This window comes from Catalinimonas alkaloidigena, assembly GCF_900100765.1.
GTDB lineage: Bacteria > Bacteroidota > Bacteroidia > Cytophagales > Flexibacteraceae > Mooreia > Mooreia alkaloidigena.
In genome coordinates, this window is the sequence record NZ_FNFO01000008.1 from 113,954 (window position 1) to 171,450 (window position 57,497).

Below are 57,497 nucleotides of genomic sequence, written 5' to 3' on the forward strand. Positions count from 1 at the left end.
GCTTTTACGCCGCGGTTCGTAATGGTCAGCAGCTTCAACCCGTCTTGCGGTACCTGTGCCAACCGATCGCCCAACTCCTGCGCCGCCCCATTACTCCAATCCAGGAACAAGTCGATGCCGATCAATTCTTTGGCCTTGGTCTGGTGCACCGTCTGTTTCTCTGTCACACGTGCTTTGGGCGCATCCGAGTAACTGACCGGCGCAAAATGTTTCGGCAGCTTGCCCATCCGCTCGATCACGGCATCGGCAAATTCGCGCGTCCCGACTTTCTTTTCGCTGACGTGCATCTTGAAAATATCGGCGGTATGAATCCCGTCTTCCAAGGTACAAAGCCACGCGTTGTTGATCTTGGCCGCTACTTCGGGCAGGTTGACGTGCACCAGCATCATGATGGCGGCGTTCAGCAGGCCAGAAGGGTTGGCGATGTTTTGTCCCGCAATGGTAGGAGCTGAGCCGTGAATGGCCTCAAACATGGCACACTGGTCACCAATGTTGGCCGAGCCCCCCAGGCCGACCGAGCCCGCCACTTGTGCGGCGATGTCCGAAATGATGTCGCCGTAGAGGTTCAGCGTTACGATCACGTCGAAACGCTCGGGCGTATCGGCGATCAGGGCCGACCCGATGTCGATGATCCAGTGTTCCTGATTAATGTCCGGGTATTCCTTCCCAATCTCGTCAAACACGCGGTGGAACAACCCGTCGCTCATCTTCATGATGTTGTCCTTCGTCATGCACGTCACTTTCTTGCGGCCGTAGGCGCGGGCGTACTCGAAGGCGTAACGGACAATCTTCTCACACCCCGGTCGGCTGATCAGCTTCAGGCACTGCACTACCTCGGCGGTCTGCTGGTGCTCGATGCCGGCGTAAAGGTCCTCTTCGTTCTCCCGGATGATCACCAGATTCATGGAAGGGTGGCGCGTCACGATGTAGGGGTGAAACGACTGACAGGGACGTACGTTTGCGTACAACCCCAAAGTTTTACGCGTCGTGACGTTCAGGCTTTTGTAGCCGCCGCCCTGCGGTGTGGTGATCGGTGCTTTTAAAAATACTTTCCGGTCGCGCAGCAGGTCCCAGGCGTCGGCCTGAATGCCCGCACTTACGCCCTGCTTATATACTTTTTCACCTATTTCAATGGTAGCAATGTCCAGAGGAGCACCCGCTGCATCCAGTATGCGCAAGGTGGCGTCCATAATTTCCGGTCCGATTCCATCGCCGTTGGCAACAACTATTTTTACTTTGTCTGACATAGAAGGTGAGGGGATAAAGGAACAATGTGTTTCACCGACGCAGTGCTGCGTCACTCAAAGGTAAGCACGAGTTGCCCAAGAAGTCGCCTAACGTATTATTTTAGAGCCTATTCCTGAAAAATTACCGGCCCAGCGTGCGATTGTGCTGCGCTGGCAAAAGCAGCAACTGCCCGGAAACCGTTACGTCGCCGGGCCGTACTCCCCTTGCTGTACGGGGAAAGACCGATTAGGGATTAGGCGCGGTCGAAGCCTCAGCCGGAGCGGGAGTTTCGAGGCGGGTGGCTTCGGGTGTAGAGGAAGGCAGGGAAATGTTGCCCCCGACGAAGCGAATCAGAAACACCATAATGACGCTCACCACCAGGCCGGTCACTACTTTGGCCAGATCGCTACCCGCCAGGCGTGCTACCGGATTGATGTTGCGCTCGCGCAACCGCCACGCAATGGCGAATTCGCGGCCGGCCAGCAGTCCCACAAATACCCAGGTGGTACTCATCGGAATGGCGCTCCACTCCTTGAAAATCAACAGAATGAACCCGTAGATAAAGTCGATCAACGTGGCCGAGCGTACGTCGTCGGTATTGGTTTTGCTTTTAACGATTCGCTGAATGACGCCCCCACGCATGTAGAAAATCAGCGCCAGCAAGGCCAGCAGTGCCACCAGCGAAAAACAAAGCTGGGAAAAGCTCAGGTCGCGCGGTAGGTACACGTAAATGTTGGCCATGTCCTGAATCAGCCACTGCGACCACAGAAATCCGGTTGAGATCCATTGGGCGGCCATCCAGCGGCGGTCTTCTCCCGCAAAGTGGGTATCGATAAAGTGCCGCTCGATGGTGCGGGAAATGCTCAGGTACACGCCGATCGACGCCACAAAAGCGACCAGATAGCCCAACAACGATTTGATGACCATATCGCCCAGCGCCCCGGGCGAGAACACGCTCAGAATCAGGAAAGTAGTACTGACCGGAAACCCGAAGCGGGTGAGCAGCATCAGCACCAGCGGCGGCAGGATGTACCACCATTCCAGTGTGGTGGGCAAATCGATTTTAGAAAGACGTCCGTACGAAACATCGCCGCCGTAGGCGTACCATCCCCAGCAGACCACCACCGTGAGAATAACGGCAGCATAGGCCCATAAAATGTACCAGGGGCGCTTTTCGTTTGAACTTAAGAAGGTTCCGAGGGTTTGAATAACGTCGTTTCCTACCACCGAATAGGCAGAAAGCAAAAAGCCGACGTACATCACAAGTGTTGTAATCTCCATAAAAAACGCAACACGCAATTGAGGCGCTTGCTTACCGGGTAGGCGACGAACAGCAGTGCGGGTTCGTTCTCCCAATTTGTACGGCAAAGGTAGCCATCTTTATCACCGATGTGTTAACTCTGTGTTAAATCGCTTTCCGCGCCAGCGAATCGTGTAGGGCGTCCCAGCCCTCCGTGTCTTCCTGAAGACGTCGAACTGCCTCAGCCACAAATTTTTGCAATATTACGTGATTCTCGTCCAGCGGTTTGCCCGTCACGCGCCGGTAAACGCCTGCCAGCGATTGTACCACACCCGCCTGCTGCTGATAGCGTTTCAAAAATTGCGCAGCCCTGAACTGCTCCAGAAATCTGTAAAACGTGGTAGCATGGGCTTCCCACGACAACCACTCGAAAATCTTCACGACACCTTCGAGCGTAACACGATCCAGTTGTGCATAAAATTGGTCGGCCAACGCAGGCTCTTTCTGCAGAAGTTGCCGGTCGAGCAGGATTTCAACCGCGACATGGGCCAGAAAGTAGTCGTATTTCTGCAACAACGGCACTGGCTGCGCACGCAACCAGTCGGTCAGTTCCCGCACACGCGTTTGAAACCAAGGCAACGTATGAAACACCCGATCGACTTCGACGTGGCGCAGAATGCCTTCCCGCACCGGCGTCCAGTAGGCTGTGTCGGGCAACGAGGGGAGCGCAGCCGGAATGCGCAACACGCGCTGTGCGCGCACCAGATCGGGCAACACCAGTCCTAGCGTATAATAAGGATCGTGGTACGTACGGTCAAGATAATAGTGCGATAGGTAATTCACGCGCCCTGCCGTTCCTTGATCGCCAGTTGACCGCACGCCGCATCAATGTCTTTGCCCCGGCTGCGCCGCACGTTGACCGTGACGCCACGCTTCGCCAGGTAATCCCGGAAACTATTGAGCCGGTCTTCGCCGGTATTGACAAAGCTGGCTTCGGCGATAGGGTTGTATTCGATGATGTTGACTTTGCAGGGGAAGTGGCGCGTGAACCGGTACAGTTCTTCGGCGTCTTTTAAGGTATCGTTGAAATTATAAAAGACGATGTATTCGAATGTAACCGGATTTTTTGTTTTATTGTAAAAGTACTTCAGCGCATCGCGCAACGCTACCAACGAGTTGCTCTCATTAATGGGCATAATCTGATTGCGCTTCTGATCGTTGGCGGCATGCAGCGAAAGGGCCAGGTTAAATTTGACCTGATCGTCGCCCAGTTTGCGAATCATCTTGGCAATGCCGGCAGTAGAGACCGTAATGCGGTGCGAAGCCATGTTCAGACCCGATGGCGAGGTGAGGTAGTCGATCGACTGCAGCACGTTTGCGTAATTCAGCAACGGTTCGCCCATTCCCATGTACACGATGTTGGTGAGCGGTTTCTGATAGAACGTTTCCGCTTGTTGGCGGATCAGCACAACCTGGTCGTAAATCTCCGCGGCATCCAGGTTTCGCTTGCGTTCCATGTAACCCGTCGCACAAAACTTGCACGTTAACGAACAACCTACCTGCGACGAAATACAAGCCGTCATGCGGGTATCGGTCGGAATCAGCACTCCTTCCACCAAATGACTATCCCACAGCCGAAAGGCTGATTTGACCGTTCCATCGCCACTCTGTTGTTGGCTGTCGACCCGGACAGGACGCAGGGCATAATGGGCCTCCAGTTGCTCGCGCAACGCACGCGAAAGGTTGGACATCTCGTCGAAGCTATGCGCCGACTTTTGCCATAGCCATTGCTGAATCTGCTTGGCACGGAACGGTTTTTCGCCTACCGAAGTCAAAAATTGTTGCAAGGCGTGGTCGTCGGCCTTACGGATGTCGGGTAATGTAGAAGAAGGGGTTTGCATGGTCGCGGCTGAGCCTTACAAATCAGGAGAATAAAGTATGGTCTTAACTAAGATGATCTGTAAAAGATTCCACCGCCTTGGACGAAACGTCGAACGAGTTAAAACTTTAAGCGGCCAAATCCTCATTAATAAAATACAATATTATGCTTAAATTAAGCTATTCTAACGCATCAGTTCTTACGTATTAACAAAACTCTCATTCATTCGCTTGTATGTTGTTTAATTTTTTTTCAGAACAGATGTAAGGAAGATCAGATTTGATCACTATATTTGCTAAGACGATTAGATTATTTGCATAAACGAATATTCAATTTTTAAATCCAATAGCCATGACAGCAGATCTAAGTACAAGCCAAGATGTTCGGAACGTAATCGATTCCTTCTGCGAAAGATTACGTCGGGATGAGATGATCTCTCGTTATTTCCAGTACGTAGACTGGAAGTCGAACTTGCCTCAAATGTACAGCTATTGGTCGTCGCTTCTGTTGGGTAGAAAAGAAGAAAGCCGTTCGGAAGGACGTCCTTTCCCGAAGCATATGATGATGCTCGGGTTAACCGAAACCCAGTTTCAGCGTTGGATTCAGCTTTTTTATAAGGCCATTGATGAGAAATACAAAGGGGAAAAAGCCGCGAAGATGAAATTGAACATCCACGCGCTCACCCTGGCTTTGCAGTCGCGGTTGCATGTTATGAACGCAGACGACTGATTTTTTTGACTCTAGCCTGTCATTTTTTAGCCACGTTAGCGTTCTGCCGACGTGGCTTTTTTCATGGCGCGCCGGATGTAAAAGGTCAGCCCCACCAGCGAAAACAGCACCAGCGCCACGACGACCACGCGTTCGGTCACGCCCCCCCCCTCTTCCAGCACATTGCGCAATTGAAATGCCTGTTGGCCGATGGCAGTCATCAACACAGTCCGGGGCAGCATCCCGACAGTACCTGCCAGAAGAACGGTTCGTAGTCGCATGCGGAGCATCGCGAACAGAACATTCATCACCGCAAAGGGCAGTACCGGCGACAACCGCGCCAGCACGACGACCTGTGCATTGTCGGCACGTAACATCTGTAGCGTTCGTTGGACCTTCTCGAACTGATGTAAACTTTGCAGGAAGGTGCCGCCGTCCAACTGCCGGGCAACGAGGTATCCCAACCAGGCAGCAATCGTATAGGCCGGTACGCTCCCCAGCAACGCCTGAAATCCCAGGAAATAGCCTGTCAACAGAGCGATAAAGGTGGTGGGGGTGACGCCCAGCGCCATGCTCAACGCAAACGCCGCGAATACACCGCTCCAGGTCCAGGTCGAAAAATCGGCCACCTGTGTTTCGTATTGAATGGCTCCTACGACCAACACGCTGCTGACCAACAGCGGAGCCACGCTGAGCCAGAGCATCCAGTAAAAGGCAGCACGGTTGGTACGCAGAAAGGAAAAGATACGGTGCATAGAAACAGGAAGCTATGGGCCACGCTTTCCGAAAAGACCAATGCCTCAGGAGGTTTTGTTTAATTTACAGCTCCTAACGAACTCAGATTTATGAAATTCGGAACCAAAGCTATTCACGCCGGCGTCGAGCCCGATCCCTCAACCGGAGCGGTAATGACGCCCATTTTTCAAACGTCTACCTACGCCCAAACCTCACCGGGTCGCCACAAAGGTTACGAATATTCGCGTACGCATAACCCTACCCGCACTGTAGCGCAACGCAACATTGCAGCCCTGGAAAACGGAAAGTTTGCCTTCTGCTTTGCGACGGGCATGGCCGCTACCGATACGGTCGTCAAACTCCTGAAGCCCGGCGACGAGGTGGTGGCAACCAACGACTTGTACGGCGGGACGTACCGACTCTTTACCAAAGTATACGAAGCGTACGGAATTCGTTTCAAGTTCGTCAACATGCACGACCTAGAGAACATCCGGGCCGCCATTACCGACCAGACGCGCCTTCTCTGGCTGGAAACGCCCACCAATCCGCTGCTGAAAGTCATTGACATCGCCGGTGCGGTGGCGATCGCCAAAGAGCGCAACGTGATGGTAGCCGTCGACAATACGTTCGCGACGCCTTACCTGCAAACGCCGCTTGACTTAGGTGTGGACATTGTGATGCACTCGTTGACCAAGTACATGGCTGGTCACTCAGACGTGGTGATGGGCTCGCTTGTGGTCAACGACGAAAAGCTGGCAGAGCGCATCGCCTTTCTGCAAAACTCCGTTGGGGCAACGCCCGGCCCACAGGATTGTTTCCTGTTGCTGCGGGGCATCAAAACCCTGCACCTCCGCATGCAACGCCACTGCGAAAACGCCCGCGTCATTGCCGAGTATCTGCGTAGCCACCCGAAAGTAGGGCAGGTTTACTGGCCCGGTCTGGAGGACCATCCGGGTCACGCCATTGCCAAAAAGCAGATGCGCGACTTTGGAGGCATGGTTTCGTTTGTCCTGAAGAACGATGATCTGGAAGAAGCCAAGCGTGTGATGGAAAGTATCGAGTTGTTCACCCTGGCCGAATCGCTCGGAGGGGTCGAATCCATTTGTACTCACCCCGCCAGCATGACCCACGCCAGCATTCCCAAAGAGGAACGCGAGAAAAACGGCCTGAAAGATTCTCTCATTCGCCTTTCGGTCGGTGTGGAAGATGTCGAAGATCTGGTGGAAGACCTAAAGCAAGCCATTGGCTAAATGTAAACCCGCCCACACAAATACAAAAATCCCTGACACTCGGTGACGAGCGCCAGGGATTTTTGTTAAAGGCCGAATCAAACTAGTTCTCCAGGATTTGCAGAAGCTCGTCCAGCTTTGGCGTCAGGATGATTTCAGTCCGACGATTCTGCTGGCGGGCTGTAGCAGTTTTGCCTTCGGCGATCGGCACAAACTCTCCGCGCCCGGCTGCGATCAGCCGTGCACCGTCCACACCGTCTTCGTTCAGCAGCCGCACGATCGAAGTGGCCCGCAGGGCGCTCAGGTCCCAGTTATCGGCAATGCACTGGGTTTTGATCGGCACATCGTCGGTATGACCTTCCACCATAATGCTCACGTCGCTCTGCTCTCGCAGGATGGGTGCCAGCTTTTTCAGGGCGTCTACCCCTTTGCGGTCTACCGCGTAACTACCTGACTTAAAAAGCAATTGCTCTGAAAGCGAAACATACACCTTCCCGTTGCGGATGTCGACCGTCAGGTCTTTCTCCGTAAAATTGAGGAGAGCGTTGCTGACGCGCGTCCGCAGATCGTTCACGGCAGCCTCCTTGTCGGCCAGCACCTTCTCCAGTTCCTTCACCCGTTCTTCGCGGGCCTTCAGGTTATTACTCAGCTCGTCGATTTCGCGGCGGCTCTCCTGCAAGCGTTGCTCCGTGGCAATCAGGGCCTGCTCGCGTTCGGCCAGCGTTCCGCTTAGCTTGTTGGCTTCGGCCGTGCTGTTGGACAACAGGCGGTTGTGGTTGCGAATCAACTCTTCGTACGTATTGTTTAGCTCGTCGTAGAGCGTCTTTTGCTTCACATACGATTGGTTCAAACGCGCTGAATCTTCAGCCAAGCGGCGGTTGTTCTCCTGAAGCGAACTATAGGCCCGGTTGCGTTGCTGCATTTCTTCTTCCAACTGCGCCAAGCGCGTTTCGCAGGCTTCCAGCCCTGATTCCAACTGCGTTTTTTCGGCAGTCAGGTCGTCGTAACGTTTCCGGGTAACACAACTGGACAATAGCGCCACCGCCAGCAGCAGGGTGGTCAGCGATCGAGTAAAGGTGGACATGAGGCGTTGAGTTTTGTGAACAAGCGTAGCGTAAATTGGCCGATATCAATCACTTCGAAACCAATCGGCATTCTTTACCTTGGTGCAAGATATAACAAAACAACCTGATGATGTACAATGAACCAATGCTAAAAGAGGGGGCTTTGCGTGGCAAAACCATTCTGGTTACCGGTGGCGGTACGGGCCTGGGCCGCTCGATGGGCAAGTATTTTCTGGAGCTGGGGGCCACGCTGGTCATCGCCAGCCGAAAGCTCGATGTGCTGGAGCAAACCGCCCGCGAACTGGAAGAAAGCACGGGAGGCACGGTCCTGCCACTTGCTTGCGACGTCCGAAATCATCTGGACGTAGAAAACACCCTGAAGGCGATTCTCGACCGCTTCGGGAAGCTGGACGTGCTGGTCAACAACGCCGCCGGCAACTTTATCAGCCCGACGGAACGGCTCTCACCAAAGGGCTTCGATGTTATCGTCGACATTGTGCTGAAAGGTACTTACAACTTTACGCTCACCTGCGGCCAACACTGGATACAGCAGCAGCAACGGGCTTCCATTCTGAACATCGTGACGACCTACGCCTGGACAGGCTCGGGCTACGTAGCGCCGTCGGCTTGCGCAAAGGCGGGCGTGTTGGCCCTGACTCGCTCGCTGGCCGCCGAATGGGGCAAATACGGCATTCGCTCCAACGCCATTGCCCCCGGCCCCTTTCCGACCGAAGGGGCGTGGAGTCGTCTGCTGCCGAAAGAACTAGACGAGAAGATTGACCTGAAGAAACGCATTCCGCTGGGACGCTACGGCGATCATCAGGAACTGGCTAACCTAGCCGCTTATCTGGTTTCGGATTACGCGTCGTACGTTAACGGCGAGGTAGTAACCATCGACGGGGGCGAGTGGCTCTACGGAGCCGGGGAGTTCAATCACCTGGATCAGATCCCGGCCCCGATGTGGGACTCGCTCGAAAAAGCGGTTCGCGGTAAAAAATAAGCCACAAAAAAAGCCACGACACTGCCGTGGCTTTTTCATTTATCATGCACTAAGACTTATCCGGGCCTACAAAACAGGCTCGGTTGATTGAGGACGAAATACAATGTCATCGGGGAGTCGGTCTACCAGCAGATCATCGATGCGGGTGCCGGGGGGCAGATCGATAATCGGCAGATTCGTATCGTCGGCCGAGCCGCCGTTGTCATCGTTGTTTGGTGGATATTTAGTTTGCTTCAGCAGACGCACTATGATCCAGGTAAAAAGCACGATACTGATCGAACAAACCAATAAATAGTAAAAAGTCATGGCTGTCGAATATTAATTGATCATCGTTAGCAATAATTTCCAGGCGAACCGAACAGGCTTATCAGAGGCTGAGCTACGCGGCAGGTTACGTGATTAACTGCGAATACGAACGCGTTGTTTCGCAGCACACCGTGGATGTAATCTCCGACTCACACTATTCTCCTTTTCTAAAACTTTACGAGAATGCAGGGAAGAAGTTCTGCTTCTTTTCAGAAGAAAAGAGGGATAAGGCAACTGCTGCGAAGCCCCGGTTGGTCTACGCAAGCTCCTGAGCAAGAACTATTCCGGGAAGCTTGTTAGAAAATTACGAGCTTCTTAACAAAAAATCAAAGGGAAAGGAGGGAAATAAAAAAGCCCGGAGAGAGTTCCGGGCCGGGATGTAATGTTAAGTCGCTTATCCTTGTTTCTGAGCCATTCGCTTACGCTCGTTGGGGTCGAGATAGATCTTGCGGAGGCGGATCGACTTGGGAGTCACTTCGATATATTCATCTTTTTGTATATACTCCATGGCTTCTTCCAGCGAGAACTGCTGCTTGGGCGCAATGCGGACGCTGTCGTCCGAGCCAGACGCCCGAATGTTGGTCAGTTTCTTGCCTTTCTGGATGTTCACCTCCAGATCGTTCGGCCGGGTGTGCTCCCCGATCACCTGTCCGGCATAGACATCCTCACCCGGATCTACGAAGAAAACGCCGCGGTCTTGCAGCTTGTCGATGGCATAAGGCGTACCAACGCCCGTCTCCATCGAGATCAGCGATCCGTTAATTCGTTCCGGAATCGAACCCTTGTAAGGTTCATAGGCACGAAAGCGGTGCGTCATTACGGCTTCGCCCGCCGTTGCGGTCAGTACCTGGTTCCGCAAGCCGATCAGCCCGCGTGACGGAATGTTGAATTCCAGGTGTTGCAGATCCCCTTTCGGCTCCATCACCACCAGCTCGCCTTTCCGCTGCGACGCCAGTTCGATCACCTTACCGGACGACTCTTCCGGCACATCGACCACCAACGTTTCCATCGGCTCCAGCCGTTGGCCGTCCACCTCTTTGTAAAGTACCTGCGGTTGTCCTACCTGCAGCTCATACCCCTCGCGACGCATGGTTTCGATCAGAACCGACAAGTGAAGAATGCCACGGCCGTAGACCAGAAACCGGTCTTCGCTTTCGGTCTCCTGAATGCGCAACGCCAGGTTTTTCTCCGTTTCGCGGTAAAGACGGTCGCGCAGGTGACGCGACGTCACGAACTTGCCTTCTTTGCCAAAAAACGGCGAGTTGTTGATCGTAAACAACATGCTCATCGTCGGCTCGTCGATCGAGATGCGCGCCAGCGGTTCCGGATTGTCGGCGTCGGCGATGGTGTCTCCAATCTCAAACCCTTCGATGCCGGTGATGGCACAGATGTCGCCAGACGACACTTCTGCCACTTTTACGCGACCCAGCCCTTCAAAGACCTGAATTTCTTTGATGCGCGATTTTTTCATCGAGCCGTCGGCTTTGCAAAGCGAAACGGCCTGCCCTTCTTTAAGCGTGCCGCGGTGTACCCGTCCGATGGCAATCCGCCCTACGTACGCCGAATAGTCGAGCGACGTAATCTGCAACTGCGGCGTTCCTTCCCGCACAGGAGCCGGCGGAATGTGCGCCACGATGGCGTCGAGCAGCGGCGTGATGTCCTCGGTCGGCTGTTTCCAGTCTTCGCTCATCCAGCCCTGTTTAGACGAGCCGTACAACGTTACGAAGTCCAGTTGCTCCTCGGTCGCGTCCAGGTTGAACATCAGGTCGAAGACTGCTTCGTGCACCTCGTCGGGACGGCAGTTCAGCTTATCGACCTTGTTGACTACCACAATGGGCGTCAGGCCCAGTTGTAGCGCCTTGCCCAGGACGAACCGCGTCTGGGGCATAGGGCCCTCGAACGCATCCACCAGCAGCAGCACGCCGTCGGCCATCTTCAAGACCCGCTCCACTTCGCCGCCAAAGTCGGCGTGGCCCGGAGTATCGATGATGTTGATTTTAACGTCCTTGTAACGTACTGAAACGTTCTTGGACACAATGGTGATTCCTCGCTCGCGTTCCAGGTCGTTGTTGTCAAGGATCAGGTCCTCAAACTGTTGGTTCTCCCGGAAGATCTTGGAAGCGTGGATAATCTTGTCGACTAGCGTCGTTTTGCCGTGGTCGACGTGCGCGATGATAGCGACGTTACGAATGTTTTGCATAGCCCGAAAATTCGGCCGCAAAAGTACGCAAATGATTACAGTTAAGCGGGCTTATCGGCGGGTATTTGTCTATCGTCGTTACACAATCGCACCGAAAGGCAGGTAATAGCGGTTGCCTCTGCCCTTGAAAAGCTCGCTCAAAACAGAGGCTATATCGCAGCAAAAGACCTCTTCACACTGCCGTACAGCCCTCTACGCTTGTTTCAATCCCCCTACAGGCTGTGCCAATGCTACTCAGGTTCGCTACATTGCGGACAAAATTGTTTGCAATGGCTGAAGAAAAGAATTATTCTCGATATACCGTAACGGCGGCGCTGCCCTACGCCAACGGCCCCCTCCACATTGGGCACATTGCGGGAGTATACGTTCCGGCTGACATTTACGTACGGTACCGACGGCTGCGCGGCGACGACGTGGTGTTTGTCTGTGGCTCGGACGAGCACGGCGTTCCCATTACCATTCGCGCTCAGAAAGAGGGCGTAACGCCGCAGCAAATCGCCGACAAATACGACGGCATCATCCGCAATGCGTTTCAGGAGTTCGGCATCGCGTTCGACATCTACGCGCGCACGTCCAACCCCGTGCACCACGAAACCGCCGCTGAGTTTTTCAAAACGCTCTACGACAAAGGCGAGTTTGTTGAACAGGCATCTGAGCAGTTTTATGACGAAGAAGCGGGGCAGTTCCTGGCCGATCGCTATATCCAGGGGATTTGCCCGGTTTGTAGTTTCGACCGTGCTTATGGTGATCAATGCGAAAATTGCGGCTCGACGCTCAGCCCGTCAGAACTGAAGGAACCACGCTCGATGCTCAGCGGCTCCAAGCCCGTGCTGAAAACCACCCGCCACTGGTACCTGCCCCTCGACAAGTACGAGCCCTGGCTGCGGGAGTGGATTCTGGAAGGCCACAAAGAGTGGAAGCCCAACGTTTATGGACAGTGCAAGTCGTGGCTGGACGGTGGCCTGCAACCACGTGCCATGACGCGCGACCTCGACTGGGGTGTAAAAGTGCCGCTTCCCAACACAGAGGGGAAAGTATTGTACGTCTGGTTCGATGCGCCGATCGGCTACGTTTCAGCGACGAAAGAATGGGCCGCGCGCGAAGGCGTCGACTGGAAACCTTACTGGCAGTCGGATTCGACGAAGCTGGTCCACTTCATCGGGAAGGACAACATCGTTTTCCACTGCATCATCTTCCCGGCCATTCTGCACGCCCACGGAGATTATATTCTGCCCGATAATGTGCCGGCCAATGAGTTTCTGAACCTGGAAGGCGAAAAGATTTCGACTTCGCGCAACTGGGCGGTCTGGCTACACGAATACCTGGAAGACTTCCCGGATAAGCAAGACGTATTGCGCTACATGCTGTGCGCCACAGCTCCCGAAACGAAAGACAACGACTTTACCTGGAAAGAATTTCAGGCCCGCAACAACAACGAGTTGGTGGCCGTTCTTGGCAACTTCGTGAACCGCGCGCTGGTGCTTACCCATAAGTACTTTGAAGGGAAAGTGCCTCCCCGGGGCCAACTGTTTGAAGTCGATACGGAAGCCATCGACGAATTAAAAACCTTTCCCTCGCGCATCGCTACTTCGCTAGAAGGCTATCGCTTCCGCGAAGCCATGCAAACGTTTATGGATCTTGCACGACTGGGCAACAAGTACCTGGCTGACACGGAGCCGTGGCAGGTTATTAAAACCAACAAAGAGCGGACCGGGACGATTCTCAACATCGGGTTGCAGATCGCCGCGAACCTGGCGGTACTGGGTGCGCCCCTACTGCCCTTCACGGCCGAAAAAATCAATGCACTGCTGAACCTGTCAGTGCTGACGTGGCAACAGGGCGGCAGCGCCGATCTATTGGCAGCAGGTGCTACGCTGGAAAAACCTACTCTGCTCTTCACTAAGATTGAAGACGAGGCGATCGAACAGCAATTGCAAAAGTTGAACGCCACCCGGCGCGCCAACACGCCTCCCTCCACGCTGGCGGCGGCTCCTCCGGTATCGGAGCCTGGCCCGGCGGGTCGGGACGGTAAGCCCCTGGACCCCGCGCGCCCGGAAATTGTCTATGACGACTTCGCAAAGCTTGACGTGCGGGTTGCGACCATTCTGGCCGCAGAACGGGTTCCTAAAACGGACAAGCTCATGAAACTGACACTGGATACAGGTCTTGACCAACGGACTGTTGTCAGTGGCATTGCAGAGTATCACCAACCCGAGGCTATCATTGGCAAGCAGGTGTGCGTACTGGTCAATTTGGCCCCGCGTAAGCTCAAAGGCATCGAGTCGCAGGGTATGATCCTGATGGCTGAAGATTCGGACGGACGTCTGGTGTTTGTTGCGCCTGATCAGTCTGTCGCGCCCGGCAGTGGGGTGAGCTAATGTTTTTTAAAACGCAAAGCAAAACGGCCGGCTCCGTAACAGAGCCGGCCGTTTTGCTTTGATAAGATTTTTCTATTTCGGGTTACTGACAAGGCTTAGCTAGCTTGGCCTCTCGAAAGTCAGTCTTGATTATTCTGTCTGTTTCGTCACGCGTTTGCGAATGGTCTCGCCCTCTTCTGTCTCGAACGTCAGAATGTAGGTTCCGGCGCTAACCTTGATCTCAGGAATTTCCAGGGATACTTCGTGCTCGCCGGCCTCCTGTTTGTTGAATTTCCAGGTTTTCACCGGCTTCCCTGCCAGGTCGTGCAACTTGATCCGGATGTCCTGCGACTGAGGCAAAGAGTAGTTAAGCTTGCTGACCGAATTGGCGGGACTGGGCGTGAGTGTGAGGTTGTACTTACGCTCACTGGCCAGTTGCCCGCCGGTAGCGATGTATTGATCTGACTGAAATACGATCAGCCATTGACCGCTCCCCGCCACAGAGAGAAGTCCTTCGCTACTCAGGGCCGGACCGCTCAGGTGCAGTCCTTCCACTTCATGCGCCCAATGTTGCTTCAGGTTCGGCGTAAAAGCGTACACCATCCCGGTAGGAAATTCCGCCACACTTACGAACACCGTCCCCATGGCATCTACGGCCATACGGGCACTGATGCCTCCGGCGGCCGAGCGAACCAGCGTACGGGTCGAATCCATCATGTGCCCGTTGCGACTGTTCAGACGCACAATTTTTCCGTTATGAGGGATGTACACAGATCCGTCAGGTCCGCAAGCCATCTGGGAGTAGGCAGAATTACCCAGGATGGGCGTTTCCCAAAGCGTTTGCAACGCAGTTCCTGTGTTTCGCAGCGCCACCAGCCGGTCGCGTTGTTTATAAGCGTAAACCGTACCGTCCGGCCCGACGGTAATGGGCGTTTGCACGAAAGCTATCATCTTACTCCGGCTCGGAATCACCTGCGTGGCTACTTTCCGGCCCGTCTCCAAATCGATCATACTGACCGCTTGGTTGGGATAGGTGGCCCATTCCCACACATAAGCCCAGCGACCACCAATCGTAGGATGCAACTCACCACGGGCCATCGGGTCACATTTGGTAGCCCACAAACGCTGCCCTGTGCGGTGGTCGATCCGCACCAAAAGACCTTCTTCGCCTTCTACAATCAAATCACCTTCAGGGGTGAACGCAGCACTTGAGGCGTGTGAGCAGCGCAGCGGAACCGATGAGCGCCACTTGATGGCACCTGTGGCGGCATGGAGCGCATACAAAGTATCGGCCTTGCGATCCGTACGCAATGCATACACCGTTTCCTGCCGAAAGCCGATCGGTAGGGTTTGTGAAGTCTGTCCCGTCAGGTCGCGCACCCATAACAGCTCGCCGGTATACAGGTCGTGGCATACAAGCGGTGCATACTGATTGGACTGCCGTCGCGTGGTTACGACTCTTCCGTTGGCGATGTAGGTCTGATTCGCCGTGGTGGCTTCCAGCGAAGTGCCCTCCCACAAAACACGGGCGTGGGTAGGCCCTACTGTTTCTACGAAGCCGTTGCGGGAAGCATTGCCGCCGATGGTAGACCAATCCTGAGCAAAAGCAATGGAAGAACAGATAAGGCAGGCAATCAGCAGGATAACGCGCATAGGTGATTCTTCGTAACAGTATAATTATTGTTACGAAGCTACGCTTTTTATCAATAGATCCCGGAATTGTGTAATAAATTCATAGAATCCACTGAATCGAGGCTTCTACCTTCAATAAAAGGCATCTTTGAAGTGCTGCAAACGTGCACGTTCCTTCTCGTAATGAATGGCGATGATGTCGAAGCGAATGTCGCCTTCCCATCCTCGCTCTTCAACAAAATGGTCGGCCGCCGCCAGAATTAACGACGTTTTTGTTTCTCCAACTGCCTCCTCCGGGAAGCCATACGCGACCGAAGTACGCGCTTTGACCTCCACAAATACCACAAGACCTTGCCCCTGCACAATGAGATCCACTTCTGCACGCCGGTACCGATAGTTCCGCTCCAGAATCTGGTACCCACGCTCTTCCAGAAACCGTGCGGCCAAAGCCTCGCCTTCTTTCCCGAGGTCTAGGTGTTTTGCCATAGCTTTGTAAGGAGGTTTTGTTACCAGAGGAACGATGTTGCCAGCTTGTCAGTTCTTTATCCTAGCCGATGCACTCGGCTATCCGATTACGTTATGATGCGTTCTGAAAAAGCTACACATTTTCAACATTGGGGGCTGATCGACTATCAGGAGGCCTGGAGTCGCCAGGAAGCGGTTTTCGCGGAAGTCGTTGCCCAAAAGGTGCATAACCGCGGCTTGGCAGAAGCGGACCGGCAAGCGACCCGCAATTACCTGATTTTCTGCGAACATCACCACGTATATACCTTAGGAAGGAATGGCGTAGCCACCCACCTGCTGTTAGACGAGGCCGGCCTGCGGACCAAAGGAGCTACTTTTTATAAAATTAACCGGGGCGGTGATATTACGTACCACGGCCCTGGGCAAATTGTGGGATACCCTATTCTTGACCTGGATAATTTCTTCACGGACATCCATCTGTACCTCCGCTATTTGGAAGAGGCCGTGATCCAAACGCTGGCGGACTACGGCCTGGCGGCCGGGCGTATTCCCGGGCTCACCGGCGTCTGGCTCGACCACGAGCAGCAGCGTAACCCCCGGAAGATCTGCGCCATCGGGGTGCGTACCAGTCGGTGGGTCACCATGCACGGCTTCGCTTTTAACGTCAATACCGATCTCGATTACTTTAAGCACATTGTTCCCTGCGGCATCGACGACAAAGCGGTGACTTCGCTGGCCACCGAAATAGGCTGTACTGTGTCGATTCCTGAAGTAGAAGCGAAACTCAGAGCCCATTTGGCAGAGTTATTTCAGATGCAGCTAGTCGACGAGGTGTCGTCCATTCAGTAACAGAGTAAGCCTATCCCTTGTATGAAGAGAGATATCGATTTCCCAACCGTCGAAGGCGTTCACGTCGCCATTGCCCGCCAGAAGGCCGAAGACGATTCGTACGAATGGCGTGTGTACCTCCTCAATCAGAACCCTTTTCCGCTCGATACCGTGCTGGTCGCTTCGAAAGGCTATGGCGAGTCGGAGGGCGAAGCACAACGTACCTCCACGTTAAGGCACCTGATCGAATACGTGGCTCCTCAGAGCACAGCGATTGTTGAGCGCATCGATCCGGCTGTATTTCATCTGGTGAACGAGTATTGGGTCAGCTATTATGTGGAGGGGCAAATCCATGATAAAAAGTTTTTGTTTCTGCCGGACAGCATCGTCGATGCCAACTTGAGTTACATCCCGGAGCTGGAGCTGGAAGGCGTTTTACACAGCTAATGATGGAACCCTTCGTACGCCGTCGCCATACCATGCTCATCAAAGAGCGGGCGCATGCCCTGGGCTTTGCGGCGTGTGGTGTCTCGACAGCCGACTTTCTGGAAGAAGAAGCACCCCGCCTGGAGCACTGGCTGCGCCAGCAGCAGCACGGTCAGATGGCGTACATGGCCAATCATTTCGACAAGCGGCTCGACCCCAGAAAACTGGTGGACGACGCCAAATCGGTGGTGTCGCTGCTGTTCAACTACTTTCCCAAAGAGGAGCTTCCTACCGACGGTACGTACAAGATTGCACGTTACGCCTATGGCACTGATTACCACTTCGTGATCAAAGACAAGTTGCGGGCGCTGATGGCGTACATCGAAGAGGAAATCGGTGAGGTACACGGGCGTGTGTTTGTAGACTCGGCACCGGTGATGGACAAGGCGTGGGCAAAACGAAGCGGCTTGGGGTGGGTCGGCAAAAACTCGAACCTGCTCAACCGACGCATGGGCAGCTATTTTTTCATCGCCGAACTGATTCTGGACCTGGATCTGGTACCCGACCAAGGCATTCGTGACTATTGCGGCACTTGTACACGGTGCCTGGACGCCTGCCCAACCGGTGCCATTGTCGAGCCGTACGTGGTGGATGGCAGTCGATGCATTTCGTACTTCACCATCGAGTTGAAAGATCAGATTCCGGAAGCGGTGCGGGGCCAGTTCGACGACTGGATTTTTGGCTGCGACATCTGCCAGGAGGTATGCCCCTGGAATCGGTTTGCACAGCCCACCACTGAGCCAGCCTTTGCGCCTCATCCGGCGCTGTCAGAGATGAAAAAATCCGACTGGGAAGAGCTGACCGAAGAGGTATTCAGAGAGATTTTCAGGCGGTCGCCCGTCAAGCGCACCAAATTCGAGGGACTAAAACGCAATATTAATTTCGCTAAAAATGCAAAAGGCTTCCCGGAATGAGAAGCCTTTCAATTACCTTTCTGTGACGTTCAAGTAGTATAAGTTGTAAAGCAGCGATCCAGGACCATATAATGCATCTCACTGAACTTTGCGTAACACCAATGTCGTAAATCTTCCACCTCTACAGGCATCAAGCGGGCAATGGCCTTACGAAGTTCTTTCTCAAAAAGCGTCTTGTCAAAACTTACTTTTTGAAGGATGAGTTTTACGTAATCCAGCATTGGTTTCATCATGGTCAACAGTTGTTACGTTTGAGAAAGGATTTCTAATTTAAAGCGAAAAGTTAAAAAACTCAAACTCGATAGTTTGCAAGTAATATATTTACTTATTTAGCAGTCACTTTCCGAAGAATATTTCCCATTACTATCTAAGTCAGAAGCTTTTACGCGTTGTTAACGAAACAAATTGAGGGATATGTATACTGACCGTATTAAAGATGGGTTAAAAATCTGTCAAGTGTGTGTTGAGTTGCCAGCTAAGAAATCTCTTCGTTTTGCATATTTCAGCATCTTAACATTCCTTAATCTTCTAACGTTCAACACGTTAGCACAATCTCAAGAAGCTACTATCCGCTTGGGGAAAAGTAATATCGCCTTCAACGAAGCTTATACCATCACCATTACGGTCACCAACGAAGATCTGCGCAGTTACGGGAAATTCCCGGACATCCCGGGGTTTGTCAAGCGGGGCACGACGTCTTCCACCTCCACCAATATTGTCAACGGCCAAATCAGTTCGACGCAGAGCATCACTCAAAATTATATGGCCGAAAAGGAAGGGACGTTTACCATACCACCTTTCGAACTGGAGATAAACAACAATAAATATAATTCTCCAGGAGGCACGGTGGTCGTGGGGCCTCCCGCTCAAGCCAAGAATAGCCCCGATCAGTTTGGTTTCGATCCTTTTGAGGACTGGTTCAACCAAGACGAACCCCGCGAATTTGTGGACGTCAAAGAAGATGCCTTTTTAGCCCTGACCACTTCGGAAAGCGAAGTCTACGTAGGCGAGGGGTTCAACACCACACTTGCGTTCTACATTGCCGAAACCAACCGGGCCGACATGAGCTTCCACGAGTTGGGGCAGCAACTGAGTGAGATTCTGAAAAAACTCCGTCCTACCAACTGCTGGGAGGAGAACTTCAACATTGAGGAGATTCAGCCCCGCAACGTGACCCTCAACGGCAAGCGCTATACGCAATACAAAGTCTACCAAGCTACTTTTTACCCCCTTAACACCGAACCCGTTCAGTTTCCGTCCGTAGGGCTGCGCATGATTAAATACAAAATCGCCAAGACGCCGTCGTTTTTTGGCCGCAACCGCCAGGAGGAGTACAAAACATTCTATACCTCGCCGAAAATTGTGCAGGTGCGTGAACTTCCTCCCCATCCGCTGCGCGATCGTGTGTCGGTAGGCGAGTTTCGGCTCGAAGAGGCCATTAGCGGCGATCAGCTCAGTACGGGCGAAAGCTTCAGTTACCAGTTCAACATCGTGGGGGAAGGGAATATTTCGGCCATCAAAGCACCCGAAGTACCCAAAAACGAGTATTTCGATTTCTACGCGCCGAGTGTCAACCAGGAAATCAAGCGCAGTAACAACCGCGTAACGGGCAAAAAAGTATTTGAATACTTTGCGGTTCCGAACGAAGCGGGCACCTACTCGCTGGGAGATTATTTTCAATGGGTATTTTTCGATCCGCGCAAAGAGCGCTACGATACGCTTCAGTCGCAGGTAGAAGTGCAGGTCAGCGGCGAAAGCCAGAAGAACGCGGTGATTTCGGGCAACAGCCGCGACGATTATTACGAGACCTTGCAAGCCGAAAGCAATCATCTGCTGGAGCGCAATTTGGACGACTGGGTGAAAATACTCGCTAACGGATCTATCTTATTGATGCTGGGGGTTACTATTTTTGCGTTGGCGCGGCGTCCTTCGTAACCTCGTGCTGCTTTGTTGCTCACACTAAACAGAATTGCGACGTGAATACGTACGGACATACTTTCCGCATTTCCACCTACGGTGAATCGCACGGCCCCGCGGTGGGTGCCGTCATCGACGGCTGCCCGGCCGGCCTGCCCATTGACCTGAGCCTGATTCAGTATGAACTGGATCGGCGCAAACCGGGACAATCGCGCATCACGACCCAGCGTCGCGAACCCGACGAGTTCGAAGTGCTGTCGGGTATTTTCGAAGGCAAAACCACCGGGATGCCCATTCACCTGATGATTCGCAATACCGACGCCCGCAGCAAGGACTACTCGCACATTGCAGACAAGTTCCGCCCCTCGCATGCCGATTTTACCTATCAGCAGAAGTGGGGCTTCCGCGACTACCGTGGTGGCGGTCGCAGTTCTGCCCGCGAAACCGCGGCGCGTGTGGCGGCCGGGGCCGTGGCCAAGCAGTTGTTGGCCACGATGGGCGTCGAAATTTATGCGTACGTGTCGCAGGTAGGTCCCCTACGTCTCGAAACCCCCTATCAGGAACTGGACCTACGCCAGACCGATACCAACGCCGTGCGCTGTCCCGATGCGGCCATGGCAGAGAAGATGTACGACTTTATTGACGAAACGCGTAAAAAACAAGATACCGTAGGCGGGGTGGTGAGTGGCGTATTGCGCAATGTCCCGGTAGGCCTGGGCGAACCCGTATTCGACAAATTGCACGCAGAGCTGGGAAAAGCCATGCTCAGCATCAACGCGGTGAAGGGATTCGAATACGGCAGCGGATTTCAGGGCGTAGAGATGTATGGCTCTCAGCACAACGACATTTTTTACCGTGACGGCGAACGCGTCCGTACCCGAACCAACCACTCGGGAGGCGTACAAGGTGGCATCTCCAACGGCGAAGACATTTATTTCCGCGTGGCGTTCAAGCCTGTGGCTACGCTCATGCAGGACCAGCCCAGTGTTAACCAGGAAGGCGAGGACGTAACCGTCAGCGGCAAAGGACGCCACGATCCTTGCGTCGTGCCCCGGGCAGTACCGATCGTCGAAGCCATGTCGGCCCTCGTGCTGGCCGATTTTTACCTGCGAAATCAGGCGTGTCAGCCCAATCTGGCCGCTCAGTCCGCTGTGGCGAGCGAATAGAATCGCTTTACTTCCGTATGCTTCTTATGCAGCCGTCGTGCGATTTTCCCGCGATGGCTTTTTTGTGGGGTAACTTTCTGGGGATTGGCACGGTGCCCTTTGTAACTTTCCGCAACGCTTCGCCCGGCCGAATCGGTCATTTTTTGCAAATTTGTTGCTATTGCACTCCCTCTTATGAAGAAAAAACTCCCGTTACATACGCAAATCATCCTCGGTCTGGTGCTTGGTCTGGTGTGGGGACTGGTCAGTGCCTGGCTGGGATGGTCGCCCAAAATCACAACGGATTACATCAAACCCTTCGGGACGATCTTTGTCAACCTCCTGAAAATGATCGCCGTTCCGCTGGTACTGGCTTCGCTCATTGTAGGAGTATCGAGTTTAAGCGACATCAGCAAGTTGTCGCGCATCGGCGGCAAAACCATCGGCATCTACCTCTGCACCACGGTGGTGGCCGTGACCGTCGGGCTGCTGGCCGTAAACCTGATTCGCCCCGGCACCAAACTCCCGACCGAAACCCGCGAAAACCTGATTCAGGTCTACAGCAGCGACGCCGAAAGCAAAGCCGCCAGCGCCGAACAGCTGCAACAGCAAAGCCCTTTGCAACCGCTGGTCGATATGGTTCCCGAGAACTTGTTTGCTTCGGCCGCCAGCAACGGCAGCATGCTTCAGGTGGTGTTTTTCGCTATTCTGGCGGGGATTGCGCTGATCCAGCTTCCCGAAGCTAAGAAAGAACCCGTCGTTCGGTTTTTCGACGGCATCAACGACATGATCATCCGCATCGTGGAGTTTATCATGCTGATTGCCCCCTACGGAGTATTTGCCCTGATCGCTTCACTCATTGTAGAAGTGGCGGGCGACCAACCCGAAAAAGCGCTGCAACTGTTGCTGGGGTTGGGTTGGTACAGCGCTACGGTGGTAATCGGGCTTTTCTTCATGATGCTGGCCGTTTATCCGGCCATCTTCAAGCTTCTGACCAACATTCGCTACCGGGTGTTTTTTAAGGCGATCCGGCCGGTGCAGTTGCTGGCTTTCAGCACCAGTTCCAGCTCGGCCACGTTGCCGTTGACCATGGAAACCATCGAGAAGAAGATCGGAGTATCGGAAGAGGTATCGAGTTTTGTGCTGCCCTTGGGCGCTACCATCAACATGGACGGCACCAGCCTCTATCAGGCCGTAGCGGCCGTGTTCATTGCTCAGGCCTTAAACCTGGATCTGACGCTTGCCGATCAGTTGATGATTGTGCTGACCGCGACGTTGGCGTCGGTAGGGTCGGCCGGAGTACCCGGCGCAGGCATGGTGATGCTGGTCATTGTGCTCGAGTCCATCGGCGTCCCTACTGCAGGGATTGCGCTGATCGTGGCGGTTGACCGGATTCTGGACATGCTGCGCACGGCGGTGAATGTAACGGGCGACACCGTGGTGACGATGGTCATTGCCGCCTCCGAAGGCGAGATCGAGCTAACGGAGTATCGGGCCAAGGAACGCTCTCGCATCGGCGCCACAGTCGATCCTTCCAAGCCAGCCTGATTTTCCGGAACCTCTCGGCAGCAATCCGGGTTGCTTCCTTATACTCTTAAGTTTGTTTTCCTATGAACCCAACCAAACGTTATATCAACCTCTACACTGAGGCGAATCCTAATCCCAACTCGCTGAAGTTTGTCGTCAACATCATGCTCGTGCCCGACGGTACGGATTACGACTTCCCTACGGCCGCTTCGGCGGCCGCTTCGCCACTGGCACAACAGCTTTTTGCTCTGCCCTACGTCGAGCGCGTGTTTTTCATGAGCAACTTCGTGACCGTTACCAAAAGCGAACAGGTCGATTGGGAAGAAGTAAAAGAGGAACTGAAACGGATCATCAAAAGCTACCTGGAAGAAGATCGTCCGGTGGTGACGCAGCCGTTGCAGGAAGCGGAGAACGCCTATCGTGAAGAAGATGCCGAAACTGTGCAGTTGATCAAAGGTGCGCTGGAAGAATACGTTCGCCCGGCGGTGGAATCCGACGGAGGTGCCATCAGCTTCCGCTCGTATCACGAAGGCGTAGTAACCGTCGAGTTGCGCGGTGCCTGTAGCGGCTGCCCCTCGTCGACCATGACGTTGAAATCGGGCATCGAAAATCTGCTGAAGCAGATGGTTCCCGGTGTAAAAGAAGTAATCGCCGAAGGCGTCTAAGCTGTTTATTGATTGACCCGCCCCCACTCGTAGAGTTGGGTGGCGGGCACCAATCCGTTGGGGAGGCGGTCGCCCGACTGCAAGAGGCGCTTGGCCCGCAGAAAACGGTTTCGCTCGTATGCGTCGTAGTTTTCGGCCGTGGGATCAACGCTGCTTATGCGCACCTGCCCCGACGCATGAATAAACTCACGGTCACCAATCCACATGCCCACATGCACGACGCGTTCCCGCGTGGAGTCCGTAGCCGGTCGCCCAAAAAAGAGTAAGTCCCCAGGACGCAGGTTAGAAAAGTCCTCGTTGGGCTCGATTTGCTGCCCTACCAAAACCTGCTGTGAAGCGTCTCGTGGCAAGATCCACCCGTTCAACAGATAGACGGTTTTGGTAAAGCCACTGCAATCAACCCCTTTGGTCGAAGTACCGCCCCACAGGTAAGGCGTTCCCATCAGCGTGCGTGCACTTGCTACTAGGTTCGTTTCGGTTGGCTGTGTGGCCGTTGCCCAGTCTCTCCAGGGCCGTGCGTCTTCTTTAGCAAGCCACGCCGTTCGCCCATCGGGAAAGCCCACTTCGTAATAACCCGCCTGTTCACCCAGGCGTTGCAATAAATCGCCAGCCACCAGATCGGACACAGACGCCGCTTCTGCCCGAGGCTCCTCCAGGGCATAAGTAGCACGCGACAATACAATGATTTTTTCGCTTTGCTCCCAGGCGGCATAGCTCGAATCGGCAGGCAGGGTCAGCCCACCGGCATCGACCCAGGCAATGTAGCGATCGGGTGTTTGCACCATGTACCAGCCGCCCTCCTTCTTCAGCACCCGCACCGGAGTTCCCAAAAGCGCTTGCGTGGCCAGCTCGGCACTATGTCGGGGGTCTGTGCGCAGATTGGCTACCGACAGACGTACCAACCCGCGAGTGGTCGGCAAGGTGGTGTCGGGCAGCAGCTGCACGGCTACTTCTCCCGCAAAACCCTGGCTTTTTAAGAGGTGCTGCAACGCCTGGTGTGCTTCCGGCTGATCGGTTTCCCCCACGAGCCGAAACGTCGGGCTACTCGTACTGTCCAGCTCCACGTCGAACCGGGCGGTGCGGCGGTCGGGTGCGTAGACGTTTTGCAAAGAATCGACCAAGGCCTGATATTCTACCTGCTCACGCGCCGGAGGCTTCTGACACGCGCTTAGCGCGCTCAATACCAAGCAAATCCATACCAAAGGCAGCCCCAAAAAAGTGGGAGGCACCGCTGCCTCCCCTTTTGCACTAGTAATCTTCATCTTCGTCGTTCATTTTGTCGAACGAGAACATGCTGCTCAGCAAATCTTTAAACTGCGTTCCTCGTTCCAGACGGTTTTTGCTGATGGCCGAGTATTCTGCCAGGCCGTGCAGCGCAAACTCCATCATCAGCAACCGGGCTTCTTTATCGGCGCGACCGAAGTGCTTCTTCACCAGATCGGCCAGCCCCGGTACTCCCATCAAGGCCTTTTCGTATTCCTGGTTGGATGCATCGTTCAATAAATCGATCGTGTTGCCTTCGCCAAACCAGTTGGTAATTTCCTTGTAGGGGTTATTGCTCTTCTGCTTTTTGGCTTTCTCCGGATCGGGAAAATACTTCACAAACTGCGTGCGAATGGCTTTGCCGATCAGGTTCTGGGCGACAATCACGGGGCCTTCCTGTTCGCCTTCGTATACCAGCTCGATTTTACCGGTGATGGCCGGAATCAGACCCCAGAAATCGGTGAGGCGCACAAAGGTATTTTTTTCGCGATGGAGCAACGTCCGGCGCTCGGCCGCGCTCATCAGGTTCTCGAACGCCGAGATGGTCAGACGGGCCGACACGCCACTGTTGGTGTCGACGTATTCGTTGTCGCGTGCTTCAAACGCCAGTTGTTCGACCAGATCACGAATAAGTTCATCGACTTTGATGCTCTGCTGTTCGGGCTTGATGCGCGCTTCCTGCTGCGTGATCTGCTTCCCGATGTCGATTGTTTTCGGATAGTGGGTCGTGATCTGGCTTTCGATACGGTCTTTCAACGGCGTGACGATCGAACCCCGGTTCGTATAATCTTCCGGATTGGCCGTAAAGACAAATTGAATGTCGAGCGGCAAGCGCAGCTTAAAGCCCCGGATTTGGATGTCGCCTTCCTGCAAAATGTTGAACAGGGCCACCTGGATGCGGGCCTGTAGGTCCGGTAGTTCGTTGATTACGAAAATGCCGCGGTGCGACCGGGGAATCAGACCGTAGTGAATCACCCGCTCGTCCGAGTAAGGCAATTTCATGGTGGCGGCTTTGATGGGGTCCGCATCGCCGATCAGGTCGGCTACCGAAACGTCGGGCGTTGCCAGCTTTTCCGTATACCGTTCGGCCCGATGGAGCCACGCAATGGCGGTATGATCGCCGTGCGCCTCGAGTTCGTCTTTGGCAAACCGGGAGAGCGGCTGCAACGGATCGTCGTTCAGCTCCGAGCCCGCCACCACAGGAATGTACTCGTCCAGCAGCCCGATCATCATCCGGGCCAGACGCGTTTTGGCTTGTCCGCGTAACCCCAACAGGTTGATGTTGTGCATGGACAGAATGGCACGCTCCAGGTCGGGAATGACGGTTTCCTCGTATCCGTAAATGCCGGGAAATACTTCTTCCTTTTTACGCAACCTGTGAATCAGGTTATTGCGCAACTCTTGTTTAACCGACTGTGGCTGATATCCGGCGGCTTTGAGTTCGCCTACCGTTTTGATTTTCAAAAGTTGTTCTGACGAAAGATCTTTATAAGTCATGTGTGATGCTTGAAAAGCTGCGTGGATGTTCAAGCGACTCGACAGATAAGCCGCTCCTATTGACCGTCTATACTCGTTTCCGACGGTTGCGTTGGTAATCTTCGAAAATAAAATTGCCCAGCCCCTGCAACGAGCTGTAGTACGCCCGCCCGTGGTTGACCTGCGTAAACTCCTTAACGAACTCCTGCAGATAAGGATCGGTGGCAATCATAAAGGTGGTAATCGGGACTTTGATTTTGCGGCACTGACGCGCCAGGTTCAGGGTTTTGTTCAGGATTTTCCGGTCCAACCCGAACGAGTTTTTGTAATAGCGCAAGCCCTCTTTCAGACACGTGGGTTTTCCGTCGGTGATCATGAAAATCTGCTTGTTCGACGTTTTCCGGCGGCGCAACAGGTCCATGGCCAGCTCCAGTCCGGCCACTGTGTTGGTATGGTACGGCCCCACTTCCAGGTACGGCAGGTCTTTGATCTGCACCTGCCAGGCGTCGTTGCCGAACACGATGATGTCGAGCGTATCTTTCGGGTACTTAGTCGTGATCAGTTCGGCCAACGCCATCGCTACTTTTTTGGCCGGCGTAATGCGGTCTTCACCGTAGAGGATCATCGAATGCGAAATGTCGATCATCAGCACCGTAGAGGTCTGCGCTTTAAACTCGGCTTCGCGCACCTGCAAATCCTCTTCGGTCACCATAAAATCGCCGATGCCGTGGTTGATCTGCGCGTTCATCAGCGAGTCGGTCATGGCAATCTGCTCCAGCGTGTCGCCGAACTGATACGGTCGGATGTCAGGCGTCATCTCGTCGCCCATGCCGCTGAAAGGCGTCCGGTGCTGACCGCGCTGCGATTTTTTCAGCTTCCCAAAAATTTCTTCGAGGGCGCTACGCCGGATGTTGACTTCGCTCTTGGCCGTTAGCGACAGCGCACCTTCGCCGGGCGTCTCTTCAATGTATCCCTTCTTCTTCAGATCTTCGATAAAGTCGCCCATGCCGTACTGATCGTCCGTCAGGCCGTAGCGCTGGTCCAGCTGGTTCAGCCACTGGAGGGCCTCGCTCACGTCGCCCGAGGTTACGACAATCAGTTGCATGAACATGTTCAGCAACTTATCAAAGGTACTTTGGTCCCCACCCGGCGGGGGAGTGTATTCAGAAAAGCGGTATCCTAGCATGGGAAAGGAAGGTAGAAAAAAGTGTTCAGAACTGAAACCTAATCAAAACGCAGGAAGGGGTCGGATAGTTTAGCGTTCGGCCGTTTTCGTGGGCGGAACCTGACGATCTTTGGGGAGCTCAGCACCTTCGGCTTTTAGCGAAAGATCAACCCCGACCGGATGAGGGGCGGCGTTCGGAACACGAAGGAAGCAATTGATGGGATTATACCCATTCTCTTTGAAACATTCCCAATTTGCTGACAACTGGACTGGCTGAGTTTCAGAACCCAACAATATGCGCTTAAATCCTACGCAACATGGCTTTATAACATCAAACAAACTATATTACTACCTCATTTCTAAACAACATTGCAATGAGGATCGGCATCGAAGCGCAGCGCTTGTTCAGGACGCATAAACAAGGCATGGACGTGTATGCGTTGGAATTAATCAAACACCTCCAGCAGATGGATCAGGAGAACGAGTACTTCATCTTTGTGAAGGCCGACGCTGATACCTCCTGCCTACCGGACGCTTACAACTTTCACATCGTCGAAGTGCAGGGGCGCAGTTACCCTGACTGGGAGCAGTACTACCTGCCGAAAGCGGCGCTACGCCATCAGTTAGACGTGCTGCACTGCACTGCCAATACTGCCCCTTTGCGCTACCATGGCAACCTGGTACTGACCATCCACGACGTTACCTACATGGAAAAAGAGTCGCTGAAGAACGACGGCTCTACGGCTTACCAACGGGCCGGCAGTCTGTACCGTCGGCTGGTGGTGCCCATGGTGGCGCCGAATGCCTCGCAAGTGATGACGGTGTCGTGGTTTCAGCGCAACTGCATCTCTCAATCGCTACACTTGCCAACCGACCAGATTGAGGTGGTGCACAACGGCGTGGGGCATCAGTTTTTTCAACCTACCAACCAGGAAAAACGCGAACAGGTACGCGAGCGCTACCAATTGCCGACCCACTACTACTTCTTCTTGGGAAATACGGAGTACCGCAAAAACCTGACGGGGGTGGTTCAGGCCTATGCCTTGCTGACGCAACGGCGCAACGACGTGCCGGCGTTGGTAATGAAAGGCATCGACGAACCTTTCCTGACACGCACGCTGGCTGCCCTCGGGCAACCTGACCTGCGGGAGCGGTGTCGCCTGATCGATTACGTAGACACGGAGGATCTGCCCACCCTCTACGACATGTCCGAAGCTTTTTTATTCCCGTCGCTCAGCGAAGGTTTCGGTATTCCGATCATCGAAGCCATGGCCAGTGGCACGCCCGTAATTACGTCCGATACGTCGGCGATGCCCGAGATTGCTGGCGACGCGGCTTTACTCATCGATCCCTACGATCCGAAAAGCATCGCCGATGCTATGGAGGAATTACTCGACAGACCCTACCTCGCCGAGGATCTTCGTTCACGAGGTATTCTACGCGCCCGTCATTTCTCCTGGCGCTCTACCGCCGAGCGTACCTTGCAGATTTACCAGCGCTTTAATCCGGAAGACGCCGCAGCACCTTACGAAGAGACGTTGCTGCATCAGTAGTGGCCCGGTGCGCTTCTGCACAGATCCTATCCACATAAAAAAAGGCGGCCCACAAGGGTCGCCTTTTTTTATGTGGCCTGTTTGTTCTTTATAGTTTGTTGATCCGGCCGAAGAAATCGTCCTGATAAGACTTGCTGATCGGAATGTATTTGCCGTTGATCACCACCGAATTGTCTTCGATGGTATCGATGTGCTTCAGGTTGATGATGTACGAACGGTGAATCCGCATAAAGTAATCTCCCGATAAGCGCTCGTCGATGGCTTTCATAGTCGAGTACACTATGTGTTTGTGGGCGTCGGTTACGATGATCACATAGTCGGACAGGGCTTCGATGTACTGCACCTGGGTCAGGTCCAGCCGCACCATTTTACCGTTTACTTTAACGAACAATTCCTCCGGGCCCGATTTGGCATGCACCGCCGGGCCGCTCAGGTTTTTGACTACCCGCTGCACAGCTTTTTCAAAGCGCGCGTATTCAACAGGCTTGACCAGATAGTCGGCGACTTCCAACGCGAACGCATCTACCGCAAAATTTTCGTGCGACGTAATCAAAATCGTTTCTGGCATCTGGGGCAATTGCCGCAGCAGGTCAATGCCGTTCATGCCGGGCATCTCCACGTCCAGAAATAAAATATCGACAGGGTGACTCAACAGATACTGAAGCCCTTCCTGCCCATTCGACAAGGAGGCCTGTAGATCCAGCTGCTTATTCCGCTCGATATAATGCTCCAGAATAAATCGCACGCTCTCGTCATCGTCGATGATCAGGCAGCTAAAGGATGCATCCAAGGTGATATAGTGTTGTGTCTAAAATGAGATTATTACAATTCTACCGTTAATTAATGTTAACTCACCTAAAAAGTCAAATTTCGCCGAACAGGAGGTCTACCTTTAATTCTTGAGGGATGTATGCCCACCGGGGCAACTATTTTATTCTAATTCTTTTATGCATAGCGTCTCCGTTTCGGCACTTGGGGTCCAAAACGGGATAACCTGTTAGAAACCAGAGGCAAAGCCATTTTAGCAAGGGTTTGTTCTAAAATGAGCGATGTCTCGATCATGTAAGTTATGAAAGGTACCTACCCTACTCATCTGTCAGCATCTGATCGATCAGTGCACGCTTTAGAATCGTGCTCGTTTTTCTCTCAGTCCTTCGTACTGGAGAAGAACGTAAGTGCGTTTGGGGGCGTCCATCATTGGTGCATCCAACAGCATCATACACTTTACCTGGTCCTTGTTGACCTGGGCCATCGCGCTCTTCCTACCGAAGAGATCGATACGCCCGTCGCCAACCTGATTCGCAATCATCTGAACGGAAATCCGGTCGACCTGATTCACCGCATTACGCAACACTTCGCGCCCACGGCCGACGAGCCCTATCCCTTCGAGGTGATGGTGATCAAGGTCAGTACCAGCCTGCGGAAGGTGTCGTTTGCGACGACCCACCGCCCCATCTACTTCATCCGGAACCAGCGCCTGAAGCGGATTTCGACCCGTACAACATCACGCGAACGCCTGAGTAAGAGCGACGTATACTCCTGCCGCTGCAAGTCGGGGGACGTAGTATACCTCAGTTCAGGCGGATTTGCAAGACTCGAAGGCGGTCCCAAAAATCTTTCTTTCGGCGAAAGCAATCTGGAAGCTCTTCTCTTCAACAACCACCGGAATTCGTTCGACGTCCAGCACCAGTATTTGCAGGAAACCATGGATACGTGGCTGGAGCATCGCCGTCCCCACGAGTCCGTCTTGATTCTGGGGGCAGAATTCTAACACCTTCTTAAAATTCGTGCAAGCGCTGCGGAATGTTCCAACGTACCGCGGCCGAGAAAACGGTGGTTGTCTGGTCGAGCGCGTCGTCGGCACTGTCCAGTTGCCGGTGGGTAAACTTGGCGTCGAGAAACAAGCGGTGCCGTAGCTGGTAAGTCGCCGTGAAGTCTGCAAAAAGCAGATAGGTCTTTACCCCCTGTCCGATGTAGTTGCCAAATTCCTGTCGCTTGTAATTGTAGTCGATCAGGATATTCCCACCCCAGTTTGAATTGGGCAGGTCGGTGCCGTACAAGGCGTAAATCAGCTTTCCGGTTAACGCAAGGCGCGGAAGGGGCTGGTAACGCAAAATGCCGATTCCTTCCCGGAAGTTGGCTCCCAGAGGATGTGCCAAAGGCTGCTTGTAATGGGTGTAGCTGGTGTAGAGGCTCGAATGGCCGTACATGTAGGGGCGTGCTACGTTGAACTCGGCTTGCAGATCCAGGTTGGGAATGCCTGCCACGTCGATGTACTTGAAACCAAGCTGACCAGCCTGTTTGTTGCCCCACCAGCCGCTGCCGTCGAACGTATGGCTTAGGATAAACTCATCAAGCGCCAGTTGCCCGTACAGCGACAGCCGCCGCCAAAGCACCCACCGTGCATCGAGTCCCAGCAGTACGTTGTCGGGGCTGCCAAGGTCCTGATCGAGCGCCCGGTAGAAAATGATCGGGTTCAGGTACTGCAACTCAAATCCATTGCGGCCGGTGGAATCGTTCCGTTCGAACACGATCGATTCGAATATACCGACGTTCAGGTTTTTTAACAGGTTGACGCTGAGGTGATGGAAGGCCAGATATTTGGACGGAAAAACGCCATAGCTTCCCTGAGGCGTACCGTTACCAGAAGGGTCCAAGATGAGGTCCGCCTTCATTTTGGCAAACAGGTTGGTGTATTCGAATCGCCACACCCGCGTGTTCAGTTTCAGAAAAGAGTAATTGTTGGCAAAGTCGGAAAGGATCATCGACCGATAGCCGTTTCCGATGAAAAGGCGGTCGTGCCCGGCCTGCACATGAATGTGCCGGGTGACGGGAAAGGTGATGTAGCCACGCGCGGTGACAAAATCGACGCCAGTGTCATTAAAACGCTTCCAGAAGCCTTCGTGAGGCAGCACGTTGGTAGCACGCATACGGTCGTTGACGTAGCCGGGCAGCTCGGCCTGATTCTCGGCCATAAACGTGTAGAAGCCTACTTTCCCGTCGATCATGCCGCGCACTTCCAGGCCACGCGTGTTAATGTACAGCGTGGGATCGGTATCGGAGGCTTGCCCGAGCTGGCCGTAAAAGACGGGATTGACGTGCAGATCAACCGACGCATTGCGGTAGTGGTAAAAGTCCGCAGGGGTACGGTAAAAGACCTTGGCCAGCGCCCGACGGCTTTCGATCGGGGATGCCATGCTCCACTCGTGGTTATCGGCCTGCAAGAACTGCAGATTGAAGCGATCGCGTGCATTCCACCGGTAGTGCGCACTATCGAGCAGCAAACTATCGGCCAGCAGCGCAATGCCACGCCGTTCGTAAGGGCGCACGGACGAATGGAACGCCTCGGCCAGTGAGTCGTTGGCGGCACGTCCACTCCGAATTTCGTACCGCTCAACCAGGTGGTAGTAATCTTTGTCGAGGGGCGCGTACACACTTTGGCTGTACCCGACTCCTCCGAGGGCCACCCCCAACAGGAGGCTTAGCAAGAGCTTTCTCAAAACGAAGGTGTTTAGACAATCGACGCAAAATAGGAGGATTTGTGTAAATCCTCCTGCGATTCGTACTGCCGCCCTCACAGGTTACGCACGTGTGTAGGAAAAGCGAGGAGGCTGCACCTCAGCCCGTTACCCACGCCTTCCGGCCCTAAGTGCCTTGCTTCACTGCCGATAGAATACCCACTTCGACAGTTCGCGGTAGTTGACTTTTTTGCCGTACATCAAAATTCCGACGCGGTAAATGCGCCCGGCCAGCCACGTGGTGCCCAGAAAACCCAATACCAGCAACACCATCGACAGAACCAGTTCCCAGATCGGCACGCCGAAGGGCAGGCGGACCATCATCATGACCGGCGATGTAAACGGGATAAGCGAAAGCCAGGTCGCCAGCGGCGAGAACGGATCGCGTACGGCAAATTGGGCCATGACGAAGCTCAGGATCAGCGGTATGGTAACCGGTAGCATGAACTGCTGCGTATCGGTTTCGCTGTCGACGGCGGCCCCCACCCCGGCGAACAGAGAGCCATAGAGCAGATAGCCGCCCAGAAAGTAAAACAGAAAGGCGCTGAGCAATAAGGGAATGTTCTGAGTCTCCAGAAGGTGAAATGCTTTGATCACCGCCGGTTCGGCAACGGTAGGTGCGGCGGCGGCCTCAGCTTGTCCTTGGGCCGCGATGGCGGCTTGAGAAGTCGCTTGCGAAAGCTGCTCTTTGTCGACAAACAGGTTGATCACAGCCGTATACACTACCCCGGTCAGCATGATCCACAGCAGAAACTGCGTCAGGCCCACCAGCGCAATACCGAAAATTTTCCCGGCCATCAGCTGAAACGGTTTTACCGACGAGATGATCACCTCCACAATGCGATTGGTCTTCTCTTCGATAACGCCGCGCATAATCTGCACGCCGTAGATAAAAATGAACATGTAGATCAGAAACGCGCCGATGAACCCCAGCGCGGTTGCAATCCCCACGTTGCTGTCTTCTTCCCCGTCGTCGGCCAGTTTTTTGGTATCGAGGCTGATGTTCGCCCGCATGTTTTCGATCACCGACCGGTCGATTCCGGAAAGCAGCAGACGTTCGTCTTCAATGTTCTGTTCCAGCCGACTTTCCAGCCGTTGCTGAATTTCAAGTCCCAGCCCTTTGGTCGAAAACAATTTAATGCCCTGCGGCCGCTCCAAATCAAGTTGGGGCACGTAAAGCAGGGCGTCATGGCCGCTGGCGCGGAAACGTTCCTGTGCAATTTCGAGGGGGCCATCCACAAAGGTGAAGTTCAGGGTAGCATCGTCTACCAACTTGTCTTTGAACATGTTGCTCTCGTCCAGCACTTCGACGGTCTTGGTCTCCGGGGCGTTGATGCCCGCCCAGATGGATAACCCAAACACCCCACCAAATAGCAAGGGTCCCAGCAACGTCATGATCAGGAACGACTTCTTTTTAACCCGGGTCAGGTACTCGCGCGAAAGAATCAGCAGAATTTTATTCATGGAATCGGTATGCAGCAGTGGTTAGTGGTTATTCAGTCAGGCCGCTGGCCATGGTGGTCAGCTCCGGCATGTCGCCGCGGACCGTACGGATAAAGATTTCGTTCATGCTCGGGATTTTCTCCTGCACCACGTGCAGCTCGACCCGATCGAGTAGCGCCGCCATCAGTCGGTTCGCCGAACGGTCATGGGGTGCCCGGATGGTCGCCTCGAAGTGATCTTCGTCGCCGGTGACGTCCAGCACCTCGAAATCGGGCGGCAACTCACCCAGCACGCCCTGACCCACCACCTCGTAGGTGTTGGTCCGGTACTGATGCTTGATTTCTTTTTTCGGGCCTTCCAGCACTTTTTCCGACTTGTTGATCAGCGCAATGTAATCACAGAGTTCTTCTACACTTTCCATGCGGTGGGTCGAGAAGATGATCGTGCTCCCCAAACTGCGCAGCCGCAGGATCTCGTCTTTGATCAGGTTGGCATTGATGGGGTCGAATCCCGAAAAAGGTTCGTCGAGAATGATCAGCTTAGGTTCGTGCAGTACCGTCGCGATAAACTGCGCCTTCTGTTGCATGCCTTTCGAAAGGTCCTCTACCTGTTTGGGCCACCAATCCTGGATCTCGAAACGCTCGAACCAAAACCGCAGCTTCGCCTGGGCATCTCTTTTCGACATGCCTTTCAACTGCGCCAGGTACATCAGTTGCTCGCCCACTTTCATCTTTTTGTACAGGCCCCGCTCTTCCGGCAGGTAACCGATCTGCTCGATGTGCCGGGGGGCCAGCCGCTCGCCGTCAAACCGGATTTCGCCGGTATCGGCCCCGGTAATCTGCGTGATGATGCGAATCAGTGAGGTTTTCCCCGCCCCATTCGGTCCCAGCATACCGAAGATGCTTCCCTGGGGGATGTTCATACTCACTTCTTTTAACGCCTGGTGCTGTGCGTAATATTTGGAAACGCGGTCGATTTCTAACAGATTCATGTAGCGATTTTTGCCTTGAGCGAACAATAAAGTACCGACAAGTTAATTCTTTTACCGATAAGGGAGAGGCGGAATCTGAAAAGGATAAACGGCCCCTAATGTGGGCAATCCCGTCGGTAACACGCGTAGTGCCTTTACGGTTGGAGAATCTTTTTTCTTTCCACGCCCGGCGCTTACTTTTAGCCCGTGAAACCCTCCGTCGCGTTTATTGGCGCGGGCCGCGTTGCCTGGCACCTGGCGCCCGCCCTGGACCGGGCCGGTTATGCCGTGCAGGAAGTCTGGAGCCGTTACGAAAGTTCGCGCCGCTTTTTGTGTTACCGTCTGGCGCAAGCAAGTACATCCCAGCCCACGCCCCACGCCTCACTGGATTTTTCAACTTCTACTGCCCGGCTCTTGGTGATCGCGGTGACCGACGAAGCGCTGCCGCAGGTTGCCGCGACGTTGGTCCCCCCGCCCGAGGCGCTGGTGGTGCATACGTCGGGCAGCACGCCTCTTGCCGTCCTGGACCGTTTCCCGAAGCGGGGGGTGTTATATCCGCTCCAAACCTTCAGTAAGGAACAGGAAGTCGATTTTCGGAACGTTCCGTTGCTGGTCGAAGGGCACAACGAAGCAACGGCCTCCTTTTTATCGCAACTCGCCCACGAGCTGGGAGGACCGGTGCATCACGCCGACAGCACGCAGCGCCTTACGTTGCACTTAGCGGCGGTGCTGACCAATAATTTTCCCAATTATCTTTACACGCTGGCACAGCAACTCTTAAAAAATGCCCACCTGGACGTCGGGCTCCTGGCTCCGCTGTGGCAGGAAACGTTTCAGAAAGCGGCGGCGTTAGGCCCTCAGGAGGCCCAGACCGGCCCGGCACGCCGGGGCGACCGCCGCATCATTGACTTGCATCAACAACTGCTCACCGCTCAACCCGATCTGCTGACCCTGTACCGACTTTTGTCGGAGAGCATTCTGCATCATTATCATGTCTGATCGTAACTTATTTCAACCCATTCGCGCCTTTCTTTTCGACGTCGATGGCGTCTTTACCGACGGCAGCCTCCTGGCCCTGGAAAGTGGCGAACAGGCGCGCGTATTCAACATCAAAGATGGGTTGGCCGTGGTCAAAGCCTTGCAGGCAGGGTATCACATCGGCGTGATTTCCGGCGGTACGCACGAAGGTGTACGGCGGCGCTTGAGCGGCTTGGGCATTCAGCACATCTACCTGAAGGTAGACGACAAATTAGCGGTATTTCACGAGCTAGTTCGTCAACTCGGCCTAGGGCCGCAGGAAGTGGTATACATGGGCGATGACCTACCCGACTACCCTGTGATGTCGCGCGACGATGTGGTGGCCGCCTGCCCGGCCGATGCGGTTGAAGAAATCCGGCAGATCAGCCAATACGTTGCCTCTCGTCCCGGCGGGCACGGTGCGGTGCGTGAAGTGATCGAACGTGTGATGAAAACCCAGCAGACCTGGACCGTGCCGTAACGGCTAGGTATAGAGCGTCCGCCCGATGACCTGCGAACGGTGCGCGTCGAGTTTGATGAAGATGAACAGCAGGATGGTGAACGACCAGAGCGACGACCCCCCGTAGCTGAAGAAGGGCAACGGAATCCCGATTACGGGAAACAACCCGATGGTCATGCCAATATTGACCGTAAAGTGGAAGAACAGAATCCCCGCCACACAGTAGCCATATACCCGCGTGAACGGCGTTCGTTGCTGTTCGGCCCGATAGATGATGCGCGCCAGTAGCGCCACGAACAAGCTGATGATGAATACGCTGCCCGTCCAGCCGTGTTCTTCGCCGATGGTGCAGAAAATAAAGTCGGTGCTCTGTTCCGGCACAAAGTCGAACTTTGTCTGGGTTCCTTGCAGAAATCCTTTGCCCGAAAGTCCGCCCGAACCAATCGCGATTTTCGACTGAATGACCTGGTACCCAAAGCCCGAAGGATCGTACTCTGGATTGATCAGCGCCTTGATCCGGACCTGCTGGTGCGGCTGAAGGATGTTGTTGATGAAGAAGTTCACGCCGCTCACTTCTCCGGCCATCAGCGCCAGCGCCCCGACAATCAGTCCCGTCATGCGAACCTTACGCATCACCGTGCGCTCGTTGAACATCACGTAAGCAAACGCCACGACCGCCAGAATCGAGAAAGCGATGAGCAGATACATCTGCGGCACAAACAGCGTCAGGACAAACAGGGCCACGGCGATCAGCCCCAACACCGGAATCCAGCTCGGCAACCCTTCACGATAGAGGGCCACGATAAAAGCACTGAAAACGAGGGTAGATCCCGTTTCGTTTTGCAGAATGATGATGATCGCCGGCAAGCCAATGATGCCCGCTACCACCAGTTGTTCTTTCAGTTGATTGAGTTTGACCTGCGGTCGATCCAGATAACGCGCCAGACAGAGCGCCGTCGCAAACTTGGCAAACTCCGCCGGCTGGATTTGCAACGCCCCCAACTTCACCCACGATTTGGAACCGTTGATTTCACTGCCCAACACAAAGGGGGACAGCAGCACGAGTAGAAAGACGGCGTAAATCACGTAGGAGAACGACTCGTAGAACCGGAAGTCGATCACCATGATGGGCAGAATCAGTAAAATGCTCGAGCAGATGATCCAGATCATCTGCCGACCGGAGTTCAATTCCATGTCGAAAATGCTCTGATCGGCCTGCGGATCGTAGGTCACCGCAAAAATATTCGACCAGCCAATCAGCACCAGGGCCGCGTAGAGCAGCACCATCACCCAATCGACTTTTGCCAACGAAAGGCTATCCCTTCTTCCCATCCGTGTTTAGTAGACAAACTTGCCCTTCAGGGCGTAATCCTCAATATTTTTCCGCTTGATCTCGCCCAGCATGTACTTCTCAATTACCAGACTGGCAATCGAAGCGGCGGCTCGGGCGCCCTGCCCCGCATTTTCCACGTAAACCGCCACGGCGATTTTCGGATTGTCTTTCGGTGCAAACGCGATGAAACCGGAGTGGTCTTCGCCGTGCGGGTTTTGCACCGTGCCGGTTTTGCCACATACCTGCAGTCCTGGAATTTTAGCCCGATACTGCCCCGTACCGTGGTCCACCACGTCGGCCATGCCTTCCACGACCGTCTCGAAGTGCCGGGCCTCTACGCCCACAAAGTTCTTCTGCTGGTATTCCAGCAACGGCTGTCCCGATTCCCCAATTGACTTAATCAGGTGCGGCGTCACGTAATAACCGCGGTTGGCGATGGTGGCCGCCAGGTTGGCCATTTGCAGCGGTGTCACCAGAATTTCGCCCTGCCCAATGCCCAGCGAGTAAATCGTAGAGTGTTTCCAGTGGCCTTCGCCGTAATAGCGGTCGTAGTATTCCGGGCTGGGAATGAACCCGCCTTTTTCGTTCGGAATGTCGAGGCCCAGTTGCCGCCCCAACCCGAACCGCAGTTGGTATTCGCGCCATTTGGTCAGGCCGATCCGCGAATCAATGAACGTATTCGGGTTGACTTCCTGGTTGATGATGCGCTTGAACGTATTGACAAAATAGGGATTGCACGAGTTGGTGATGGCGCTGCGCAAATCGGGAAACGAGTGGGGCCCGTGGCAGTTGATGATCGCCCGGTTGCAGGCAATGTGCGTCTCCGGATGAATCACCCCTTCTTGCAAGGCGATGAGCGCTTCGATAAGCTTAAACGTAGAACCGGGAGGGTACATGGCCTGAATCCCCCGGTTGAACAGCGGCACCAAACTGTCTTTTTGCAGGACCGAAAAGTTTTTCCCGAACTCGCGGCCGCGCAAGATATTCGGATCGTACGAAGGTCCGGAAACCAGGCTCAGGATTTCGCCGGTAGCGGGCTCAATCGCCACAATGCTGCCGATCTTTCCGTTCATCAGGCGTTCACCGTACTGCTGCAAGTTCAGGTCGATGGTACAGACCAGATTCTCGCCTTTTACGGCAGTGGTGTCGTATTTTCCGTCTTTGAAAGCTCCTTTGTTGATGCCGTGGCGGTCGACCATGATGTACTTCACGCCCCGCTTCCCGCGCAGGAAACGCTCGTACTGGTACTCCAGTCCGCTGATGCCGATGTAGTCGCCCGCGCTGTACTGGTCTTTGCCCATTTTCTCAAGTTGCGACGGGCTGATCTCGCCGATGTAGCCCAACGCGTTGGCGAAGCTTTTGTGCGGATAGCCCCGCACCGTACGCGGCACTACCTCGAAACCAGGAAACTCGATGAGTTGGTCCTGAATGCGCGCAAAATCGGCGCCCGACACCTGCTTCAGGAAGGCAGAAGGCTTACGGTAAGAATAATCTTTGGCCTCAGCCAGCTTCGTAATCACCTCCTCTTTGGTCAGGTGCATCAGCCGGCAAAACGCCAGCGTATCGTCCAGGTGCACCTCGCGCGGGGTGACCATAATGTCGTAAACCGGCTCGTTGTAAACCAGTTTGGCACCGTTACGGTCGTAGATCACGCCCCGGTAGGGATATTCCATCACACGTTTGACCGCATTGTTATCGGCCCGCCGCTTGTAGGTATCGTCTACGACCTGCAGCATGAAAAGCTTGGCAGCGTAGACCATCCCGATCAACAGGAAGGCGAGGATAACAATGTATTTTCTGTTCTCGATCATCGACGTGCGCGTGGCGAATGCACCGTATATTGAATAAGTAAAAGAATTGCGTAAGTAAACAGTGTGCTACTCAATGCTTTAAGCAAAATCCATCCGGAAAGTTCCCAAGTGGCCGCTTCAATTCCGAAAAGTGCCAGATGAAACGCCAGCAGCAGCGGCAGCATGAACAACGTCAGCCATTGGGGCCCCATCAGTCGGACCGAAATGTCGTCGCCCGCTTCATATCCCCCACCCGGCGTCAGTCCTTTCAACAGGTACGGTCGTAGAAATGCAACCAGTACCGAAGCGGCAGCGTGGATGCCGCTGGTGTCGTAGAACCAGTCGATAAACAACCCGGTTCCGAAGGCCAGTAGCATCACGAGCACGGGGTTCATTTCGCGCGGCAGCCAGAGGATAAAGCCCACATACACAAAGCAGAAGGCGTAATTGAACATGACTAAGTTACGGAACAGCAACAGCTGCAAGCCGACTAAAAAGACGAAGTACAAAACCTGGGTAATAAATCGACTGCTGTTCATGTATTGCCTATTGCATACTGACTTGCTCGAGCGAATCCTGCTCTTCCTGCAATAAATTCTCGATTACGTATACGTAAGTAACTGTCTGTAAATCATTGAATAACGTCACATCGATGTCGTAAAACGTTTGGTTATCGTCAATGTTTACATCCTGGATGGTGCCGATCGCCATGTACGGCGGAAAGAGGGTGCTGTACCCCGTGGTCACGATCGTGTCGCCCACTTCGATCTGAATGTGTCGCGGAATGTAGTTGAGCTGGACGCGCTGCGGGTCGGTACCGTCCCAACTGATGGACCCGAACGCGTTTTCGCCCTGAATCTGGGCCGATACCGTCATGTCGGTATGCAGTACAGACGTCACGGTCGAGAAATGTTTGGAACTAGCTTTCACGCGCCCCACCACGCCCTGTGACGAGGCCACACCCATTCCGGGGCGAATGCCGTCGTCGGTCCCCCGGTTGATGGTCAGGTAGTTTTTGAAGCGACGGACGGAGTTATTGATGACTTTGGCCGTTCTGAATACGTATTGCGGCACAACCGTGTCGGACGCAAACTGGAACGGTGGCAGCTCTATATGGAGCGAATCGCGCATCGAATCGCGCTGTGTGAGCGTGTCGGTCCGGATCGGCAACGTTTGTAACCGTACCTGCTCCAACTCGAACCGCAACCGGGCGTTTTCTGCCGCCAGCTGCTGGTTGGTCGTCGTTAATTCCAGAAACTCTTTGGTACTGTTACTGAACGTCAGGACATCGCCGGTAAGGGTACTCGACGTGTGGTGAAACGCAGCACTCTGGTAAGGATTGTTCCGCACGATCAACCACCCACAAATGGCCTCCAGCAGGAGAAACATCAGGAAGAGCCGATATTGGAAAAGTAACTGAAAAAGCTGCTGCATGATTGCCAGATCGTGGGTTAGAAACAGGCATCATCGTATCGACAAAGTGCCCAACCGGCGTAACGGCCAAGCGTTACTGGATAAGTACACTTTTGAAATTGTCGAGATTTTTCAGCGCAATGCCGGTTCCGCGCACAACGGCACGCAGCGGGTCGTCGGCAATGTGGATCGGGAGTTTGGTTTTCAGGGCCAGACGCTTGTCGAGGCCACGCAGCATGGCACCGCCACCGGTCAGGTGAATTCCGTTTTCGTAAATGTCGGCCGACAACTCGGGGGGCGAAATCTCCAGGGCTTTCAGCACCGCTTCTTCGATTTTCGAAACGGACTTGTCGAGTGCGAACGCAATTTCCGAGTAGCTCACTTTGATCACCTTCGGAATACCGGTCATCAGGTCGCGTCCCCGAATTTCGTAATCGGCCGGAGGGTTGTCCAGCTCGGTCAGTGCTGAACCGACTTCGATTTTGACCCGTTCGGCCGAGCGCTCCCCGATCAGCAGGTTGTGCTGCCGACGCATGTAGTCGAGAATGTCTTTGGTGAACACATCGCCCGCGATGCGGATCGACTGGTCACAAACAATGCCGGAGAGGGCAATAACCGCAATTTCGGTGGTCCCTCCGCCTATATCGACGATCATCGATCCCACGGGTTGCTCGATGTCGATCCCGATCCCGATGGCCGCCGCCAGGGGTTCGTAGATCATGTAGACCTCTTTGGCACCGGCGTGTTCGGCCGAGTCTTTTACGGCCCGTTTTTCTACCTCGGTGATGCCCGACGGGATGCAGATTACCATCCGGTGCGACGGCGAAAACAGCCCCATCTTGCCTACGTTGATCAGCTTGATCATGCCGCGAATCATCTGCTCGGCGGCCGTAAAGTCAGCGATCACGCCGTCTTTCAACGGGCGGATGGTCTTGATGTTTTCGTGCGTTTTTTCGTGCATCTGCATGGCCCTCTTGCCGATGGCCAGCACTTTGCTCGTTGTTTTGTCGATGGCGATGATGGACGGTTCGTCCACCACAATCTTGTCTTTGTGAATTACGAGGGTATTCGCGGTACCCAGGTCGATCGCTATATCGCTGGAAAAGAAATCAAAGAATCCCACAGGAGTAGTTGGTGTTGTCGATATGTGACTAAATCCTCCCCACCGCTAGGCAACCCCGAAGAAGTTGTGTCAACTGACTTCACCAGTGCTTTGGCAGAAAGTAACGTCGACAAAATTAGCGGATTTTGCACGTTTCTAAGGGTAGATCTGCCCATTTTCCGGTCTTGTTGGGAGGTTTCCAAAATTAGAAAGTTTTTTCACATTGTTCGACAAGCGTCGCCAAGAAAATCTGCAAGTATCTTCGTTTCTACTTCATTTTAAGGCGTTTATAGATCACGTATATCGTAAATTTAGAAATAAACCCTCGGCGAACGTAATGTAATGTTGGAAAAAGAAGCGATGCCCTTTTTTGAAAACATTACGCCGCCGAGAAGCTCAGACTTGACTTTTAGAAAGATTAGTGCTTGAAGTGACGCACGCCGGTCAGCACCATGCCCATGCCGTGCGCGTTGCAGAAATCGATGGAATCCTGATCGCGGATGGAGCCACCGGGCTGCACCACCGCGCGTATTCCGGCCTCGTGGGCGATTTCTACACAGTCGGGGAACGGGAAGAAGGCATCGGAGGCCATCACAGCACCTTCGAGCGAGAAGCCGAAATGACGGGCTTTTTCAATGGCTTGTTTCAGGGCATCGACCCGGGACGTCTGTCCCACGCCGCTGGCAATCAGTTGGTTTTCGCGTGCCAGCACAATGGTATTCGACTTGGCGTGTTTCACCGCCTTAACGGCAAACAGCAGCGCGCGTACTTCTTCGTCGGTCGGCTGACGTTCCGTAACGCAACGCAAATCGGAGGCTTGCTCTGCAAAAAGGTCTTTGTCTTGCAAAATCACTCCGTTCAACAAAGTTTTGAACTGCGGCGCCGACAAATCGACAGGTTTCTGTTTCAGGAGGATGCGGTTCTTTTTGCGCTTCAGGGTTTCCAGGGCTTCGGGCGCAAAGTCGGGCGCAATCAAGACTTCGAAAAAGAGTTTGTCCAACTCTTCTGCCACGGCGGCATCGATCGTTTGGTTGGTGATGATCACCCCCCCGAAGGCTGACACCGGATCGCCCGCCAGGGCATTCAGGTACGCTTCTTTCGGAGTGGCGGCGTTTGCCAGGCCACAGGCGTTGGTGTGTTTCAGGATGGCAAACGTGCACTGCTCCGTTTTGGTCGCTTCGAACTCCTGCATCAACATCACCGCCGCATCGATATCGACCAGGTTGTTGTACGACAGTTCTTTGCCGTGCAACTGCTCCAGCATCTTCTCCAGATCGCCGTAAAAAATTCCCTTCTGGTGCGGGTTTTCGCCGTAGCGGAGGGTGCGCCCCTGCCCGATGCTCTGCTTGAACGGCTGCGGCGCCTCCTCCTCACTACTTTCCAGGAAGTAGCGATGAATGGCCACGTCGTAGTGCGAGGTCACGTCGAAGGCTTTGGTAGCGAACCGCTTGCGGTCTTCCAGATCGGTGTAGCCTTCTTTCTCGCGGAGAAGCTGTTCCAGCGCTTCGTACTGCGCGCGCGACGAGATAACCAACACGTCCTTGAAGTTTTTGGCGGCTGCCCGAATCAGCGAGATACCGCCGATGTCGATCTTCTCGATGATGTCTGCTTCCGAAGCCGCCGAGGCAACGGTATCTTCAAAAGGATAGAGGTCAACCACCACCAGATCGAGGTTCGGGATTTCCATCTTCGCCACTTCCTGCTGGTCGGTATCGTGCTCGCGACGGTTCAGAATGCCGCCAAACACTTTGGGATGCAGGGTTTTAACCCGACCGCCGAGAATCGAGGGATAGCCGGTGACCTCTTCGACGGCCGTGACCGGCACGGCCAGGCTCTGGATGAAGGTTTGCGTTCCGCCGGTCGAATACAAGCGTACACCCAGTTGATGTAACAGGGGGACAATCGTGTCAAGACGCTCTTTGTTATAAACCGAAATGAGGGCGGAGGTAATCTTTTTGCGCGACATGGAAGGTGGATTGATTGGGCCGCAAAGCTAACCAATTTGAAAAAGGGGACAAGGCAGCGGAGGAGTTATCCGTGCGCAAACGATGCCCCTTCGGCCCCCGCTGGAGGCGTTGCCCCGTCGCATCAGTCGGCCGCTTCCAGCTCCTGCACGTAGCGCTCAATCACTTCGGGAAAGTGCCGGTGTTCCAGCACCTGAACGCGCTTCTGTATGTCTTCCGGCGTGTCGGTCGGTTGTACAGGGCACGTCGCCTGAAATAGCACCCTGCCTTCGTCGTACCGTTCGTTGACCAGATGAATCGTGATGCCGGTTTCAGATTCCTGGCCAGCCACCACCGCCTCGTGTACGTGCATTCCCCACATGCCTTTGCCGCCAAAGCGGGGCAGCAGCGCCGGATGAATGTTCAAGATCCGATCGGGATAGGCTTCTATCAGGTAGGCGGGCACCAGCCATAGAAACCCGGCCAGCACTACCAGGTCGACTTTGTGCGCGCTGAGGGCTTGCAGGATTGTGTCGGTTTCCCGGAACGTCTTCCGGTCGAAGACGACCGTAGGCACCCCGAAGCGTTTGGCACGTTCGAGGGCGTAAGCATCGGGTCGGTTGGCCAGCAGCAGACTCACCCGAATGTCCGGATGGTTTTCGAAGTAAGCCATGATTTTCTCGGCATTGGAGCCGGAACCGGAACAAAAAAGCGCAAGATGAGTCATAAGAGAAAACGGATGCCCAAAAGTAGCATACCTGACCGAAACGAAGGGCGGCCGGGTGGCCCGGCAACATGCGCACAACTTTTCTCCTATCGACTCTCGTAAAAGCCCTACTGGCTGTTTATGGACGCATACATTCTTATTCTCTTTATTATTGGCGTCGCTGCCCTCAGCATGGCGTGGCTCCCACGCATCCTGCGCGACTCGCCCCTCTCCTACCCGATGGTCTACCTCCTGCTGGGTGCGGGCCTGTACGGATTGCCCTTCGACCTGCCCATTCCGCGGCTACGCGAAGAGTCCATTCTACACGTCACTGAGCTGAGCGTCATCATCACCCTGATGGGAACGGGCGCCAAGATCGACCGCGTGTTTTCGTTTCGGCAGTGGCAGGTCCCGTTCCGGCTGGTGTCCATCACCATGCTGCTGTGCATCGCCATTGTGGCGGTGATCGGGACCTATTGGCTGGGGCTCTCGCTGGCGGCGGCTGTCTTGCTGGGCGCTGTGCTGGCACCGACCGACCCGGTATTGGCCGACGATGTTCAGGTAGGCCCGCCCCAAGAAGGCGAAGAGGACGAGGTGCGGTTTAGCCTGACGGCCGAAGCTGGCTTGAACGACGGCACGGCCTTCCCGTTTACGTGGCTCGCGGTGCTGCTGGCCGGGGCGGGCAGTGCGGCGGCCATGGACTGGGGCGAGTGGGCGGCACGCGATCTGTTGTACCGCATTGTGGCGGGCGTAGCCATCGGGTACGGGGCCGGGCGAGGCTTGGCTTACCTGATTTTTGAATTGCCGCAACGCAGCCGCTTTCCCGAAACGAAAGATAACCTCGTGGCGATTTCAGCAACGCTGGGCGTCTACGGCCTCACCGAATTGCTTCACGGCTACGGGTTCATTGCGGTTTTTGTCACGGGGCTGGTCTTCAGCAGTTTCGAGAAAGAGCACGAGTACCACAAGTCACTCCACGAATTTTCGCAGCAGGTAGAACGTTTGCTGATGGTCGTCATCCTGATTCTGCTGGGCGGCAGCCTGGCGCGTGGGCTCCTCAACGCCCTCACCTGGCCTGCCGTAGCCCTCGCCGTCGGTTTTCTGTTCGTGATCCGCCCGCTGACGGGCTGGCTGGCGCTACTGGGCACCAACTTGTTTCAGCGCGAACGCATCGCCATCAGCTTTTTTGGCATCCGGGGGGTCGGTTCTTTTTTCTACCTGGCCTTTGCCCTCAGCAAAGCATCGTTCGATCACGAAGACCTCATCTGGTCGACGGTGGGGCTAATCGTCGCCATTTCCGTCATCATCCACGGCATCACGGCCACGCCCGTCATGCGCTTGCTCGACATGAAACGTAACAAGCAGCAGGCGGTGGAACCCGAAGTGGAATCGATTGAGTAACGGAATTAGCTTGGGAACGCGATGGATGCCAGCGACAGCAGGCCGTTGACGATGAAGCTTACCCCGATGGCAAGCACAATGAAGCCCATCATCCGCGCCAGGGCGGCCATCCCGCCTTTGCCCAGGAAGCGGGTCAGTTGCGGCGAAAAGACCAGAATGATGTAGCTCACAAACGCTACCAAAATGATGGACGCCACAATGATGAGCGAATCGAGGTAAGTCCCGGCCCGGCCGTTCATCGAAATGGTGACCGCAATGGCACCGGGTCCCGACAACATGGGCATGGCCATCGGCGTAAACGAGATGTCCTCTTTCTCCATCCCCTCTTGCTCTACCTCCTCCGAAATTTTCTTGCCTTTATGGCCATCCGGGTCTAATAACGCCAGTCCCGACTTCACAATCAGAACGCCGCCCGCCACGCGCAGGTCTTCGATGCGCAAGCCAAAGAAATTCAGGATGAAGGTACCCGCAAAGAAAAAGACGACCAGCACGCCGATCATGTACAGCGCAGACTTGAGGGCCTGCTGCTGCTGATGCTTGCGCTCATAGTTTTGGGTCAGGGCCACAAATACAGGCATGGCCCCGAACGGGTTAACTACCGAGAAAAGGGCGGTGAAAGTCGCCAGAAATAATTCTACCATACGTCAAAAGGCGGCGCAAAGTAGTGAAAAATAGGATGATCAGTCGGACGTGTTGCCATCTTTGTGTGCAGCAGACGACTCCCCGGCCGGAGGCTGCCCGCCGGTCAGGCCCAGTTGAATGGTTTTCTCCCGCGCTTCTTCTTCCTCACGCAATTCTTCCGTCAGCAAGCCCAGCCGCTCGGCTCGCTGCCGCCAGCGTGTCCGCGCCAGTACCTGCATGTCCTGCGTGCTGTCAAACTCATCCATAATTTCGATGCCCAGCAACGTCTCCATTACGTCTTCCATCGTCACGATGCCCGCCATGCCGCCATACGGATCGGTCACCAGGGCAATCTGCTCACGCTCGGCCAGCAGCATTTCGAACAGGCGGGGCAGCGGGGTCTCTTCACCGACCACCATCAGCGAACGCACTACTTCCTTTACGGGCAGCTTGTGCTGGTCTTTGGCCAGTTTGTCCAACACGTCGTGCTTGTGAATAAAGCCGAGCACGTGGTCTTTCTGCTTGTGGTACACCGGGATGCGCGTAAACTTAGGAAAGTTCTCGTCCTGAAACACCTGCTTCAGACTCAGGTTATCCGGATAGGCCACCACCACGGTGCGGGGCGTCATGATGTCTTCCGTTTTGATGGACTTGAACCGAATCAGGTTTTTCAGAATGCGCGATTCGCTTTCTTCGAAAATACCTTCCTGATGGCCCAAATCGGCCATGGCCGAGATCTCGTCACGACTAATGCTGGGTTCTTTTTCTCGGCGCGTCAACAAGCTCGTAATGCCTTTGGCCACAAACACAAACGGCAGCATCAGCGGTACAATGAGGCGCAACATGGTGACGGTAAACGGCGTCAGCGCCTTCCAGTAATTCGCACCCAGGGTCTTGGGAATAATCTCCGACAACACCAGAATCAGCAGCGTCAGCACTACAGAAATCGCGACCGTCGACACCTCGCGAAACACCACGGCCGCCTGCGCGCCCACCCCCGCCGCGCCGATGGTATGGGCGATGGTGTTAAGAGAAAGAATGGCCGACAGGGGACGGTCCACATCGTCTTTCAGGCGACGGAGACGCCCCCCGGTTATGGGATCTTTTTCTTCCAGTGCCAGAATGTACGAGGGCGTGATGCTGAGCAGAACAGCCTCCAGAATGGAACACAGAAAGGAAAAAAGAATGGCAAGAAGTAAATAGAAAAGCAGTAGGGCCATGCCGAACAAAGAGTTGTCTCTTACTTAACGAGTCGCTGCCCGACAGGTTAGGGAAATCAGGATTTCATGTAGTGGACCAGCAACCCGATGAAAGGCGAAAGCAGGCTGACGATCGCGATGAACATCCCCAACCCCAACAGAAGCGACAGGGCAATTTTCAGCCAACCTTTCCAGCCGCGCACCTGCAAAAAACGTTGCGCGGCGTAAATCGCGTACGCGCTTGTCGCCACCATGGAAACGGGGCTGAACAAACGAAACATCTCTCCTGACCCGACCCACAACAAGGGCAACAGCCCGATGCTCAGCAAGTTGGTGTGGCCCATAATGTAGGTATACGCCACAAAATGCTGCAAGTAGCGCGGGCGTTGCTTATGAAACAACCACTTGCTTGACAACGCCAGCACTGGTACATAAAACAAAACGACCATGAACGGAAGGTACTGTTGCATCAGCCGACTCATCCCCTCGGCAATTTTTGCCTGCTCGCGAAGCACTTGATCAGAGACTTCCAAACCCATCAGCCGATTGCCATGCGCCGCGCTGCTCATGATCATTTCTTCCCAATCGATCGTCAGGTTGAGTAATACAGTATAGAGGGTCGCCATCAGGAAGATGTACTTGAACGGCCCGAAGTAGTCTTTGCGTCGTTTCAGATAGGCGTTGATGGGCTCTTCCGGACACACAAACATCGCCCGCACCGTGCCCACCAGGCTGCGCTCCAGGTTAAAGACGCCCGTCAGAAAATCCGCCGCCAGGTCTTTGGCCGAACTTTCGTCTACTTCGTTGTCCTGCGTTTTTGCGACGGTTGGCTCTTCCTGTGACATCTTTCTTCGTACATGACCATGCCGAAAATAAAACTCTTTTGTGAGTTATCGAGGCTGCACCCGAAAAATACCGTGAAAACTTGCCGTAGGCGTTAGGCTTCCTGGAGCATTTCTTTGATCTCGTCTACGTACTGGCGGCTGTTGAACAACCGGGGGACTTTGTGCTGGCCGCCCAGCTTGCCGCGCCGTTTCATCCAATTGTAGAACGTGCCGGGCGGCACGGCATGAACCACCGGCGCGACCAGCGCCAGGTCGTGCGAGCGCTTGGCATCGTAGTCAGAATTGATCTGACGCAAGTGATCGTCGAGGAGGTGGGTGAACTGCGCTAGGTCAGTCGGTTCCTTTTCAAACTCAATGATCCACTCGTGGCCGCCCCGGTTCGAGGTGCCCAGGTAGACGGGCGCGGCCGTGAAGTCCGCCATCACCGCGTCGGTTTGGCGACACGCTTCAGCAATGGCCTGTTCGGCGTTCTCGACGATGACCTCTTCGCCGAAAGCGTTGATAAAATTTTTGGTACGGCCGCTGATGCGAATCCGGTACGGGCTCAGCGACGTGAAGCGAACCGTATCGCCGATCAGGTAACGCCAGAGGCCCGCGTTGGTCGAAATCACCAGCGCATAATTTTTGTGCAGCTCGACCTCGTCGAGGCTGAGCGTGCGGGGATGTTCCCTGCCGAGTTCTTCGGTCGGAATAAATTCATAATACACGCCGTAGTCGAGCAGCAACAGCAGTTGATCGGGCAGGCTGAGGTCGTCCTGAATGCCGAAGAACCCTTCCGAAGCATTGTAAATCTCCATGTAGTGCATCTGCGACGAAGGAATCAGATCGGCGAACAATTGGCGGTAAGGTGTAAAAGACACCGCACCGTGGGCGAACAACTCCAGGTTGGGCCACACTTCCAGGATGTTGCGTTTGCCCGTTAACTCCAGAATGCGTTCGATCAGCACGATGGTCCAGGTCGGCACGCCCGAGAAGCTGGTGACGTTTTCGCCGATGGTTTCGCGGGCCATCCGCTCGATTTTTGGCTCCCAGTCGCTCATCAGGGCGGTTTCGATCGAAGGGGTGCGGATCATCTGTGCCCAGATCGGCAGGTTGTGCATGATGATGGCCGATACGTCGCCGATGCGTGTGCCTTCGGCCAGGTCGTTGTTCTGCAACGATCCGCCGATGGTCAGCCCCTTGCCGCTGAACAGCTTGGTGTCGGGGCGGTTGTGCACATACATCGACAGAAGGTCTTTGCCGCCTTTGTAGTGGCACTCTTCGAGCGATTCGTCCGAGACGGGAATGAATTTGCTGCGGGCGTTGGTGGTACCCGACGATTTGGAAAACCAGCGAATGCGCGAGGGCCACAGCACGTTCTGCTCCCCTCGTAAGACGCGCTCGATCCAGGGACTGAGCTGTTCGTAAGTGGAGATGGGGACGCGTTCCCGGTAGGTTTCGGGGGAATCGATGTCGGCATAGCCGTATTTTTTGCCCCATTCGGTCGGACGGGCTTCTTCGATCAGTTGCCGAAAAACATCGCGTTGCGTTTCGTGGGGGTACTTCCGAAAATGTTCGATTTGCCGGAAGCGTTTTTCCATAAACCAGGTCAGGACCGCGTTGAGTAATTCCATAGGGAGCGTGGCGGAAATCAGGTTCCGAGCCTTATTTACGTAAAGTAGGCCGACAAAGGTATGAAGTTCTGAACTTCTCTTAGATTTTCCGGCGCAACTCAAAATGTTGCCCCAGGTAGGCCCGGCGCACCTGCTCGTCGGCGGCCAGCTCTTCGGCGGTGCCGGCTTTCAGGATGCGTCCCTCGAACATGATGTACGCCCGGTCGGTAATGGAAAGTGTCTCGTTCACGTTGTGGTCCGTAATCAGAATGCCGATGTTCCGGTTTTTCAGCTTGGCCACGATGCCCTGAATTTCTTCCACCGCAATGGGGTCTACGCCCGCAAAAGGCTCGTCCAGCAGCACAAACTTAGGATCGACCGCCAGCGCCCGTGCAATCTCGGTTCGGCGGCGTTCGCCCCCCGACAGCACGCGCCCCAAGTTTTTCCGCACGTGGGTCAGGCTAAACTCTTCCAGCAGGGCTTCCATCTTTTCGCGCTGCACCGCTTTGGGCTGATTGGTCAGCTCCAGTACGCCCAGGATGTTGTCTTCGACCGAAAGGGTACGGAACACCGAGGCTTCTTGCGCCAGGTACCCGATGCCGCGCTTGGCCCGGCGGTACATGGGCTGACTGGTGATGTCCTCCTTATCAAGATAGATCCGGCCGCTGTTGGGTTTGATCAGGCCCACAATCATGTAGAACGAGGTGGTTTTCCCCGCGCCGTTCGGGCCCAGCAGCCCGACAATCTCCCCCTGATTTACTTCGACGGATACCTGGTTGACGACCGTGCGTTTTTTGTACTTCTTAATTAAGGTATCGGCGCGTAGAATCATGGTGTTGTCCGTTTTGGGTTCGGTTCACGAAAGTAGCAAGAATCGTGCGGGAAAGGGCAACAGTCACGGAATAGCGATGGGGTGTTGCTCCGCACGCATGCGCTAGAGCTTCAGGGTTTGTACATGTTGCATCACCGCCTGCACCCGGTGCTCCACCGTCATATCACCCCGGAGTTGCAAAACCGGGCACGGCAAGGCCGACATCCACGTTTCGTGAACCACAAGCGACCGGCCACGAAACGTGCTGTCGTCGTAGCGGGCCGCCCAGGCAATAAACGCTTCGTACTGCCGCCGGCGGACCGGGTCTGTTCTGATGATGTCGCCGTAGCGCTTGTGTTCGCGCGACCGCAGCCGTTCCAACCGAACCGACGGCGGAATCCAGATAAAAACCGCTAGGTCAAAACGCAAAGGCCACTCGGGTCCCCAGCTAACCAGCGAACCGCCCAACACCCAAGCCGCCTGAGCGCTCAGGGCTTCGCGCAACCGGTCATTCCGAACGACGGGGTCGCGGCGAATTGTAAACGGCGGATCAGATTCTTCCCAGTAGTAGGCATCGGCATCGAAGTAAGGACATCCCAACGCTGCCGCCAGTCGATTTCCCAGCGTCGTGACACCCGAACCTGAGGCGCCGAAGATGTGTATTCTCATGGCTATAGACAAGAAAGGTTCTGTTCGTGGTAGAACAGAACCTTTCGGATCATATCATCGGACGCCGGTGGCCCGTTTGGTCTCGTACGTATTAGCCGTTCCGGCCGATGCAATTCAGGTCTTCGAACGCCTGTTTCAGCCGCTTGATCATCGACTTTTCGCCATCGCGCAGCCAAACGCGCGGATCGTAGTATTTTTTGTTCGGGCTGTCGGGGCCTTCGGGGTTCCCGATCTGCGCCTGCAGGTAGCCGCGTTTGCCGGCTTCGTACGCACGAATGCCGTCCCAGAACGCCCACTGCATGTCGGTATCGATGTTCATCTTCACCGCGCCGTACTGAATCGCCTCGCGGATTTCTTCCTGCGTAGAGCCGGAACCACCGTGGAACACGAAGTTGATCGGGTTGGCCGACGTATTGAATTTCTGCTGTACGTAGTCCTGCGAATTTTTCAGGATAACGGGCTTCAGCGAAACGTTACCGGGCTTGTAGACCCCGTGTACGTTCCCAAAGGCAGCGGCGATGGTAAACCGGTCGCTTACTTCTTTCAACTCTTTGTAAGAGTAGGCCACCTCTTCGGGTTGTGTGTAGAGGCGGGCGTTGTCGACGTGCGTGTTGTCCACCCCGTCTTCTTCACCACCGGTGACACCCAGTTCGATTTCGAGCGTGATGCCCAACTGGTCCATGCGCTGCAGGTACGTTTTGCAGACGGCCACGTTCTCTTCCAGAGGTTCTTCCGACAGGTCGAGCATGTGCGAAGAGAAGAGGGCTTTGCCGTTTTTCTCGTAATGCTTCTCGCTGGCGTCGAGCAGACCGTCGATCCAGGGCAGCAGTTTCTTGGCAGCGTGGTCGGTGTGCAGAATGACCGTAACGCCGTAGGCTTCGGCCAGCGTATGTACGTGCTTGGCCCCCGAAATGGCACCCAGAATCGCGGCTTTCTGGCCGTCGTTCGAGAGCCCCTTGCCGGCGTAGAAGGAAGCTCCTCCGTTCGAAAACTGGACGATGACGGGAGAGTTGACTTCACGGGCGGTTTCCAATACGGCGTTGATGCTGTTGGTTCCCGTTACGTTGACCGCCGGCATGGCAAAGTCGTGGGCGTTGGCGTAATTCAACAGTTCGGTTACTTCGTCGCCGGCCAACACACCCGGTCGGAATAGAGTCTTCGCACTACTCATAAATAGTCAGGAAAGTTAATTTTACAAGGATTATTTTGGGTATCGGGCAGAATAGCGTTATTAACTATGGTCATACGCGCCTTTTTCCCCGCATGATTCTGTCCCGCGTAACCTGATCGGCGGCAAGTTAGTAAAGATTACGGGATGACGCACAGTCCTTCCCGCATGCCACCAAAATTGGTTACTTTCGCGCCGTTTCATAACCGCCGTTTTCGGCTATAAATTCCACCATTATGCAAGAACCATTGCTGGAAGAAATTCCGTCGCTTGATCTCGCACATTTCACGCAGGGCACGCCCGAGCAGAAGCAGAAATTTGTGCAGGACCTGGGCCGGGCCTATAACGAAATTGGCTTTGTGGCCATCCGCAATCACGGACTTTCCGATGAGTTGACGCGGAATTTATACGATACTGTCAAGAAGTTCTTCTCCCTTCCGGAAGAAGTAAAAGAAAAGTACGATGTGCCGGGCATGGCCGGGCAGCGCGGCTACGTCGGCAAAGGCAAAGAGCACGCGAAGGGCCGCACCGTGGGCGACCTGAAAGAGTTCTACCACGTAGGGCAGGAAGTAGAAGGCGACGATCCGGTCAAAGATCAATATCCGGGCAACATCTGGCCCGACGAAATTCCTGAATTTGAGGACTACACCGTTACGGCCTACAAAACGCTGGAGCGCACAGGCAAGCAGATGCTCCGCGCCATTGCGCTGTACCTTGGGCTGGACGAAGATTATTTTGAAGACAAAGTGAAGAACGGTAACAGCATTTTGCGGGCCATTCATTACTTTCCGATCGAAAACCCGGAGGCCGTTCCGGCCGATGCCGTGCGGGCTGCGGCCCACGGCGACATCAACCTGATTACGCTGCTGATGGGGGCGTCGGCCGAAGGGCTGCAGGTGCAACGCCGCGACGGCAAGTGGATTCCGATCACGGCGCTGCCCGATCAGATCGTGGTGAACGTGGGCGACATGTTGGATCGCCTGACGAATCACAAGCTGAAATCGACCATTCACCGGGTGGTGAATCCGCCCCGCGAAAAGATGAAATCGTCTCGTTACTCCATTCCGTTCTTTATGCATCCGCGCTCGGAAATGGACCTGACGTGCCTGAACTCGTGTATAGACGAGGAACACCCCAAACAGTACGCTGACATGACCGCCGGCGAATTTTTGGACGAACGGCTCCGAGAAATCGGCCTGAAAAAGTAATTCCGTCGCGGCGCATCTGCCGATGCGCCGCTTTCCCCCTTGGTCGGCGTATGGGCAAAACGTACCTTAAAACGCCCCGTACCCTGGTGCCGGAGATGACGACCCGCCGTATCCGTCACTACATTTTCTTACGGGATGTTCTGATTCTGACCGCCACTACCTTCGGTGGCCCTCAGGCCCATATTGCCCTCTTTATCGACATGATGGTGGTCCGCCGTCGCTACCTGACCGAAGGGGAGCTGATGGAGTTGTATGCTCTCTGTCAGATGCTGCCCGGCCCTACGTCGACGCAAACCCTCACAGCCATTGGCTTCAAAATCGGCGGACCGCGGCTGGCCTTCCTGACGCTGCTGGTCTGGATTCTGCCCGCGTCGCTGTTCATGACGGCGGCGGCCGTGGGCATCTCTTACCTGCAGGTGCGCAGCTCGTCGATGGAATTCACGCGCTTTATTCACCCCATTGCGGTAGGGTTTGTTTCGTACGCGGCCTATCGCATCGCCACGCGGGTCATCCACACGCCCGTTGGTTTTCTGCTGATGGCCGTAGCGGCCGTGGCCTCCTACTTCGTGCGGTCGCCGTGGGTGTTTCCGGGCGTGCTGATCGTGAGTGGGGCCATTACGGCCATTCGCTACCGGAACCGCCACCAGCGGGAAGAGAAAGAGCCGCTGCGCATCGAATGGGCCAATTTTGTGTTGTTCGCGGGGGTGTTTATCGGGGCGGCAGTGCTGGGGGCTATCACGCGCGAATTGCCCGTTCGCCTGTTCGAGAATTTCTACCGCAACGGTAGCCTGATTTTCGGCGGGGGGCAGGTGCTGATCCCGCTGATGTATACCGAGTTTGTCGAGTTCAAGCACTACCTCTCGTCCGAGGAGTTTCTGTCGGGGTTTGCACTGGTGCAGGCCCTTCCGGGACCAGTCTTTTCGTTTTGTGCTTACATCGGCACGCTTTCCATGCGCGACTGGGGCATCTGGGGCGAACTGCTGGGCAGCCTCGTGGCCGTAACCGGGATTTTCCTGCCAGGCACGTTCCTGATCTTTTTTGTGATTCGGTTCTGGACGCAACTGAAACGTTACCGGGTGGTACGCGCGTCGCTCGACGGCATTCAGGCCGCATCGGCGGGGCTGGTCGTGGCGGCAGCGGTGTTGCTGTTCGACCCGATCGAGGGCAGTTTACTGAACGTCGGCATCATTGTCGTTACGTTTCTGCTGTTGTTCAAAACTAAGCTTCCCGCCTTCGCAATCATCGCGGCTGGGCTGGTCGCGGGGTTTATCTTCTGATCCTTTTTCTTGCCGGGAGTCCGCTCCATTCCAGACCAGCCGCGTTCCGGGGGGAGGCACGTCGTTCGCCAACGGCAACGTTCTGAGCTGAATTTCCAGCGCGACCTGCATTTCCTGCCGAGCCGCGTCGGTACTGACCACGTATGCCGTACGCGGAATGGGGACTTCCACGCATTTGCCGCTCTGCAATTGAAACGCCCGGTCAGCCAGCCAGAAGGCATCCAGCGGATCGTGACTGACCAGCAAGGTGGTGAGGTCCCAGGTTTGGTGCAACTGGCGGAGGATCTGCCGCACGTCGTCTTTCAGTTCCGGATCGAGGGCCGCAAAGGGTTCGTCCAGCAACAGGAGGCGCGGTTTCCGCACGAGCGCACGCGCCAGGGCCACGCGCTGCTGTTGTCCCCCGCTCAGCCGACGCGGCCGACGCGCCTGCAACTGCGTCAGTTGAAACACCTCCAGCAGTTCGTCGATCAGGGGCGTTTCCATGCCGGCGGCAAACGCCAGGTTTTCGCGAACCGACAGATGAGGAAACAGGGCGTATTCCTGAAAGACCAGCCCGACCGACCGCTTCTGGGGCGGTAGATTTACCCGTTGTGCCGCGTCGAACCACACATCGCCGTTGACACGGAGGGTCCCCGCATCGGGCTTGAGTAACCCGGCCCACATCCGCAGAATCGAGGTTTTGCCCGCCCCCGACGGCCCGGACAGCACCGTCAGGCTCCCCGGCGGCAGGTCCAGTGCAATGTCCAGCGTGAGGTGCCCATCGCCCCCCTGCAACGCTTTCGTGACCCGCATCTCCATCAGATCACCCGCGCCGTCCGGCGATTTTGGTACGTGTAAACGCCCAGCAATACGACGAATGAGAACAGCAGCAACACCAGGGCGTAGCGGTCGGCCGCATCATACTGCAACATCTCCACTTCGTTGTAAATGGCGATGGACGCGACACGCGTCTCGCCGGGGATGCTCCCCCCGATCATCAAGATCACCCCGAATTCGCCGATGGTGTGTGCGAACGTCATGACGGCACCCACCACCACCGAGGCGCGCACCATCGGCAGCAACACGCGTACGAAAGTCGTTAATCGCGATTTCCCGAGCGTATAGGCTACCTCTTCGTAAACCGTCGATACGCCTTCGAGGGCCGAAAGGATGGGATTGATCATGAACGGCAGGCTGTAAATCACCGAGCCGATCACCAACCCTGGAAAGCTGAACACCAGCCGCCAGCCGAACCAGTCGTCCAGCCAGCGCCCCAGCCCATTTTCCGGACTCATCAGCACCAGCAGGTAGTAGCCCAGCACCGTGGGAGGCAGCACCAGCGGCAGGCTGATCAGCGCCTGACCGATCACCTGCCCCCGCCCCCGGCGGAAGTGCAAGAGATAGACCAGCGGCAAGCCGATCAGGAGCAGCACCAGGGTCGTCACGAGGGCCAGTTTGAAGCTCAGCCAGAGTGGCTCCCACGAAAAAGTCATACGAACGGGTAATTGAGTCAAGGGGCAAGATAGCCCCATTTCTCCAGAATTGTGCGGGCGGTCGGCGTCCGGAAATAGGCCAGCAGCGCTTGTGTCGTCTGCCGTTCGGCGGCCGTTAATCCCTTCAGCACCACCATGCTGTGCGCAATGCCTCCCTCTTGTGGCAACGTCTGCCAGTAGCCTTTCTGCCCGATGGAAGAAGCGCGGGCCGAGGCGGCGGTAAAGGCGGCATCGACGGCCCCGGCCTGGATCAGGCGGTTGACCTGCCCTACGTTTTCGCCATAGACCATTTTAGGCCACACGGTGTCGTACAGGCGCTGGGCGCGCAGCCAGCGGACGGCTTCCTTGCCGAAGGGGGCCAGTTGCGGCTGGGCGATGGCGATTTTTTTGATCTGATTGCCGGGCAACAGCACGTTTATATCCTGATTTTCCAGGGGATAGCGACACCACAGCGCCAGTTGCCCGTAAGCCAGTACCTGCGGTGGTCCATCGGTTCGCTGCTGTTGCCACAGCGTATGCGGATACAGCGTATCAGCCGAGATGAACAGTGCAAAATGG

The 57,497-nt window shown here is 55.0% G+C and carries 53 protein-coding genes (2 of these 53 running past the window's edge); 18 read left to right on the forward strand and 35 right to left on the reverse strand.

The window, feature by feature from the left end:
* From BLR44_RS18910 to rlmN, 4 genes are all read right to left on the reverse strand, one after another.
* A protein-coding gene (locus BLR44_RS18910) for an NADP-dependent isocitrate dehydrogenase (RefSeq protein ID WP_089684934.1) crosses the window boundary here: on the reverse strand, positions 1-1,247 show its 5' portion. 205 nt of this gene lie to the left of the window's left edge; only the first 1,247 of its 1,452 coding nucleotides appear in the window; its start codon is at positions 1,245-1,247; its stop codon lies off the left edge, out of view.
* Between the two features lie 226 nt (positions 1,248-1,473).
* Positions 1,474-2,508, reverse strand: coding sequence for a hypothetical protein (locus BLR44_RS18915; RefSeq protein ID WP_218127123.1), 1,035 nt, complete (start codon positions 2,506-2,508; stop codon positions 1,474-1,476).
* 124 nt (positions 2,509-2,632) lie between these two features.
* Positions 2,633-3,310 (reverse strand): ACP phosphodiesterase, encoded by a 678-nt coding sequence (locus tag BLR44_RS18920; RefSeq protein ID WP_089684936.1) that lies wholly within the window; start codon positions 3,308-3,310, stop codon positions 2,633-2,635.
* Positions 3,307-4,368, reverse strand: a complete 1,062-nt coding sequence (rlmN, locus tag BLR44_RS18925; protein ID WP_089684938.1) for a dual-specificity RNA methyltransferase RlmN — start codon at positions 4,366-4,368, stop codon at positions 3,307-3,309. The genes BLR44_RS18920 and rlmN overlap by 4 nt, the downstream gene beginning before the upstream one ends.
* A 329-nt stretch (positions 4,369-4,697) precedes the next feature.
* Here rlmN and BLR44_RS18930 point away from each other — a divergent pair, with 329 nt between their 5' ends.
* Positions 4,698-5,075, forward strand: a complete 378-nt coding sequence (locus BLR44_RS18930; RefSeq protein ID WP_089684941.1) for a group III truncated hemoglobin — start codon at positions 4,698-4,700, stop codon at positions 5,073-5,075.
* Between the two features lie 35 nt (positions 5,076-5,110).
* Here the strand turns inward: BLR44_RS18930 and BLR44_RS18935 are convergent, their stop codons facing one another.
* On the reverse strand, positions 5,111-5,809 hold the full coding sequence (locus BLR44_RS18935; RefSeq protein ID WP_089684943.1) for a TVP38/TMEM64 family protein: 699 nt from the start codon (positions 5,807-5,809) through the stop codon (positions 5,111-5,113).
* Between the two features lie 90 nt (positions 5,810-5,899).
* Between BLR44_RS18935 and BLR44_RS18940 the strand changes: the two genes are divergently transcribed.
* Positions 5,900-7,039 carry a cystathionine gamma-synthase gene (locus tag BLR44_RS18940; protein WP_089684945.1) on the forward strand — a complete coding sequence of 380 codons (1,140 nt, stop codon included), beginning with the start codon at positions 5,900-5,902 and terminating at the stop codon, positions 7,037-7,039.
* 82 nt (positions 7,040-7,121) lie between these two features.
* On the opposite strand, the gene BLR44_RS18945 is transcribed toward BLR44_RS18940, so the two are convergent.
* Entirely contained in the window at positions 7,122-8,102 is a 981-nt protein-coding gene (locus BLR44_RS18945) for an OmpA family protein (RefSeq protein ID WP_089684947.1), read from the reverse strand.
* 107 nt (positions 8,103-8,209) lie between these two features.
* On the opposite strand from BLR44_RS18945, the gene BLR44_RS18950 reads away from it, so the two are divergent.
* Positions 8,210-9,082 (forward strand): SDR family oxidoreductase, encoded by an 873-nt coding sequence (locus BLR44_RS18950; protein ID WP_089684949.1) that lies wholly within the window; start codon positions 8,210-8,212, stop codon positions 9,080-9,082.
* A gap of 66 nt (positions 9,083-9,148) precedes the next feature.
* Here BLR44_RS18950 and BLR44_RS18955 read toward each other — a convergent pair whose 3' ends face one another.
* Together BLR44_RS18955 and typA are read right to left on the reverse strand one after the other, a co-directional pair.
* Positions 9,149-9,388, reverse strand: a complete 240-nt coding sequence (locus BLR44_RS18955; protein WP_089684950.1) for a hypothetical protein — start codon at positions 9,386-9,388, stop codon at positions 9,149-9,151.
* A gap of 394 nt (positions 9,389-9,782) precedes the next feature.
* Positions 9,783-11,588: a translational GTPase TypA gene (gene typA, locus BLR44_RS18960; RefSeq protein ID WP_089684952.1), complete on the reverse strand. Its 1,806-nt coding sequence runs from the start codon at positions 11,586-11,588 to the stop codon at positions 9,783-9,785.
* Between the two features lie 269 nt (positions 11,589-11,857).
* On the opposite strand from typA, the gene metG reads away from it, so the two are divergent.
* Entirely contained in the window at positions 11,858-13,966 is a 2,109-nt protein-coding gene (gene metG / locus BLR44_RS18965) for a methionine--tRNA ligase (protein WP_089684954.1), read from the forward strand.
* 129 nt (positions 13,967-14,095) lie between these two features.
* Here metG and BLR44_RS18970 read toward each other — a convergent pair whose 3' ends face one another.
* Together BLR44_RS18970 and BLR44_RS18975 are read right to left on the reverse strand one after the other, a co-directional pair.
* Positions 14,096-15,598 (reverse strand): outer membrane protein assembly factor BamB family protein, encoded by a 1,503-nt coding sequence (locus BLR44_RS18970; RefSeq protein WP_089684956.1) that lies wholly within the window; start codon positions 15,596-15,598, stop codon positions 14,096-14,098.
* Positions 15,599-15,709: 111 nt separating this feature from the next.
* A complete protein-coding gene (locus tag BLR44_RS18975; RefSeq protein ID WP_089684958.1) occupies positions 15,710-16,063 on the reverse strand; it encodes a YraN family protein in 354 nt (117 codons plus the stop codon).
* Between the two features lie 96 nt (positions 16,064-16,159).
* On the opposite strand from BLR44_RS18975, the gene lipB reads away from it, so the two are divergent.
* The 3 genes from lipB to queG are packed head-to-tail and all read left to right on the forward strand — an operon-like array spanning position 16,160 to position 18,270.
* Positions 16,160-16,891 (forward strand): lipoyl(octanoyl) transferase LipB, encoded by a 732-nt coding sequence (lipB, locus tag BLR44_RS18980; RefSeq protein ID WP_089685393.1) that lies wholly within the window; start codon positions 16,160-16,162, stop codon positions 16,889-16,891.
* 21 nt (positions 16,892-16,912) lie between these two features.
* Positions 16,913-17,317, forward strand: a complete 405-nt coding sequence (locus tag BLR44_RS18985) for a hypothetical protein (RefSeq protein ID WP_089684960.1) — start codon at positions 16,913-16,915, stop codon at positions 17,315-17,317.
* Positions 17,318-17,319: 2 nt separating this feature from the next.
* Complete coding sequence (gene queG / locus BLR44_RS18990) at positions 17,320-18,270, forward strand: tRNA epoxyqueuosine(34) reductase QueG (RefSeq protein WP_089684962.1); 951 nt, start codon at positions 17,320-17,322, stop codon at positions 18,268-18,270.
* A gap of 29 nt (positions 18,271-18,299) precedes the next feature.
* Here the strand turns inward: queG and BLR44_RS18995 are convergent, their stop codons facing one another.
* Positions 18,300-18,503 carry a hypothetical protein gene (locus BLR44_RS18995; RefSeq protein WP_410493101.1) on the reverse strand — a complete coding sequence of 68 codons (204 nt, stop codon included), beginning with the start codon at positions 18,501-18,503 and terminating at the stop codon, positions 18,300-18,302.
* A 340-nt stretch (positions 18,504-18,843) separates the two neighbouring features.
* Between BLR44_RS18995 and BLR44_RS19000 the strand changes: the two genes are divergently transcribed.
* The 4 genes from BLR44_RS19000 (at position 18,844) to BLR44_RS19015 (ending at position 23,524) form a co-directional block, all read left to right on the forward strand.
* Positions 18,844-20,205: a BatD family protein gene (locus tag BLR44_RS19000; RefSeq protein WP_245706113.1), complete on the forward strand. Its 1,362-nt coding sequence runs from the start codon at positions 18,844-18,846 to the stop codon at positions 20,203-20,205.
* A 41-nt stretch (positions 20,206-20,246) separates the two neighbouring features.
* Positions 20,247-21,353, forward strand: coding sequence for a chorismate synthase (gene aroC, locus BLR44_RS19005; RefSeq protein WP_089684966.1), 1,107 nt, complete (start codon positions 20,247-20,249; stop codon positions 21,351-21,353).
* A gap of 174 nt (positions 21,354-21,527) precedes the next feature.
* The gene (locus BLR44_RS19010; RefSeq protein WP_089684967.1) at positions 21,528-22,880 is read left to right on the forward strand and encodes a dicarboxylate/amino acid:cation symporter; all 1,353 of its coding nucleotides are present in this window, start codon (positions 21,528-21,530) and stop codon (positions 22,878-22,880) included.
* A 62-nt stretch (positions 22,881-22,942) separates the two neighbouring features.
* Positions 22,943-23,524, forward strand: coding sequence for a NifU family protein (locus BLR44_RS19015; protein WP_089684971.1), 582 nt, complete (start codon positions 22,943-22,945; stop codon positions 23,522-23,524).
* Between the two features lie 5 nt (positions 23,525-23,529).
* Here the strand turns inward: BLR44_RS19015 and BLR44_RS19020 are convergent, their stop codons facing one another.
* The 3 genes from BLR44_RS19020 to BLR44_RS19030 form a co-directional block, all read right to left on the reverse strand.
* Positions 23,530-24,786 (reverse strand): C40 family peptidase, encoded by a 1,257-nt coding sequence (locus BLR44_RS19020; protein WP_089684975.1) that lies wholly within the window; start codon positions 24,784-24,786, stop codon positions 23,530-23,532.
* Entirely contained in the window at positions 24,773-26,284 is a 1,512-nt protein-coding gene (locus BLR44_RS19025; protein ID WP_089684979.1) for a sigma 54-interacting transcriptional regulator, read from the reverse strand. Before BLR44_RS19025 ends, BLR44_RS19020 begins: the two co-directional genes overlap by 14 nt.
* Before the next feature lie 67 nt (positions 26,285-26,351).
* Positions 26,352-27,449, reverse strand: coding sequence for a vWA domain-containing protein (locus tag BLR44_RS19030; protein ID WP_089684982.1), 1,098 nt, complete (start codon positions 27,447-27,449; stop codon positions 26,352-26,354).
* A 353-nt stretch (positions 27,450-27,802) separates the two neighbouring features.
* On the opposite strand from BLR44_RS19030, the gene BLR44_RS19035 reads away from it, so the two are divergent.
* On the forward strand, positions 27,803-28,981 hold the full coding sequence (locus tag BLR44_RS19035) for a glycosyltransferase family 4 protein (RefSeq protein ID WP_089684985.1): 1,179 nt from the start codon (positions 27,803-27,805) through the stop codon (positions 28,979-28,981).
* Between the two features lie 88 nt (positions 28,982-29,069).
* On the opposite strand, the gene BLR44_RS19040 is transcribed toward BLR44_RS19035, so the two are convergent.
* Positions 29,070-29,771 carry a LytR/AlgR family response regulator transcription factor gene (locus BLR44_RS19040; protein WP_089684987.1) on the reverse strand — a complete coding sequence of 234 codons (702 nt, stop codon included), beginning with the start codon at positions 29,769-29,771 and terminating at the stop codon, positions 29,070-29,072.
* A gap of 324 nt (positions 29,772-30,095) precedes the next feature.
* Here BLR44_RS19040 and BLR44_RS19045 point away from each other — a divergent pair, with 324 nt between their 5' ends.
* Entirely contained in the window at positions 30,096-30,752 is a 657-nt protein-coding gene (locus BLR44_RS19045) for a hypothetical protein (protein ID WP_089684989.1), read from the forward strand.
* Positions 30,753-30,759: 7 nt separating this feature from the next.
* Here BLR44_RS19045 and BLR44_RS19050 read toward each other — a convergent pair whose 3' ends face one another.
* From BLR44_RS19050 to BLR44_RS19060, 3 genes are all read right to left on the reverse strand, one after another.
* Entirely contained in the window at positions 30,760-32,481 is a 1,722-nt protein-coding gene (locus tag BLR44_RS19050; RefSeq protein ID WP_089684992.1) for a capsule assembly Wzi family protein, read from the reverse strand.
* A gap of 159 nt (positions 32,482-32,640) precedes the next feature.
* Positions 32,641-33,963 carry an ABC transporter permease gene (locus tag BLR44_RS19055; RefSeq protein ID WP_089684995.1) on the reverse strand — a complete coding sequence of 441 codons (1,323 nt, stop codon included), beginning with the start codon at positions 33,961-33,963 and terminating at the stop codon, positions 32,641-32,643.
* Between the two features lie 28 nt (positions 33,964-33,991).
* Positions 33,992-34,933: an ABC transporter ATP-binding protein gene (locus BLR44_RS19060; RefSeq protein ID WP_089685397.1), complete on the reverse strand. Its 942-nt coding sequence runs from the start codon at positions 34,931-34,933 to the stop codon at positions 33,992-33,994.
* 186 nt (positions 34,934-35,119) lie between these two features.
* On the opposite strand from BLR44_RS19060, the gene BLR44_RS19065 reads away from it, so the two are divergent.
* Both BLR44_RS19065 and BLR44_RS19070 read left to right on the forward strand, forming a co-directional pair.
* Positions 35,120-35,911 (forward strand): Rossmann-like and DUF2520 domain-containing protein, encoded by a 792-nt coding sequence (locus BLR44_RS19065; protein WP_089684997.1) that lies wholly within the window; start codon positions 35,120-35,122, stop codon positions 35,909-35,911.
* Entirely contained in the window at positions 35,904-36,410 is a 507-nt protein-coding gene (locus BLR44_RS19070; protein WP_089684999.1) for a KdsC family phosphatase, read from the forward strand. The genes BLR44_RS19065 and BLR44_RS19070 overlap by 8 nt, the downstream gene beginning before the upstream one ends.
* Before the next feature lie 3 nt (positions 36,411-36,413).
* Here the strand turns inward: BLR44_RS19070 and rodA are convergent, their stop codons facing one another.
* The 7 genes from rodA to purN form a co-directional block, all read right to left on the reverse strand.
* Entirely contained in the window at positions 36,414-37,721 is a 1,308-nt protein-coding gene (gene rodA / locus BLR44_RS19075; protein ID WP_089685001.1) for a rod shape-determining protein RodA, read from the reverse strand.
* A 6-nt stretch (positions 37,722-37,727) separates the two neighbouring features.
* The gene (gene mrdA, locus BLR44_RS19080; RefSeq protein WP_089685004.1) at positions 37,728-39,533 is read right to left on the reverse strand and encodes a penicillin-binding protein 2; all 1,806 of its coding nucleotides are present in this window, start codon (positions 39,531-39,533) and stop codon (positions 37,728-37,730) included.
* The gene (locus BLR44_RS19085) at positions 39,530-40,051 is read right to left on the reverse strand and encodes a hypothetical protein (protein WP_089685007.1); all 522 of its coding nucleotides are present in this window, start codon (positions 40,049-40,051) and stop codon (positions 39,530-39,532) included. Before BLR44_RS19085 ends, mrdA begins: the two co-directional genes overlap by 4 nt.
* Positions 40,052-40,058: 7 nt before the next feature.
* Positions 40,059-40,946, reverse strand: a complete 888-nt coding sequence (gene mreC, locus BLR44_RS19090) for a rod shape-determining protein MreC (RefSeq protein ID WP_089685010.1) — start codon at positions 40,944-40,946, stop codon at positions 40,059-40,061.
* A gap of 73 nt (positions 40,947-41,019) precedes the next feature.
* On the reverse strand, positions 41,020-42,048 hold the full coding sequence (locus tag BLR44_RS19095; RefSeq protein ID WP_089685013.1) for a rod shape-determining protein: 1,029 nt from the start codon (positions 42,046-42,048) through the stop codon (positions 41,020-41,022).
* Between the two features lie 397 nt (positions 42,049-42,445).
* Positions 42,446-43,993, reverse strand: a complete 1,548-nt coding sequence (gene purH, locus BLR44_RS19100; RefSeq protein WP_089685016.1) for a bifunctional phosphoribosylaminoimidazolecarboxamide formyltransferase/IMP cyclohydrolase — start codon at positions 43,991-43,993, stop codon at positions 42,446-42,448.
* Positions 43,994-44,115: 122 nt separating this feature from the next.
* Positions 44,116-44,697: a phosphoribosylglycinamide formyltransferase gene (gene purN, locus BLR44_RS19105; protein WP_089685019.1), complete on the reverse strand. Its 582-nt coding sequence runs from the start codon at positions 44,695-44,697 to the stop codon at positions 44,116-44,118.
* 120 nt (positions 44,698-44,817) lie between these two features.
* Here purN and BLR44_RS19110 point away from each other — a divergent pair, with 120 nt between their 5' ends.
* Positions 44,818-46,077 (forward strand): cation:proton antiporter, encoded by a 1,260-nt coding sequence (locus BLR44_RS19110; protein ID WP_089685021.1) that lies wholly within the window; start codon positions 44,818-44,820, stop codon positions 46,075-46,077.
* Between the two features lie 5 nt (positions 46,078-46,082).
* Here BLR44_RS19110 and BLR44_RS19115 read toward each other — a convergent pair whose 3' ends face one another.
* From BLR44_RS19115 to fbaA, 7 genes are all read right to left on the reverse strand, one after another.
* A complete protein-coding gene (locus tag BLR44_RS19115) occupies positions 46,083-46,718 on the reverse strand; it encodes a MarC family protein (protein WP_089685024.1) in 636 nt (211 codons plus the stop codon).
* Positions 46,719-46,757: 39 nt separating this feature from the next.
* The gene (locus BLR44_RS19120; RefSeq protein ID WP_089685399.1) at positions 46,758-47,918 is read right to left on the reverse strand and encodes a CNNM domain-containing protein; all 1,161 of its coding nucleotides are present in this window, start codon (positions 47,916-47,918) and stop codon (positions 46,758-46,760) included.
* A 56-nt stretch (positions 47,919-47,974) separates the two neighbouring features.
* Entirely contained in the window at positions 47,975-48,742 is a 768-nt protein-coding gene (locus tag BLR44_RS19125) for a DUF3667 domain-containing protein (protein ID WP_089685027.1), read from the reverse strand.
* 92 nt (positions 48,743-48,834) lie between these two features.
* Positions 48,835-50,355: a GH3 auxin-responsive promoter family protein gene (locus BLR44_RS19130; protein ID WP_089685030.1), complete on the reverse strand. Its 1,521-nt coding sequence runs from the start codon at positions 50,353-50,355 to the stop codon at positions 48,835-48,837.
* A 79-nt stretch (positions 50,356-50,434) separates the two neighbouring features.
* Positions 50,435-51,166: an LPS export ABC transporter ATP-binding protein gene (gene lptB / locus BLR44_RS19135; RefSeq protein ID WP_089685033.1), complete on the reverse strand. Its 732-nt coding sequence runs from the start codon at positions 51,164-51,166 to the stop codon at positions 50,435-50,437.
* A gap of 102 nt (positions 51,167-51,268) precedes the next feature.
* A complete protein-coding gene (locus BLR44_RS19140; RefSeq protein WP_089685038.1) occupies positions 51,269-51,814 on the reverse strand; it encodes an AAA family ATPase in 546 nt (181 codons plus the stop codon).
* 91 nt (positions 51,815-51,905) lie between these two features.
* Positions 51,906-52,985 carry a class II fructose-bisphosphate aldolase gene (gene fbaA, locus BLR44_RS19145; protein WP_089685041.1) on the reverse strand — a complete coding sequence of 360 codons (1,080 nt, stop codon included), beginning with the start codon at positions 52,983-52,985 and terminating at the stop codon, positions 51,906-51,908.
* 233 nt (positions 52,986-53,218) lie between these two features.
* On the opposite strand from fbaA, the gene BLR44_RS19150 reads away from it, so the two are divergent.
* Together BLR44_RS19150 and chrA are read left to right on the forward strand one after the other, a co-directional pair.
* The gene (locus BLR44_RS19150) at positions 53,219-54,190 is read left to right on the forward strand and encodes an isopenicillin N synthase family dioxygenase (protein ID WP_089685044.1); all 972 of its coding nucleotides are present in this window, start codon (positions 53,219-53,221) and stop codon (positions 54,188-54,190) included.
* Between the two features lie 50 nt (positions 54,191-54,240).
* Entirely contained in the window at positions 54,241-55,467 is a 1,227-nt protein-coding gene (chrA, locus tag BLR44_RS19155) for a chromate efflux transporter (RefSeq protein WP_089685047.1), read from the forward strand.
* Here chrA and BLR44_RS19160 read toward each other — a convergent pair.
* The 3 genes in view from BLR44_RS19160 to modA are tightly spaced (at most 17 nt apart) and all read right to left on the reverse strand, a layout consistent with a single transcriptional unit that may run on beyond the window.
* Complete coding sequence (locus BLR44_RS19160; protein ID WP_176956120.1) at positions 55,360-56,259, reverse strand: sulfate/molybdate ABC transporter ATP-binding protein; 900 nt, start codon at positions 56,257-56,259, stop codon at positions 55,360-55,362. The genes chrA and BLR44_RS19160 overlap by 108 nt on opposite strands.
* A gap of 5 nt (positions 56,260-56,264) precedes the next feature.
* Complete coding sequence (modB, locus tag BLR44_RS19165; RefSeq protein WP_089685054.1) at positions 56,265-56,939, reverse strand: molybdate ABC transporter permease subunit; 675 nt, start codon at positions 56,937-56,939, stop codon at positions 56,265-56,267.
* 17 nt (positions 56,940-56,956) lie between these two features.
* On the reverse strand, positions 56,957-57,497 hold the 3' portion of the coding sequence (gene modA, locus BLR44_RS19170) for a molybdate ABC transporter substrate-binding protein (protein ID WP_176956121.1). The gene runs 209 nt beyond the window's last position; the window shows 541 of its 750 coding nt (coding positions 210-750); its start codon lies beyond the right edge, outside the window; it ends in the stop codon at positions 56,957-56,959.

Bases quoted from the DNA above. Each gene is read 5' to 3' on its own strand.
- fbaA (WP_089685041.1), bottom strand. From the start codon at position 52,985: ATGAGTAGTGCGAAGACTCTATTCCGACCGGGTGTGTTGGCCGGCGAC.
- BLR44_RS19150 (WP_089685044.1), top strand. From the start codon at position 53,219: ATGCAAGAACCATTGCTGGAAGAAATTCCGTCGCTTGATCTCGCACAT.
- typA (WP_089684952.1), bottom strand. From the start codon at position 11,588: ATGCAAAACATTCGTAACGTCGCTATCATCGCGCACGTCGACCACGGC.
- lipB (WP_089685393.1), top strand. From the start codon at position 16,160: ATGCGTTCTGAAAAAGCTACACATTTTCAACATTGGGGGCTGATCGAC.
- BLR44_RS19125 (WP_089685027.1), bottom strand. From the start codon at position 48,742: ATGTCACAGGAAGAGCCAACCGTCGCAAAAACGCAGGACAACGAAGTA.
- BLR44_RS18970 (WP_089684956.1), bottom strand. From the start codon at position 15,598: ATGCGCGTTATCCTGCTGATTGCCTGCCTTATCTGTTCTTCCATTGCT.
- BLR44_RS19070 (WP_089684999.1), top strand. From the start codon at position 35,904: ATGTCTGATCGTAACTTATTTCAACCCATTCGCGCCTTTCTTTTCGAC.
- BLR44_RS19015 (WP_089684971.1), top strand. From the start codon at position 22,943: ATGAACCCAACCAAACGTTATATCAACCTCTACACTGAGGCGAATCCT.
- purN (WP_089685019.1), bottom strand. From the start codon at position 44,697: ATGACTCATCTTGCGCTTTTTTGTTCCGGTTCCGGCTCCAATGCCGAG.
- rodA (WP_089685001.1), bottom strand. From the start codon at position 37,721: ATGGGAAGAAGGGATAGCCTTTCGTTGGCAAAAGTCGATTGGGTGATG.
- BLR44_RS19120 (WP_089685399.1), bottom strand. From the start codon at position 47,918: ATGGCCCTACTGCTTTTCTATTTACTTCTTGCCATTCTTTTTTCCTTT.
- BLR44_RS19160 (WP_176956120.1), bottom strand. From the start codon at position 56,259: ATGCGGGTCACGAAAGCGTTGCAGGGGGGCGATGGGCACCTCACGCTG.
- rlmN (WP_089684938.1), bottom strand. From the start codon at position 4,368: ATGCAAACCCCTTCTTCTACATTACCCGACATCCGTAAGGCCGACGAC.
- modB (WP_089685054.1), bottom strand. From the start codon at position 56,939: ATGACTTTTTCGTGGGAGCCACTCTGGCTGAGCTTCAAACTGGCCCTC.
- chrA (WP_089685047.1), top strand. From the start codon at position 54,241: ATGGGCAAAACGTACCTTAAAACGCCCCGTACCCTGGTGCCGGAGATG.
- queG (WP_089684962.1), top strand. From the start codon at position 17,320: ATGGAACCCTTCGTACGCCGTCGCCATACCATGCTCATCAAAGAGCGG.
- BLR44_RS19060 (WP_089685397.1), bottom strand. From the start codon at position 34,933: ATGAATCTGTTAGAAATCGACCGCGTTTCCAAATATTACGCACAGCAC.
- lptB (WP_089685033.1), bottom strand. From the start codon at position 51,166: ATGATTCTACGCGCCGATACCTTAATTAAGAAGTACAAAAAACGCACG.
- BLR44_RS19140 (WP_089685038.1), bottom strand. From the start codon at position 51,814: ATGAGAATACACATCTTCGGCGCCTCAGGTTCGGGTGTCACGACGCTG.
- BLR44_RS18930 (WP_089684941.1), top strand. From the start codon at position 4,698: ATGACAGCAGATCTAAGTACAAGCCAAGATGTTCGGAACGTAATCGAT.
- mreC (WP_089685010.1), bottom strand. From the start codon at position 40,946: ATGCAGCAGCTTTTTCAGTTACTTTTCCAATATCGGCTCTTCCTGATG.
- BLR44_RS19010 (WP_089684967.1), top strand. From the start codon at position 21,528: ATGAAGAAAAAACTCCCGTTACATACGCAAATCATCCTCGGTCTGGTG.
- BLR44_RS19035 (WP_089684985.1), top strand. From the start codon at position 27,803: ATGAGGATCGGCATCGAAGCGCAGCGCTTGTTCAGGACGCATAAACAA.
- BLR44_RS18945 (WP_089684947.1), bottom strand. From the start codon at position 8,102: ATGTCCACCTTTACTCGATCGCTGACCACCCTGCTGCTGGCGGTGGCG.
- BLR44_RS18985 (WP_089684960.1), top strand. From the start codon at position 16,913: ATGAAGAGAGATATCGATTTCCCAACCGTCGAAGGCGTTCACGTCGCC.
- mrdA (WP_089685004.1), bottom strand. From the start codon at position 39,533: ATGATCGAGAACAGAAAATACATTGTTATCCTCGCCTTCCTGTTGATC.
- BLR44_RS19110 (WP_089685021.1), top strand. From the start codon at position 44,818: ATGGACGCATACATTCTTATTCTCTTTATTATTGGCGTCGCTGCCCTC.
- BLR44_RS19085 (WP_089685007.1), bottom strand. From the start codon at position 40,051: ATGAACAGCAGTCGATTTATTACCCAGGTTTTGTACTTCGTCTTTTTA.
- BLR44_RS18975 (WP_089684958.1), bottom strand. From the start codon at position 16,063: ATGGCAAAACACCTAGACCTCGGGAAAGAAGGCGAGGCTTTGGCCGCA.
- purH (WP_089685016.1), bottom strand. From the start codon at position 43,993: ATGTCGCGCAAAAAGATTACCTCCGCCCTCATTTCGGTTTATAACAAA.
- BLR44_RS18955 (WP_089684950.1), bottom strand. From the start codon at position 9,388: ATGACTTTTTACTATTTATTGGTTTGTTCGATCAGTATCGTGCTTTTT.
- BLR44_RS18950 (WP_089684949.1), top strand. From the start codon at position 8,210: ATGATGTACAATGAACCAATGCTAAAAGAGGGGGCTTTGCGTGGCAAA.
- BLR44_RS19055 (WP_089684995.1), bottom strand. From the start codon at position 33,963: ATGAATAAAATTCTGCTGATTCTTTCGCGCGAGTACCTGACCCGGGTT.
- BLR44_RS18935 (WP_089684943.1), bottom strand. From the start codon at position 5,809: ATGCACCGTATCTTTTCCTTTCTGCGTACCAACCGTGCTGCCTTTTAC.
- BLR44_RS18915 (WP_218127123.1), bottom strand. From the start codon at position 2,508: ATGGAGATTACAACACTTGTGATGTACGTCGGCTTTTTGCTTTCTGCC.
- BLR44_RS19130 (WP_089685030.1), bottom strand. From the start codon at position 50,355: ATGGAATTACTCAACGCGGTCCTGACCTGGTTTATGGAAAAACGCTTC.
- BLR44_RS19030 (WP_089684982.1), bottom strand. From the start codon at position 27,449: ATGCTAGGATACCGCTTTTCTGAATACACTCCCCCGCCGGGTGGGGAC.
- BLR44_RS18995 (WP_410493101.1), bottom strand. From the start codon at position 18,503: ATGATGAAACCAATGCTGGATTACGTAAAACTCATCCTTCAAAAAGTA.
- BLR44_RS19020 (WP_089684975.1), bottom strand. From the start codon at position 24,786: ATGAAGATTACTAGTGCAAAAGGGGAGGCAGCGGTGCCTCCCACTTTT.
- metG (WP_089684954.1), top strand. From the start codon at position 11,858: ATGGCTGAAGAAAAGAATTATTCTCGATATACCGTAACGGCGGCGCTG.
- BLR44_RS19025 (WP_089684979.1), bottom strand. From the start codon at position 26,284: ATGACTTATAAAGATCTTTCGTCAGAACAACTTTTGAAAATCAAAACG.
- BLR44_RS18940 (WP_089684945.1), top strand. From the start codon at position 5,900: ATGAAATTCGGAACCAAAGCTATTCACGCCGGCGTCGAGCCCGATCCC.
- BLR44_RS19115 (WP_089685024.1), bottom strand. From the start codon at position 46,718: ATGGTAGAATTATTTCTGGCGACTTTCACCGCCCTTTTCTCGGTAGTT.